42 protein-coding genes and 1 pseudogene (1 of these 43 only partly in view) are annotated in these 57,671 nt (G+C 71.6%); 23 read left to right on the top strand and 20 right to left on the bottom strand.

The genetic code is table 11. From position 1 onward, the window contains the following. Window positions 1-737 carry the 3' portion of a dihydrolipoyl dehydrogenase family protein gene (locus tag ACWGSR_RS29355; RefSeq protein WP_453570822.1) on the top strand. 706 nt of this gene lie to the left of the window's left edge, so the window shows 737 of its 1,443 coding nt (coding positions 707-1,443); its start codon lies off the left edge, out of view; the stop codon is at window positions 735-737. Window positions 738-744: 7 nt separating this feature from the next. On the opposite strand, the gene ACWGSR_RS29350 is transcribed toward ACWGSR_RS29355, so the two are convergent. Further along, window positions 745-1,353, bottom strand: a complete 609-nt coding sequence (locus tag ACWGSR_RS29350) for a TetR/AcrR family transcriptional regulator (RefSeq protein WP_376237522.1) — start codon at window positions 1,351-1,353, stop codon at window positions 745-747. Between the two features lie 182 nt (window positions 1,354-1,535). Here ACWGSR_RS29350 and ACWGSR_RS29345 point away from each other — a divergent pair, with 182 nt between their 5' ends. Then, window positions 1,536-2,951, top strand: a complete 1,416-nt coding sequence (locus ACWGSR_RS29345; protein WP_376237524.1) for a purine-cytosine permease family protein — start codon at window positions 1,536-1,538, stop codon at window positions 2,949-2,951. A gap of 46 nt (window positions 2,952-2,997) precedes the next feature. Next, complete coding sequence (locus tag ACWGSR_RS29340) at window positions 2,998-4,665, top strand: amidohydrolase (protein ID WP_453570817.1); 1,668 nt, start codon at window positions 2,998-3,000, stop codon at window positions 4,663-4,665. 70 nt (window positions 4,666-4,735) lie between these two features. On the opposite strand, the gene ACWGSR_RS29335 is transcribed toward ACWGSR_RS29340, so the two are convergent. The 3 genes from ACWGSR_RS29335 to ACWGSR_RS29325 form a co-directional block, all read right to left on the bottom strand. Beyond that, window positions 4,736-5,386 carry a DUF305 domain-containing protein gene (locus ACWGSR_RS29335; RefSeq protein WP_453570859.1) on the bottom strand — a complete coding sequence of 217 codons (651 nt, stop codon included), beginning with the start codon at window positions 5,384-5,386 and terminating at the stop codon, window positions 4,736-4,738. Between the two features lie 122 nt (window positions 5,387-5,508). Continuing rightward, the gene (locus tag ACWGSR_RS29330) at window positions 5,509-5,907 is read right to left on the bottom strand and encodes a DUF6153 family protein (RefSeq protein ID WP_453570814.1); all 399 of its coding nucleotides are present in this window, start codon (window positions 5,905-5,907) and stop codon (window positions 5,509-5,511) included. Between the two features lie 52 nt (window positions 5,908-5,959). Next, the gene (locus tag ACWGSR_RS29325) at window positions 5,960-6,304 is read right to left on the bottom strand and encodes a tetratricopeptide repeat protein (protein WP_376237532.1); all 345 of its coding nucleotides are present in this window, start codon (window positions 6,302-6,304) and stop codon (window positions 5,960-5,962) included. Window positions 6,305-6,477: 173 nt separating this feature from the next. Between ACWGSR_RS29325 and ACWGSR_RS29320 the strand changes: the two genes are divergently transcribed. The 4 genes from ACWGSR_RS29320 to ACWGSR_RS29305 all read left to right on the top strand — a co-directional run bounded on the left by ACWGSR_RS29320 (window position 6,478) and on the right by ACWGSR_RS29305 (window position 12,067). Continuing rightward, a complete protein-coding gene (locus ACWGSR_RS29320; protein WP_453570811.1) occupies window positions 6,478-7,443 on the top strand; it encodes a pirin family protein in 966 nt (321 codons plus the stop codon). A gap of 803 nt (window positions 7,444-8,246) precedes the next feature. After that, window positions 8,247-9,296 (top strand): substrate-binding domain-containing protein, encoded by a 1,050-nt coding sequence (locus tag ACWGSR_RS29315; RefSeq protein ID WP_376241783.1) that lies wholly within the window; start codon window positions 8,247-8,249, stop codon window positions 9,294-9,296. A 141-nt stretch (window positions 9,297-9,437) separates the two neighbouring features. Next, window positions 9,438-11,042 (top strand): sugar ABC transporter ATP-binding protein, encoded by a 1,605-nt coding sequence (locus ACWGSR_RS29310; RefSeq protein ID WP_453570808.1) that lies wholly within the window; start codon window positions 9,438-9,440, stop codon window positions 11,040-11,042. Continuing rightward, window positions 11,039-12,067: an ABC transporter permease gene (locus ACWGSR_RS29305; protein WP_376241779.1), complete on the top strand. Its 1,029-nt coding sequence runs from the start codon at window positions 11,039-11,041 to the stop codon at window positions 12,065-12,067. Before ACWGSR_RS29310 ends, ACWGSR_RS29305 begins: the two co-directional genes overlap by 4 nt. 82 nt (window positions 12,068-12,149) lie before the next feature. Here ACWGSR_RS29305 and dgoD read toward each other — a convergent pair whose 3' ends face one another. The 9 genes from dgoD to ACWGSR_RS29260 all read right to left on the bottom strand — a co-directional run bounded on the left by dgoD (window position 12,150) and on the right by ACWGSR_RS29260 (window position 22,203). Further along, window positions 12,150-13,295, bottom strand: a complete 1,146-nt coding sequence (dgoD, locus tag ACWGSR_RS29300) for a galactonate dehydratase (RefSeq protein ID WP_453570805.1) — start codon at window positions 13,293-13,295, stop codon at window positions 12,150-12,152. Further along, window positions 13,292-14,044, bottom strand: coding sequence for an SDR family NAD(P)-dependent oxidoreductase (locus tag ACWGSR_RS29295; RefSeq protein WP_453570802.1), 753 nt, complete (start codon window positions 14,042-14,044; stop codon window positions 13,292-13,294). Before ACWGSR_RS29295 ends, dgoD begins: the two co-directional genes overlap by 4 nt. 50 nt (window positions 14,045-14,094) lie before the next feature. Then, on the bottom strand, window positions 14,095-15,060 hold the full coding sequence (locus ACWGSR_RS29290; protein ID WP_453570799.1) for a sugar kinase: 966 nt from the start codon (window positions 15,058-15,060) through the stop codon (window positions 14,095-14,097). Continuing rightward, the gene (locus ACWGSR_RS29285; RefSeq protein ID WP_376241771.1) at window positions 15,057-15,683 is read right to left on the bottom strand and encodes a bifunctional 4-hydroxy-2-oxoglutarate aldolase/2-dehydro-3-deoxy-phosphogluconate aldolase; all 627 of its coding nucleotides are present in this window, start codon (window positions 15,681-15,683) and stop codon (window positions 15,057-15,059) included. Before ACWGSR_RS29285 ends, ACWGSR_RS29290 begins: the two co-directional genes overlap by 4 nt. Beyond that, window positions 15,680-16,645, bottom strand: coding sequence for an SMP-30/gluconolactonase/LRE family protein (locus ACWGSR_RS29280; RefSeq protein WP_376241769.1), 966 nt, complete (start codon window positions 16,643-16,645; stop codon window positions 15,680-15,682). Before ACWGSR_RS29280 ends, ACWGSR_RS29285 begins: the two co-directional genes overlap by 4 nt. A gap of 324 nt (window positions 16,646-16,969) precedes the next feature. Further along, window positions 16,970-18,721, bottom strand: coding sequence for a glycoside hydrolase family 35 protein (locus ACWGSR_RS29275; protein WP_453570794.1), 1,752 nt, complete (start codon window positions 18,719-18,721; stop codon window positions 16,970-16,972). A gap of 144 nt (window positions 18,722-18,865) precedes the next feature. Beyond that, complete coding sequence (locus ACWGSR_RS29270; RefSeq protein WP_376241765.1) at window positions 18,866-20,203, bottom strand: ABC transporter substrate-binding protein; 1,338 nt, start codon at window positions 20,201-20,203, stop codon at window positions 18,866-18,868. A gap of 86 nt (window positions 20,204-20,289) precedes the next feature. Then, window positions 20,290-21,273 (bottom strand): carbohydrate ABC transporter permease, encoded by a 984-nt coding sequence (locus tag ACWGSR_RS29265; RefSeq protein ID WP_376241763.1) that lies wholly within the window; start codon window positions 21,271-21,273, stop codon window positions 20,290-20,292. Between the two features lie 3 nt (window positions 21,274-21,276). Then, entirely contained in the window at window positions 21,277-22,203 is a 927-nt protein-coding gene (locus ACWGSR_RS29260; RefSeq protein ID WP_376241761.1) for a carbohydrate ABC transporter permease, read from the bottom strand. A gap of 283 nt (window positions 22,204-22,486) precedes the next feature. Between ACWGSR_RS29260 and ACWGSR_RS29255 the strand changes: the two genes are divergently transcribed. Further along, window positions 22,487-23,485: a LacI family DNA-binding transcriptional regulator gene (locus tag ACWGSR_RS29255; protein WP_376241805.1), complete on the top strand. Its 999-nt coding sequence runs from the start codon at window positions 22,487-22,489 to the stop codon at window positions 23,483-23,485. A gap of 78 nt (window positions 23,486-23,563) precedes the next feature. Here ACWGSR_RS29255 and ACWGSR_RS29250 read toward each other — a convergent pair whose 3' ends face one another. Beyond that, on the bottom strand, window positions 23,564-24,559 hold the full coding sequence (locus ACWGSR_RS29250; protein ID WP_453570855.1) for a LacI family DNA-binding transcriptional regulator: 996 nt from the start codon (window positions 24,557-24,559) through the stop codon (window positions 23,564-23,566). 433 nt (window positions 24,560-24,992) lie between these two features. On the opposite strand from ACWGSR_RS29250, the gene ACWGSR_RS29245 reads away from it, so the two are divergent. From ACWGSR_RS29245 to ACWGSR_RS29215, 7 genes are all read left to right on the top strand, one after another. After that, a complete protein-coding gene (locus tag ACWGSR_RS29245; RefSeq protein WP_453570790.1) occupies window positions 24,993-26,432 on the top strand; it encodes an RICIN domain-containing protein in 1,440 nt (479 codons plus the stop codon). Between the two features lie 234 nt (window positions 26,433-26,666). After that, window positions 26,667-29,087, top strand: a complete 2,421-nt coding sequence (locus tag ACWGSR_RS29240; protein ID WP_453570787.1) for a ricin-type beta-trefoil lectin domain protein — start codon at window positions 26,667-26,669, stop codon at window positions 29,085-29,087. 135 nt (window positions 29,088-29,222) lie between these two features. Further along, complete coding sequence (locus ACWGSR_RS29235; protein ID WP_453570784.1) at window positions 29,223-30,020, top strand: DeoR/GlpR family DNA-binding transcription regulator; 798 nt, start codon at window positions 29,223-29,225, stop codon at window positions 30,018-30,020. 49 nt (window positions 30,021-30,069) lie between these two features. Further along, window positions 30,070-30,318 (top strand): hypothetical protein, encoded by a 249-nt coding sequence (locus ACWGSR_RS29230; protein WP_453570781.1) that lies wholly within the window; start codon window positions 30,070-30,072, stop codon window positions 30,316-30,318. Continuing rightward, on the top strand, window positions 30,291-30,542 hold the full coding sequence (locus tag ACWGSR_RS29225; RefSeq protein ID WP_453570778.1) for a hypothetical protein: 252 nt from the start codon (window positions 30,291-30,293) through the stop codon (window positions 30,540-30,542). The genes ACWGSR_RS29230 and ACWGSR_RS29225 overlap by 28 nt, the downstream gene beginning before the upstream one ends. A 277-nt stretch (window positions 30,543-30,819) precedes the next feature. Beyond that, on the top strand, window positions 30,820-32,271 hold the full coding sequence (locus ACWGSR_RS29220) for an RICIN domain-containing protein (RefSeq protein WP_453570775.1): 1,452 nt from the start codon (window positions 30,820-30,822) through the stop codon (window positions 32,269-32,271). A 130-nt stretch (window positions 32,272-32,401) separates the two neighbouring features. Further along, window positions 32,402-35,302 (top strand): glycosyl hydrolase family 95 catalytic domain-containing protein, encoded by a 2,901-nt coding sequence (locus ACWGSR_RS29215; RefSeq protein ID WP_453570772.1) that lies wholly within the window; start codon window positions 32,402-32,404, stop codon window positions 35,300-35,302. A gap of 353 nt (window positions 35,303-35,655) precedes the next feature. Here the strand turns inward: ACWGSR_RS29215 and ACWGSR_RS29210 are convergent, their stop codons facing one another. Then, a complete protein-coding gene (locus tag ACWGSR_RS29210) occupies window positions 35,656-36,396 on the bottom strand; it encodes a class I SAM-dependent DNA methyltransferase (RefSeq protein ID WP_453570769.1) in 741 nt (246 codons plus the stop codon). A gap of 219 nt (window positions 36,397-36,615) precedes the next feature. Here ACWGSR_RS29210 and ACWGSR_RS29205 point away from each other — a divergent pair. After that, window positions 36,616-36,708: pseudogene (locus ACWGSR_RS29205) on the top strand (IS607 family transposase); the annotation flags it as partial. A gap of 228 nt (window positions 36,709-36,936) precedes the next feature. Here the strand turns inward: ACWGSR_RS29205 and ACWGSR_RS29200 are convergent. Further along, window positions 36,937-40,866, bottom strand: coding sequence for a hypothetical protein (locus ACWGSR_RS29200; RefSeq protein ID WP_453570766.1), 3,930 nt, complete (start codon window positions 40,864-40,866; stop codon window positions 36,937-36,939). Between the two features lie 50 nt (window positions 40,867-40,916). Continuing rightward, entirely contained in the window at window positions 40,917-41,390 is a 474-nt protein-coding gene (locus tag ACWGSR_RS29195; RefSeq protein WP_376245707.1) for a hypothetical protein, read from the bottom strand. Between the two features lie 346 nt (window positions 41,391-41,736). Between ACWGSR_RS29195 and ACWGSR_RS29190 the strand changes: the two genes are divergently transcribed. From ACWGSR_RS29190 to ACWGSR_RS29170, 5 genes are all read left to right on the top strand, one after another. Next, window positions 41,737-42,960: a helix-turn-helix domain-containing protein gene (locus ACWGSR_RS29190; RefSeq protein WP_453570763.1), complete on the top strand. Its 1,224-nt coding sequence runs from the start codon at window positions 41,737-41,739 to the stop codon at window positions 42,958-42,960. 162 nt (window positions 42,961-43,122) lie between these two features. Then, window positions 43,123-43,947, top strand: a complete 825-nt coding sequence (locus ACWGSR_RS29185; protein ID WP_453570760.1) for a toll/interleukin-1 receptor domain-containing protein — start codon at window positions 43,123-43,125, stop codon at window positions 43,945-43,947. Further along, window positions 43,941-45,929, top strand: coding sequence for a hypothetical protein (locus tag ACWGSR_RS29180; protein WP_453570757.1), 1,989 nt, complete (start codon window positions 43,941-43,943; stop codon window positions 45,927-45,929). Before ACWGSR_RS29185 ends, ACWGSR_RS29180 begins: the two co-directional genes overlap by 7 nt. Continuing rightward, window positions 45,926-47,245 (top strand): hypothetical protein, encoded by a 1,320-nt coding sequence (locus ACWGSR_RS29175; protein ID WP_453570754.1) that lies wholly within the window; start codon window positions 45,926-45,928, stop codon window positions 47,243-47,245. Before ACWGSR_RS29180 ends, ACWGSR_RS29175 begins: the two co-directional genes overlap by 4 nt. A gap of 739 nt (window positions 47,246-47,984) precedes the next feature. Beyond that, a complete protein-coding gene (locus ACWGSR_RS29170) occupies window positions 47,985-48,272 on the top strand; it encodes a hypothetical protein (RefSeq protein WP_376245722.1) in 288 nt (95 codons plus the stop codon). Between the two features lie 1,174 nt (window positions 48,273-49,446). Here the strand turns inward: ACWGSR_RS29170 and ACWGSR_RS29165 are convergent. After that, window positions 49,447-52,269, bottom strand: a complete 2,823-nt coding sequence (locus tag ACWGSR_RS29165) for a hypothetical protein (protein WP_453570751.1) — start codon at window positions 52,267-52,269, stop codon at window positions 49,447-49,449. Between the two features lie 249 nt (window positions 52,270-52,518). After that, window positions 52,519-54,771: a catalase/peroxidase HPI gene (katG, locus tag ACWGSR_RS29160; protein ID WP_453570748.1), complete on the bottom strand. Its 2,253-nt coding sequence runs from the start codon at window positions 54,769-54,771 to the stop codon at window positions 52,519-52,521. A gap of 250 nt (window positions 54,772-55,021) precedes the next feature. Between katG and ACWGSR_RS29155 the strand changes: the two genes are divergently transcribed. After that, the gene (locus tag ACWGSR_RS29155) at window positions 55,022-55,438 is read left to right on the top strand and encodes a Fur family transcriptional regulator (protein ID WP_376247165.1); all 417 of its coding nucleotides are present in this window, start codon (window positions 55,022-55,024) and stop codon (window positions 55,436-55,438) included. An 84-nt stretch (window positions 55,439-55,522) separates the two neighbouring features. On the opposite strand, the gene tpx is transcribed toward ACWGSR_RS29155, so the two are convergent. Next, on the bottom strand, window positions 55,523-56,023 hold the full coding sequence (gene tpx / locus ACWGSR_RS29150; RefSeq protein ID WP_366379157.1) for a thiol peroxidase: 501 nt from the start codon (window positions 56,021-56,023) through the stop codon (window positions 55,523-55,525). Window positions 56,024-56,236: 213 nt separating this feature from the next. On the opposite strand from tpx, the gene ACWGSR_RS29145 reads away from it, so the two are divergent. Continuing rightward, window positions 56,237-57,541 carry a ricin-type beta-trefoil lectin domain protein gene (locus tag ACWGSR_RS29145; protein WP_376247168.1) on the top strand — a complete coding sequence of 435 codons (1,305 nt, stop codon included), beginning with the start codon at window positions 56,237-56,239 and terminating at the stop codon, window positions 57,539-57,541. Window positions 57,542-57,671 lie beyond the last annotated feature (130 nt).

Here is a 57,671-nt window from a genome sequence, read left to right as displayed (position 1 = left end):
CGGACATCCGCGACGGCGCGTCCGTCACGGCGGTGGTACGGGACGGGGGCACCGGCCCGGTCACGGTGGTCCTGGAGGGCGGCGACCACGTCGAGGCCGACGAGGTGCTCTTCGCGACCGGCCGGGCCCCGCGCACCGAGGACGTCGGCCTGGAGACGGTCGGCCTGGAGCCCGGTTCCTGGCTGGACGTCGACGACAGCCTCCGGGTGCTCGGCACCGACTGGCTCTACGCCGTCGGGGACGTCAACCACCGCGCCCTCCTGACCCACCAGGGCAAGTACCAGGCCCGGATCGCGGGCGCCGCCATCGCCGCCAGGGCGCGCGAGGAGGCCCTCCCGGACTCCGGGAGCTGGGGCGCGTACGCCGCCACGGCCGACCACGCCGCCGTCCCGCAGGTGGTCTTCACCGACCCCGAGGCGGCCGCCGTCGGCCTGTCGCTCGCGGAGGCGGAGCGGGCCGGGCTGCGGGTCCGGGCCGTGGACCTCGACATGACGCGGGTCGCGGGGGCCGGCCTCTACGCGCCGGGCTACCGGGGCCACGCGCGGATGGTCGTGGACCTGGACCGGGAGGTCGTCGTCGGCGCCACGTTCGTCGGCCCGGGGATCGGCGAGCTCCTCCACTCGGCGACGGTCGCGGTCGTCGGCGAGGTCCCGATCGCCCGCCTGTGGCACGCCGTCCCCTCGTACCCGACGCTGAGCGAGGCGTGGCTGCGCCTCCTGGAGGCCTACCGGGGCTGAGGCCCCGTCACCGCTCGGCGGAAGCGCCCCGGGGGACCAGGGCCCGCGCCGCCGAGCGGGCCACCTCCAGGACGGCCCCGGGGTCCTGCCCCAGGACCACCCGGGTGCTCAACCCGTCGAGCAGCGCCAGGAGTTCGGAGGCGCGGGCGCCGGTGTCCAGCGGGGCGAAGCGCTTCCGCGCGACACCCGCCGCGAGCAGGGCCTCCAGGTCCTCCTGCCAGCCCCGGTCCAGCTCGACCTGGGCCTCGCGCAGCGCGTCGTTCCCGGCCGCGCGGGCCCAGAGCTCGATCCACAGCGTCCAGCGCGGGTCGCGGGGCCCGCGCGGCAGGTAGAGCCGCAGGAACAGGTCCAGCTTGCGTTCCGCCGCGACCCGCCGGCCGAGCAGCGCCCGGCGCTCCCCGGCCAGCGCCGCCTCGCTCCAGCGGAGGGCGGCGAGCAGCAGCAGGTCCTTGCTGCCGAAGTAGTACAGGATGTGGCCGCCGCTCGTGCCGAGCCGCTCCGCGAGCGCCGACATGGTGAGGGAGGCGAGGCCGTCCTCGGCGATCGCCGCCATGGCCTCCTCCAGCATCCGCTCCTGGGTGACGTGCCCGTCCCGCCGTCGTGCCGTGCCTGCCACCGCCGCCGTCCCCGTCCCGCTCTTCCGTCCGTCTCCGCCACGCAGGATCCGTCGTGCGCGGATCCGCCCTGTAGGGACCGACCCTAACCGCAACCTCCGAAGGTCTTGACGTGGCCGGAACCTTTCGCACATCTTGAATGCCGTTCTAAAACTTAGAACGGCATTCAAGACAGGAGTGCGGTGTGCTCGGACACGAGACGGCGGCCGTGACCACGGGAACCGCGAGGACCACGGGCCGCGACGAGGTGTTCCAGGTCGAGGAACACGGCATCGACCCCATACCCGACGCCGAACGGCACGGCAGCGCCAAGGACGTCTTCTGGCTCTGGTTCGGCTCCAACCTCACCTTCACCTACGTCATCAACGGCGCCCTCGCCGTCGCCTTCGGGCTCTCCTTCTGGCAGGCCACCGCCGTCGTCGTGACCGGCGGCCTCGCCTTCCTCGCCATCGGCGCGGCCGGCCTCAGCGGCGTGCGCACCGGCACCGCCACCCTCGTCGTCTCCCGCGCCGCCTTCGGCCGCCGGGGCAACTGGCCCGCCGGCCTCCTCAACTGGATCGTCAGCATCGGCTACACCGTCGTGAACACGGTGGTGGGCACCCTCGCCCTGGAAGCCTTCCTCGCCGACCTCGGCTGGAGCGGCGGACACGCCCCCCGCGCCCTGGCCCTCGCCGTCACCCTCGCGCTGACCTTCGCCGTCGCCCTCTGGGGCCACGCCACCGTCCAGTTCGCCGAACGCTGGATGGCGTACGTCCTCGCCGTCGGCTTCGCCGCCCTGGTCGTCCTCGTGCTGCCCGGCGCCGACACCTCCGCCCCCGCCGCCGCGCCCGGCGCCCAGGCCTGGAGCCTCGCCTTCGTCGTCGTGCTCGCGGGCCCCTTCTCGTACCTCCCGATGCCCGCCGACTACACCCGCTACCTGCCCCGCACGACCTCCCTCGGGGCCGTCACCCGCAGCGGCGCCCTCGGCGGCTTCCTCTCCTCCGTCGCCCTGGGCGTCGCCGGCGCGGCCGCCGCGACCCAGGCCGACATGACCGACGCCGTCGCGGGCGCCGAGGGCCTGCTCCCCGGCTGGTTCCAGCCGCTCTTCCTCGCCCTGGTCCTCGGCGGCTCCGTCACCAACTCGATCATCACGCTCTACTCGTCGAGCCTGAACCTCCAGGTCCTCGGCATCCCCTGGAGCCGGGCCCGCGCCATCGTCATCAGCGCCGCCGTCACCGCCGCCGGCTCCCTCGGCGCCCTCTTCCTCACCGACTTCACCACCTCGCTCCTCTCCTTCCTCTCCCTCCTGATCATCGTCTTCGCCCCCTGGGGCGGGGTCTTCCTCGCCGACATGGTGCTGCGCCGCTGCACCTACGACTCCGCCGGCCTGCACGCGGACACCGGCGGCGCCTACTGGTACCGCTCCGGCTGGCACCCGGCCGGCCTCACCGCCCTCCTCGCGGGCCTCGTCTTCTCCGCGCTCACCTGCGACTCCGAACTGTGGACCGGCCCGCTCGTCGCCCCGCTCGGCGGCGCGGACCTCACCCTGCTCGGCGCGGCCGTCTCGGCCCTGGTGTACGTGCTCCTCGCCCGCGGGCGCGTCACCCCGCACCGCACCTGACAGCCACCGCACCCCACCCCTCCCGTACGTCATGGAGCCACCCCGCATGAACAGCACCGCCCCCGTCCCCGCCGACCTCGTCCTCACCGGCGCCCGGATCCACACCGTCGACCCCGGCCTCCCCGAGGCGGAGGCCCTCGCCGTCCGCGACGGGCGCATCGTCTGGATCGGCTCCGACGACGGCGCCGCCGCCTGGACCGGGCCCGGCACCCGGGTCCTCGACGCGGGCGGACGGCTCGTCCTGCCCGGCTTCGTCGACGCCCACAACCACGTCCGCCTCGGCTCCGACGACGCCTGCGTCCAGCTCGCCGGCGCCCGCACCCTCGACGCGATCCACGAGCGGATCCGCACCTGGCACGCGGCGAACCCGGACGCCGAGTGGATCGAGGCCGAGGCCTTCGACTACTCGGCCGTGCCCGGCGGGCGCATGCCCACCGCCGCCGACCTCGACCCGGCCACCGGCGACACCCCCGCCCTCGTCCTCAGCTACGACGTGCACACCGCCTGGCTGAACACCGCCGCCCTCAAGCGGCTCGGCGTCGACCGCGACCACACCGACCTGCCCTTCGGCCGGGCCGTCACCGACCCGGCGACCGGCGAACCCACCGGATTCGTCAAGGACTTCGCGATCAAGGGCCTCTCGCGCGAGGGCCACCGCGCCCTGCGCGACCTCGGCCTGCCCTGGGCCTCGTCCGACCGCCAGTACGGACGGCTCGCCAAGAGCCTCGACGACGCCATCGGCTTCGGCATCACCACCGTCGTCGAACCGCAGAACTCTCTCGACGACCTCGCCCTCTTCGAGCGCGCCCGCCACGAGGGCCGGCTGCGCTCCCGGATCGTCGCCGCGCTCTTCCACCCGCGCGGCACCACCGAGGCGGACCTCGACGCCTTCGCGGCGGCGGCCGACGCGCACGACGACGACCGGCTGCGGGTCGGCCCGCTCAAGCTGTACATCGACGACGTCGTCGAACCCCGCACCGCCGCCCTCCTGGAGCCGTACGCGGGCTGCTCCCACCACCGGGGCGACACCTTCTACCCGCCGGAGGAGTTCGCCGAGCTGCTCACCCGGCTCGACGCGCGCGGCTTCCAGTGCTTCGTGCATGCCACCGGCGACCGGGGCATCCGCACCGTCCTCGACGCCGTCGAACGCGCCCGCGCCGCCAACGGACCGCGCGACGCGCGCCACCAGGTCGTGCACGTCGAGTGCCTCGACCCGGACGACACCCCGCGCTTCGCCGAGCTCGGCGTCGTCGCCTGCATGCAGCCCCGGCACGCGGCCCCCGACATCGCGGGACCGGGCCAGGACTGGGCCGAGAACGTCGGCCCCGACCGCTGGCACAAGGCCTGGCCGCTGCGCAGCCTGCACGCGGCCGGCGCGGTCCTCGCCCTCTCCAGCGACTGGAACGTCGCCGAGATGGACCCCATGGTCGGCATCCACGCCGCCGTCACCCGCCGCCCGCCCGGCGGCGGCGAGGCCTGGACGGCCGGCGAGACGATCGACGTCGCCACCGCCGTCGAGGGCTACACGAGGGGCTCGGCGTACGCCAACTTCCTGGAGCACGAGCGCGGATCCCTGACCGTGGGCAAGCTGGCCGACTTCGTCGTCCTCTCCCGCGACATCCTCCGCATCGCCCCCGAGGACATCCCGGGCACCGTCGCGGAGACGGTCGTGGTCGGCGGCGAGGTGGTCGTGGAGCGCCGTACGGGGGAGTGACCCGGACACCGGTCCGGCCGTGGACCGTCCCCGGTCCGGCACGGCCGGACCGGGGACGGCGGACCGGGGATCAGAGCCGGTCGAGGATCTTCCGCAGCTCGGCGATCTCCGCGGACTGGGTCCGCACGACGTCGTCGGCGAGCTTCCTGGCCGCCGGGGCGAGGCCGTTCCTCCGCTCGTCCTCCGCCATGGTCACCGCACCTTCGTGGTGGGCGATCATCAGCTCGGCGAAGGCGCGGTCGAACTCCTCGCCCCGGGCCCCCGCCAGGTCCTTCATGTCCTGCTCGGACATCATCCCGGCCATGCCGTGACCGGAGCCGTGGCCGCCCGCGTGACCGGCGGACTCGGGCCTGTCCCAGCCCTTGAGCCAGGCCCGCATCCTGCGGATCTCCGGGTCCTGGGCCCGCGCGATCGCGGCGGCCAGCTTCTTGACGCCGGCGTCCTCGGCCCGGCCGCCGGCGAGCTCCGCCATCTCCAGGGCCTGCTCGTGGTGGGGGATCATCATCTGCGCGAACATGACGTCCGCGTCGTTGAAGGGCCCCGGAGCGGGCGCCTGGGAGGCGGCCGACCCCGGCGCGGCGGCGGTGACGGACGGGGAGGCGGTGGCGGACGCCGACGGGGCGGCGTCGTCCGCGCCGCAGGCGGTGAGCAGGAGTCCGGTCGCGGCGACGGCGCCGACGAGGGCGGACGTCCGGGTGGCGCGGTTCGTGAAGGCGCGCATGCGCATGGGTGACACCTCGTGTGCTGTGCGTACGGATCCTCACGGTTCCGTACGAAGGGAGAAGGGCGGGTCGAAGCGGCTCACGGGCGCTGCTGTGGAGCACCCGTGGGCGGGACGGCCGCCTATATCCGCAGGACGGACAGCAGGGCGAGGTCGGGGGGACGGCGGGGCGGGGCGTGCGGAGCCCGTACGTGCGCGAGGCGCGCCAGGAAGGGGACGAGCCGTTCGGGGCCGCGTCCCAGCGCGGCCAGGACGAGCCGCGCCAGCAGCCAGACGCCGAGGACGGCCACGCACAGCGTGGTCATGTCCGTCCCCGGGCCGGGATCGTGCCGGGCGTCGGAGCTCCCGCCGTCGTGCGCGGGAGAGGCGGTGGCGGCGGTGGTGTGCGTGCCGCCGTCGGAGCCCTCCGGGTGGCCCATGGTGTGCATCAGGAACACGCCGAGCGCGAGCACGACGACGAGCAGGAGGTGCGCGAGGGCACCTCCTGCTCGTCGACGGCGTTCCGCCCGGTGTGTACGCACGGTCAGGACCTCCTGGCCGGCGAATATACCGTGCGGGGGTATCAAGAGCGCGTCAGGACACCGTCTCGCCCGCCATGGCGGCGGCCATCCGCAGATGCGGCGCGGCCTCCTCCGGGCGCCCCTGCCGCTCCAGGACGCGGCCGAGCATCAGCCGGGCGTAGTGCTCGACCGGGTCGCGCTCCAGGATCGCCCGCAGCTCGTCCTCGGCCCGCGACAGCCGGGCGGAGTGGTAGTACGCCCGGGCGAGGAGGAGCCGCTGGGCCGTCTGGTCCGGGTGCTCGGCGACGAGGCCGCGCAGGATGCGGACGGCGGTCCCGTACTCCTTCGCGTCGAAGAACAGCCGCGCCCGGTCCCAGCGCTCCCCGGCCGTGCCGAACTCGTAGTACGTGTCGCTCACTCGCTCTTCCTTTCCGGAGCTGAGGATCCGCCGCCCGGTGGGGGCGGTCGACCGGTTCAACAAGCCGAGTTGGTTGAACATTCCACTACTGTCTTCCGGCGCTCACCCGACTTCTCGCGGTCCCACCGGAGCGCCTCGCCCCGCCGCTCCCGGACGGGAATAGGTTGGGCGCCATGAGCAATCTCGATCGCCAGGCCGTGCCGACCGTCTGCGGCGGACGCGGGTTCGTCGTCGCCGAGCCGGTACGGGAACTCCTCAGCCCCCGCCACGTCCGGCTCGGCGAATCGACCGAGGTCCGCCGGCTGCTCCCGAACCTGGGCCGCCGGATGGTCGGCGCGTGGGTCTTCGTCGACCACTACGGCCCCGACGACATCGCCGACGAGCCCGGCATGCAGGTCCCGCCCCACCCCCACACGGGGCTCCAGACCGTCAGCTGGCTCCACGAGGGCGAGGTGCTGCACCGCGACTCCACCGGCAGCCTCCAGACCATCCGCCCGCGCGAGCTGGGCCTGATGACCTCCGGCCGGGCGATCTCCCACTCCGAGGAGAGCCCCCGGCCGCACGCCCGCTTCCTGCACGGCGCCCAGCTCTGGGTCGCCCTCCCCGACGCCCACCGCCACGTGGAACCCCGCTTCGAGCACCACGCCGACCTGCCCCGCGCCACCGCCCCCGGCCTCACGGCCACGGTGATCCTGGGCTCCCTCGACGGCGCCGCCTCGCCGGGCACCGCGTACACCCCGATCGTCGGCGCCGACCTCGCCCTCGCGGCCGGCACCGAGGCGAACCTCCCGCTGGAGCCCGACTTCGAGTACGCGGTCCTCGCCATGTCCGGCGAGACCCGCGTCGACGGCGTGCCCGTCCTGCCCGGCTCGATGCTCTACCTCGGCTGCGGCCGCACCGAACTCCCCCTCCGCGCCCTCTCGGACGCGGGCCTGATGCTCCTCGGCGGCGAACCCTTCGCCGAGGAGATCGTCATGTGGTGGAACTTCGTCGGCCGATCCGGTGAGGAGATCGCACAGGCGCGCAACGACTGGGAGGAGGGCTCGCGGTTCGGCGAGGTGCACGGCTACGACGGCGCCCGCCTGTCCGCCCCCGAGCTGCCCGCCGTTCCGTTGAAGCCGCGGGGACGGGTGCGCTGACCTGGGGAAACCTGCGGCCGGGCTGGCCGTGCCCTCGCTGACGGCCGCCATGCCGGGACTCCCGGTCCGCATCCGTCCGGCCGGGCGCGATTTCCACGGAGCGAGTGCGCTTCGTTCCCGGCGACTGCCGGGGGCCGGGTGCGGAGACGGCCGGTAGGGCCGCGGACCCTTCCCGGACATGAGCCCCGCACCGCTCCCCGGACTCGACCAGGCGGCCCGGATGCCACGACACCTCCCGCACCGGGCCGGAGCGGCCTGGACGATCGACGTGATGCGGTTCGTGCCGTAGCGGTGCTTCCACCGTCTGAGGCGTCGACACGGAACGGTACGTGGCCGGAAGCGACACGGCGAAGGTGGTCGCCACCAAGGCGCGCATGCCGCTGACCCGGTGGGAAGGGCTTTTCTCGTCCCTCGGTCACCCGTCAGGACGTCGGCTCCACCACCTCTGAGCAAGTCCAACATTTTTCAACATCTTGATGTACGCACCAGTGATTGTCGTGGCATGAACGGCCAACAGCCCCGCCCAGGTGTCCTGCCTGGGTAACGGTGGCGTATCGAACCGGAACCAGCATGAGGGTCTGTTGACTTTTGATGGAAACGGCGATTTTCTGTGGTTCGTTGAGTTGGTTCGCGATCGACTGTGGTGACTTCATCGCTCCGAAGTGCCCGGTCGTCCGCTCTCGCACCGTCGTCGGACAGGACCGGAACCGTCGTTCCCCCCGCGCCGCGATCCCCCGCGAGTCCATCTGATCCCGTGTCCCACCGGCCGGCCACGCGCGGCCCGTCCCAGCAAGGGGAATGACATGTTCACTGAATACAACCGGCGGCCGGTGGCGGCGGTCGTCCTGGGCCTGGCCTCCGTGCTCGCGCTGACCTCCTGCTCCAGTGGGCAGCAGGCGGCCGGCCCGGGCGGGGAAGCCGCCAAGGTCGACGGCAAGATATCCCTGACCTACCTTCAGAAGCAGGGAGACCAGGAGTACTTCGTCGGCGAGGCGGCCGGCGCCAAGGCCAAGGCGGACGAGCTCGGCATCGACCTGAAGGTCGTCAACCTCGGCAACGACGCCAACAAGACCATCAGCGAGGCCCAGTCGGCGATCTCGCAGAAGAGCAACGGCCTGATCGTCGTCGTCCCCGACCCGGCCGTCGGCCCCCAGGTCGCCCAGATCGCCAAGGACGCCAAGGTCGCCCTGCTCACCTCCGACGACCAGATCTGTACGACCGGCCCCGACCCGTCCTCCTGTCCGGCCGACGCCCTGGTGCCCCGGATCGGCTTCAGCGGCGCCCAGATGGGCGGCGAGGTCGGCAAGCGCGCCGCCGCCGAGTTCAAGAAGGCCGGCTGGAACCCCGCCGAGACCCGCACCCTCTCCGCCTGGAAGCAGGACGTGACCGTCTGCACCGACCGCGTCAAGGCCGCCAAGGAGGCCTTCGCCGCCGGCTCCGGCGCCACGGTGCGGAACATCGACGTCCCCACGGACAACAGCCCCACCGGCGCCCAGGACAAGATCGCGGCCACCGTCACCGCCAACCCCGGCGTCAAGCACTGGGTGGTCTGGGGCTGCAACGACGAGAACGTCCAAGGTGGGGTGACCGCCCTCGAGAACGCCGGCTTCAAGGCCGACGACGTCATCGGCGTCGGCCTCGGCGCCTACCTGGCCTGCAAGAACTGGAGCTCCGGCAAGCCGTCCGGCATGAAGGCCGCGCTGTTCATCAACGGCGAGGACGTCGGCGCCCTGGCCGTGCAGACCATGTACGACAGGCTCAAGAACGGCAAGGCCTTCCCCAAGGAGGCCTTCGCCCCGACCACGATGGTCGACGCCTCCACCTGGAAGTCCGCCGGAGTCACCTGCGGCTGAGCCGCGGCCCCCAGGCGCCGGTGCGGCGGCCTGTCCCGCCCGCCGCACCGGCTCTCCCGGCCGCCCGCCGCATCGCCGTACCAGCGGGGTCCCCCGCCGCCCGGCGCTCCGTCCCCATTCCCTCCAGCCCGTGAGGCCACCATGACCACACCCGGCACCCCACCCATCACGACGGCGACCCCAGGTGCCGGTGTCGCCGTCGAGAACATCACCAAGCGCTTCGGCACCGTTCAAGCCCTCGGCGGCGTCACCCTGAGCTTCCCCCCGGGACAGGTCACCGCCCTCATGGGCGAGAACGGCGCGGGCAAGTCCACGCTGCTGAAGATCCTCACCGGCGACCACCGGCCCACCGAAGGACGCGTCCTCCTCGACGGGGCACCGGTCTCGTTCGCCTCGCCGCAGGACGCGCGCAGGGCCGGGATCCGCATCATCCCGCAGGAACCGGAGATCATCCCGCACGTCTCCGTGGCGGAGAACGTCTACGCCGGATCCCTGCCCCGCAAGGCCGGTCGGCGCCTCGACCGCGCCGAGCTGCGCCGCAGGATCACCGCCGACCTGGCCCGGCTCGGCTTCGAGAAGGTCATCGACCCCGACCAGCTCGGATCCCGACTGACCCCCGCCCAGAGGCAGTTGGTGGAGATCCTGCGGGCGCTCACCGGCGAGGCCAGGGTCATCGCCTTCGACGAGCCGACCTCCTCGCTCGCGGAGAACGAGGCCGAGGCCCTGTTCGCCCTGATCGGCCGACTGCGCGCCCGGGGCATCGCGATCGTCTACGTCTCCCACCGCATGAAGGAGATCTTCCGGCTCGCCGACCGGATCGCGGTGCTCCGCGACGGCGCCTCCGCCGGAGTCCTCGACGCCGCGCGGACCACCGAGGGCGAAGTCGTGCGGATGATGGTCGGCCGCGACCTCTCCTCGCTGTTCGTACGGCAGGACGTGGCCCGGGACGAGGTCGTCCTCGAACTGGACGGCGTCACCACCGACGACGTCACCGGCATCAGCCTCCGCGTCAGGGCCGGAGAGGTCGTCGCCCTCGCCGGACTGATGGGCGCCGGACGCTCGGAGCTGGGACTCGCGCTCGCCGGCGACCGCCCCCTGCGCTCCGGACGGATCACCCTGAACGGCCGGCCCCTGAAGCTGCGCAGCCCGAAGGACGCCATCCGGGCCGGCATCGGTCTGGCCCCCGAGGAGCGCAAGGCCCAGGCCCTCTTCCTGCAGCGCTCCATCCGCGACAACACCTCCCTGGTCAGCCTGGATCGGCTGCGCCGGATGCGCTTCGTCCGCGGCGGCCGCGAGAAGGCGGCCGCCCAGGACTTCTCCGACCGGCTCAGGGTGCGCACCCCGTCCATCGAGCACGAGGTGCGCAAGCTGTCCGGTGGCAACCAGCAGAAGGTCGTCCTCGCCCGGTGGCTGCTGCGCCGGCCGAAGGTCCTGATCCTCGACGAACCCACCCGGGGCATCGACATCGGCGCCAAGGCGGAGATCTACCGGATCGTCGCCGACCTCGCGCGGGACGGCGTCGCCCTGCTCGTGATCTCCTCCGAGCTCCCCGAGGTGCTCGGACTCGCCGACCGCGTCGTGGTGATGCAGAACGGCCGCGTCACCGGCGAACTCGCCCGCGCCGAGGCGACCGAGGAATCGATCCTCAACCTCGCCATGGCCGAAGACCTGGCCACGGCCGAAGCTCCCGCCACTCCGGCCGCCGCCCCGACCCGTACCGACTCCGCCCATGGAGGCCCCCGATGACCACCGCCACCACCTCCCCGGCCGAGACCGAGAAGGCCCCGCCGAAGGCCCGCGGGCGCTCGCCGCTGGCCGCCCTCGGCGGGCAGAACCTCAGCCTCATCGGTGCGCTCGTCGTGGTCCTCGGCCTGTTCGGCGCCCTCAACGAGAACTACCTGAGCTGGGCCAACATCCAGGTCATCGGCGAGGCCGTGACGATCACCGGCCTCCTCGCCATCGTCCAGACCGTCGTCATCATCTGCGGCGGCCTGGACATCTCGGTCGGCTCGCAGGCGGGCCTGGCCTCCGTGGTCAGCGCGATGGCCTTCACCTCGGCCGGCTCCGACCCGTACCTCGGCATGGGGGCCGCACTGCTCGTCGGGGCCCTCGTCGGCGTCGTGAACGGCGTGGCCATCGTCTACGGGCGGGTCAACCCGACCATCGCCACCCTCGCCGGACTCGCCGCGTACAAGGGCGTCGCCCAGCTGGTCTCCGACGGGCGCGCCCAGGGCTACGTCCTCAACGACCCGGTCTTCGTGTTCCTCGGCCGCGGCAGGATCGCCGGCCTGCCGGTGATGATCTGGATCCTCGTCGTCGTCGCGATCGCCGTGCACGTGATGCTCAAGTACACCGACATCGGCCGCAACCTCTACGCGATCGGCGGCAACGACACCGCCGCCCGCCTGGCCGGCATCAACATCAACAAGTACCTCGTCGCGGTCTACGCCCTCATCGGCGTCGTCGCCGCCGTCGCCGGCATCCTGCTCACCGCCCGCACCGGCTCCGGCCAGCCCGTCTCCGGCAGCGAGGGCCTGGAACTCAAGGCCATCACCGCCGCGGCGCTCGGCGGCTGCGCCCTCAAGGGCGGCAAGGGAGGCGTCGGCGGCACCCTGCTCGCCGTCGCCCTCCTCGGCGCCCTGGAGAACGGCCTGACGGTCGAGGGCATCAACACGTTCTGGCAGAACGTCGCCCAGGGCGCCCTGCTCGTGGCCGCCGTGGTGATCCAGCAGCGCCGGAGCGGCGAACGGGCCGTCGGACTTCCGCACTGACCGGCACGGACCGTCGTACGGGTGAGGCCCGTCCCCCGGGAAGGGGACGGGCCTCACGCGTGCGGTCAGCGGACCGTACGCGTCACCACTCGGCCTGCGAGCCGTCGTCGCGCCGCCACACCGGGTTGCGCCAGCGGTGACCGGTCTCCGCGGCGCGCTCCACCGCCTTCTCGTCGATCTCGACGCCCAGCCCCGGAGCGGTGAGGAGCCCGACGTGCCCGTCGTCGTAGCGGAAGACCGACGGGTCCACGAGGTAGTCGAGCAGGTCGGAGCCCTCGTTGTAGTGGATGCCCAGGCTCTGCTCCTGGATCAGCAGGTTGGGGGTGGCGAACCCCACCTGGAGGCAGGCCGCGAGCGCGAGGGGACCGAGCGGGCAGTGCGGGGCCAGCGAGACGTCGTACGCCTCCGCCATGGCCGCGATCCGCCGTACCTCCGAGATCCCCCCGGCGTGCGAGAGATCGGGCTGGGCGACGGCCACCCCCGACTCCAGGACCTTCTTGAAGTCCCAGCGGGAGTAGAGGCGTTCACCGGTCGCCACCGGAATGCCCGTCGACCGGACGACATCGCCGATGCGGTCGCTCAGCTCGGGCACCACCGGCTCCTCGACGAAGAACGGCAGGTACTCCTCCAGGAGCGGTACGACCCGCCGGGCCATCGGGAGCGTGAGCCGGCCGTGGAAGTCCACGGCGATGTCGAAGTCGTCCCCCACCCGCTCGCGGACGCTCGCCACCCGCGCGACGATGTCGTGCACGGCCTTCGGCGTGTCGATGAGCCGCAGCTGCGCCGAGGCGTTCATCTTGATCGCGGTGAAACCCTCGGCGCGGCGCGCGGCCGCCGCCTCGGCGACGTCGGTCGGACGGTCGCCCCCGATCCAGCTGTACACCCGTATCCGGTCGCGGACGTTGCCGCCGAGCAGCTGCCACACCGGAACGCCCAGGGCCTTGCCCGCGATGTCCCACAGCGCCTGGTCGATGCCGGCCACCGCGCTGGAGAGCACCGGGCCGCCCCGGTAGAAGCCGCCCTTGGTGAGGACCTGCCAGTGGTCCTCGATCCGCAGGGGGTCCTGGCCGACGAGGTATTCGGAGAGCTCGTCGACGGCGGCGGCGACGGTGTGCGCGCGGCCCTCGACGACCGGCTCGCCCCAGCCGGTGATCCCCTCGTCCGTGTCGACGCGCAGGAAGCACCAGCGGGGGGCCACCAGATAGGTGCGCAGGGAGGTGATCTTCACTTGGACTCCTTCTTCACGGTCCAGCCGCCGTCCACGGTCAGGCTCGTCCCGGTGATGTACGAGGCCTCCTCGGAGGCCAGGAAGGCGACGGCGGCGGCCACTTCCTCGGGGCGGCCGAGCCGGGTGAGGGCGGTCGCGCGGGCGGACAGTTCGAGGTCGTCCTCCGCCACGCCGTCCCAGGTCTCGGTGAGGATGGGGCCCGGGAGCACCGAGTTGAAGCGCACGTCGGGCCCGTACTCGACGGCGAGCTGGCGGACGAGCGCGCACATGCCGCCCTTGGCCGCCGCGTACGCCGGGTGGCCGGGCAGGCCGAACAGCGCGTGCACGCTGGACGTGGCGACGAACGAGCCGCGCGCGGCGCGCAGGTCCTCGACGAAGGCGCGGACCGCGAAGTAGACCGCCGTGAGGTTGACGGACATCTCGCGGTTCCAGTCCGCGGCGGTCAGCTCGTGCGCGGCGGCGTCCCGGTGCGTGAACGCGTTGCTGTGGACGATGTCGACGGGACCGAACAGCGCGTGCGTACGGTCGCGCAGCGCGTCCCAGTCCTTCTCGTCGGAGACGTCGCAGCGTACGAACGCGGCGTGTCCGCCGTCGACGCCGATCCTCTCCGCGAGGTCCGTGCCGGCCTCCTCGGCGATGTCGGCGAGGACGACGGACGCCCCTTCGGCGGCCAGGCGGACGGCGACGGCCGCGCCGATGCCGGAGGACGCGCCGGTGACTACGGCCGTCCTCCCGTGGAAACGGTTCATGACGATGCTCCTGTGCGTGCTTTTCGGGGGAAGGGGAGAGGACGGCCCGGTCAGCGGGTGACGTCCTCGCCCTGGACGAGGCCGAGTTCGGCGCGGCGGGGCAGGCCCTCCCAGTCGCCGTGCACGGCGACGGTGAACGCCCCGCACACGGCGCCGGTCCGCAGCCGGTCGCGCGGCGGTGCGCCGTCGAGGAGGGTCGCGAGGTATCCGGCGACGAAGGAGTCGCCGGCCCCGATGGGGTCGACGGGGGTGACGGGCACGGCGTCCTGGCGGACGATCCCGTCGCGGGTGGCGGCGAGGGCGCCGCGCGACCCGAGCTTGAGCACGGCCTCCCGGGGGCCGAGGCGCAGCAGCGCTTCGGCCATGGCGGCCGGCTCCGCCCCGGGAACGACGAGCGAGGCCTCCTCCGGGCCGGCGAAGACGATGTCGGACCGGGCGACGAGGTGGGCGAGTTCGGCGGCGGCCTCCTCGCGGGACCACAGCAGGGAGCGGTGGTTGAGGTCCAGGGACACCGTGACGCCGGCCGCCCGGGCGGCCTCGACGGCGTGGCGCACCGCCGCCCGGGCCGCGTCGCCGAGCGCGGGCGTGATGCCCGTGACGTGCAGCACCCGTGCGCCGGCGACGAGTTGTTCGTCGACGTCTCCCGGTGCGAGGCGGGAGCCGGCCATTCCCCGGCGGTAGTACACGACGCGGGTGTGGTCGCCGGTACGGCGTTCCCGCAGCATCAGGCCGGTCGGGGCGCCGGCGTCCTCGACGACGCGGGTCACGTCGACGTCCGCGGCCCGCAGCCCGTCGAGGATCATCGTGCCCCCGGCGTCGGCGCCCACCCGGCCGGTCCACGAGGCGGTGTGGCCGAGGCGGCGCACGCCGATCGCGACGGTGGCCTCCGCGCCGGCGAAGGTCAGGCGCAGCGCCGCCCCGTGGGCGAGGGGGCCGGGGTCGGTCGCCGCGGCCACGATCATCGCCTCGCCGAGGGTGACCAGGGCCGCGGAGGTCGGCGTCGCGCGCGCCGTCACGATCCGGCCCCGTGCAGGAGGGCGTCGGCCCGCCCGCGCAGGGCGTCCAGGCTGCCGCCCTCGCAGGCGTCGCCCACCAGGGGACCGCCCATGCCGAGGGCGGCGGCACCGGCCGCGAGGTAGGCGGGGGCCTGGTCCAGGGAGATGCCGCCGGTCGGTACGAGGGGGATCGACCCGAGGGGCGCGCGCACGGCCCGTACGTACTCCGGTCCTCCGACCGAGGCGGGGAACAGCTTCACCATGGTGGCGCCGGCCTGCCACACGGAGAGGATCTCGCTCGTCGTGAACGCGCCGGGAAGCACGGGAACGCCGAGCCGCCGTCCTTCGGTGACGACGTCGAGGCAGGTCGCGGGGGTGATCAGGTACGTGGCGCCCGCTTCGACGGCCCGCCGCGCGTCGGCCGGGGTGACGACCGTGCCGGCGCCCAGCGCCAGCCCGTCGGGCTTGGCGCCGGCGTACTCGCGCAGCGCGTCCAGGGCGCCGGGGGTGCTGAGGGTGAACTCCACCGCCCTTATGCCGGAGGCGTGCAGGACGTCGGCGACGTCCGGGAAGCGCCGGGACGACCCGGAGCGGAGGATGGCGATCACCGGCGTCGCGGTGAGGGCGTCGATCAGGTCGGTCATGACAGGGGTCCCTGCTGGTCGTGGGCGGTGGTGTCGGAAGGGGAAACGGGTGCGGGGCCGTCCGCGAACGGGGGTACGGGCACGCCCGTGGCGCCCGGACGGCAGACGAAGAGCCGCCCGGCGTCCGGCTCGTCGCGCAGTTGTTCGGGGCTGCGCCCCTCGGTGGCGGTGGTGATCACCAGGACGTCGAGGTCCGGTCCCGCGAAGGCGCAGCTGGAGACGTGGGCGGCCGGGACCTCCACGACGGCGCACGGTTCGCCCTCCGGGGTGAACGCCCGTACCTCGCCCGCGCCCCAGACCGCGACCCAGACCCGGCCCTCGGTGTCCACGGCGAGGCCGTCCGGCTCCTCGCCCTCGTCGAACACCGCGAAGGGGCGGCGGCCGGAGAGCGTGCCGGTGGTGACGTCGTAGTCGAAGACGTCGACCCGGCGCGTCGGGCTGTCGGCGAAGTGGAGCAGGCGCCCGTCCGGGCTCCAGCCCAGGCCGTTGGAGATGGTCACCGAGTCGAGCAGGGTGGCGACCGTGCCGTCCGGGTCCAGGCGGTAGAGGGAGCCTGCGCCCTCGGTGAGGTCATGGGCCATGGTCCCGGCGAGGAGCCGGCCCCGGGGGTCGCACTTGGCGTCGTTCATCCGCCGGCGCACTCCGTCGTCGGCGTCCGCCGGTGCGGCGATCAGGGAGTGGTCGCCCGCTTCCGTGACGTCCAGGAAGTCCGTACCGGCGGCGGCGACCATCCCTCCGGAGGCGCGGGGCGCCACGGCCCCCACGTGGCGGCCCAGGTCGAGGGTGGACAGGAGGGACACGTCGGGCAGCCCGCTCCCGTCGCCCCGCTCCACGAGGCTGCCGCGGTGGACGAGGCCCGCCGTGATGTCCACCCAGAGGAGTTCTCGTCGGTGCCGGTCCCACACCGGTCCTTCGGACAGCAGTCCTGGTCCGGGGGTGCAGGGGACCGCTTTCCATCGCATGTCGTCGCTCCTTGGCGCGGGGGAGTGGGGGCACACCGGACCCGCCCTCGACGGGCGGGGGTGCCGCTGCGGGAAGTGGAGGTGTGCCGAGGCGTACGCCGGTACGGCAGTCGTCGTCGGCCCGCCTGTGAAGGGGGGCCGGAAGTGCCCCGTGCGCGAAGGCGGCGAGGCGGCGGTGACCGGGCCCCGGAGCGGGCCGTGGCCGAGAGGGACCGGCGGTCGAGGCCGGTGGCGGGGACGGTGGGGGCCGGACGCCGCGCCGACCGGAGCGGGCGGCGTCCACAAGGGGCCGGAGGGGTCTCGGCCCTCCGGAGCGGCCCGCTCCTACTCCTCGGTGGGGCCGAGGTCGGCGGTGTCGAGGAAGTCGACGGTACGGGCCCGGTGGCCGGCGTGGAGTTCCAGGACGACGACCTCGTTCGTACCGGCCCGCAGGACGGGGGTGGGGACGTACAGCGACCGCTGCGGGCCGCGGGACCAGTAGCGGCCGAGCGCGAAGCCGTTGACCCAGGCGTTGCCCTTGGTCCAGCCGTCGAGGTGCAGGAACGTGTCGGCCGGCTCGATGACCTCGAAGGTGCCCCGGTGGAAGGCCGGGCCGACGGGCGTCGCCGTGCCGGCCGCGAAGGGGACGTCCTCCAGCGTGGTGAGCGGGAGCGGGCGGCTGGTCCAGCCCGCGAGCTCGGCGCCGTCGAGGAGGACCGCGCCGAGCAGTCCCTTGCGGTCGTGGATGCCCTGTCCGTAGTTCACCCGGCCCTGGTTCTCCACCAGGACCGAGAGCGTGCTGCCGGCCCGGGGGACCGTGAAGGCGAGGGCGTGCTCGTGGTTCTCGCGCTCCAGGACGCCCACCGGCTGCCCGTCGACGAAGACCTGGGCGCGGTCGCGGACCTGCTCGACCTCCAGGAGGGCGGGGCCGGACAGGGGCAGGAGGGTCTCGTACAGGACGAAGCCGAAGTCCTGCTCCAGCTCCTCCATGGTCAGCGGCCGGCGGGAGCCGATCCCCGGCGCCAGCGCGGCCGCGTTCGTCAGCAGCTCGGCGCGCTCCGTCAACGCGACCCCGGGGGCGGCCAGTTTGGCGCCCGGCGCGGGGACGGGGCCGCTCGGGACGGGGGCGTACTTGGCGATGACGTCGCGGAAGGCGGTGTACTTCTCCGTCGGGTCGCCGGCCTCGTCGAGCGGGGCGTCGTAGTCGTAGGAGGTGACGGTGGGCCGGTAGGTGTGCTTGTCGTTGGCGCCGTTGGTGAAGCCGAAGTTGGTGCCGCCGTGGAACATGTAGAAGTTGACCGAGGCGCCGGTGGCGAGGAGTTCGTCGAGTTCGCGGGCGGCCCGGTCGGGGTCGCGGACCACGTGGTGGGCGCCCCAGCGGTCGAACCAGCCGATCCAGAACTCGGTGGTCATCAGCGGCCCCTCGGGGCGCCGCGCGCGCAGGGCGGCCAAGTGGTGGGCCGAGCGGCTGCCGAAGTTGGCGGTGGCGAGGACGCCGGGCAGGGCGCCGCGCTCCAGGTCGGCCGGCTGGTCGCAGGTGAAGAGGGGCACGTCGACCCCGTGGGCGCGCAGCGAGTCGGCGACGTGCTCCAGATAGGCGGTGTCGTCGCCGTGGGCGCCGTACTCGTTCTCCACCTGCACGGCGAGGACCGGGCCGCCCCGCGGGGCGAGGTGCGGCCGGAGCGGGGGCAGCAGACGGCCGAAGAAGTCGTCCACCGCCGCCAGGAACCGGGGGTCGCGGGAGCGCAGCCGCATGTCCGGCTCGGCGAGCAGCCACGAGGGCAGACCGCCGCCCTCCCACTCCGCGCAGATGTACGGGCCGGGGCGCAGGAGCACGTGCAGCCCCTCGGCGGCGGCGAGTTCGAGGAAGCGGGGCAGGTCGAGGCCGCCGTCGAGGACGAAGCGGTCGGGGCGCGGCTGGTGGAGGTTCCAGGGGACGTAGGTCTCGACGGTGTTGAGCCCCATGAGCCGGGCCTTGCGGAGCCGGTCCCGCCACTGCCCGGGGTGGACCCGGAAGTAGTGCAGCCCGCCGGACAGGAAGCGGAAGGGACGGCCGTCGAGCAGGAATCCGGCCTTGTCTGTCTGGAGAACGGGCATGGGCTGCTTGCTCCTGTACGTGAAGGGTGGTGCGGGTCGAGACGCCGCTACGGTATGTTTGCGCAAACATCAAGGGCGTGACAAGCCCTGTCCGCATGCGTGCGGGGCGGAGGCGCGGCACGGCTCCGCCCCGCGGCCACCGGACTACTCGTTGACGCCGAAGCCCTGGTCGTTGCCGTACTTGACGGAGGCTTCCTGCCAGGCCTTCAGGCCCTCGGAGAGCTTCGTCGGGGAGACGTACGCCTTGCCGACCGTGTCGTTGAAGACCGAGTTCGCGTACACCTGGAAGGGCAGGTAGGACCAGTCCTCGCCGACGTTGCGGGCGGACTCGGCGAAGATCCGGTTGGCCTGCTGGCCGCCGAAGTACGGGAACTTCGTGTCGAGGAAGGCCTTCGACTCCAGATCGGCGCGGGTCGCGGGGAAGGCGCCGGCCGCGACGCGGCTGCTCGCACCGGCGCCGGTGGTGGCGAACTCGGTGAAGGCGTAGGCGAGTTCCTTGTTCTTGGCGGCCTTCGGCACGGCGAGCGAGCTGCCGCCGTTCTCGGCGCTCGCCTTGTCGCCCTTCGTCCACTGCGGCAGCGGGGCGACCCGCCAGTCGCCGGAGGCGGAGGCGACTCCGGAGGTGAGGTTGGCCGGCATCCAGGCCCCGATGGAGAGGGTGGCGACGGAGCCGTCGGCCAGCCCCTTGTACCAGGCGTCGCTCCAGGAGCTGATCGGCGCGACCAGCTTCTCGTCGAGGAGCTTCTGCCAGGTGGCGGTGTACTTCCGGGTGCCCTCGTCGTCGAAGTTCACGGTGACGTCGGTGCCCTCGGTCCGGTACGGGCGGCCGCCGGCCTGCCAGATGAGGCTGGTCGTGGCGCCGGCGTCGCCGGTGTCGTTGGTGATGAAGACCTTCGGGTCGGCCTTGTGGAGGGCGCGGGCCGCCTCCACGTACTCGTCCCAGGTGGTCGGCACCTGGACGCCGTGCTTGTCGAAGACCTTCTTGTTGTAGAAGAACGCCATGGGGCCGGAGTCCATGGGCAGGGCGTAGATCGCCTTGTCCTCGGTGACCGCGTTCCAGGGGCCGGAGGTGAAGCTCGCGGAGTGCTTGACGGCGCCGTAGGGGGAGAGTTCCTCGACGGACTTGCCGATGGTGAACTGGCCGAGGGCGTAGTACTCGACCTGTGCCACGTCGGGGGCGCCGGAGCCGGCCGCCAGCGCGTTCTGCAGGGCGGTGTACTGCTTGTCGCCGGTGCCCGCGTTGACCAGCTCGACGTCGACCTCGGGGTACTTCTTCTCGAAGTCCTCCGCCACCTTCTTGAGCGTGGGCTCCCAGGCCCACACCGTCAGCTTCCCGCCCTTCCGGAGCGCGGCGTCGACGTCCTTCGGGGCGCCGCCGGAGCCGGTGTCCGGGTCGTCGGAGCCGCAGGCCGTGGCGGTCAGCGTGAGCGTGGCGAGTACGGCGAGTGCGCCGAGCAGTCTGCGGGTGGTGTGGGTGCGCATGGGAGGTGCTCCTGGTCGGTGGTGCGGGCGGGGAGGGACTTCCGGAAGGTGGGGGATCGAGGGAAGGGGAGGAGGGGGGAGGGCGGTCACTCCTTGACGCTTCCGGCGGCCAGGCCGGACTGCCAGTACCGCTGGAGCAGCAGGAAGACGGCCACGATCGGGACGATCGTCAGCAGGGAGCCGGTGACGATCAGGTCGAAGACGGCCTCGCCGCCGGCCGTCTGTGCCTGGGCGTTCCAGGCGTTGAGGCCGAGGGTCAGGGGGTACCAGTCGGGGTCCTTGATCATGATCAGCGGCAGGAAGTAGTTGTTCCAGGTCGCGACCATGGAGAACAGCAGCACGGTGACGGTGCCCGGCACGAGCAGCGGCAGCGCGATCGTGAAGAAGGTGCGCAGCTCGCCGGAGCCGTCGATGCGCGCGGCCTCCAGGAGTTCGGTGGGGACGGCCTCGGCGGCGAAGACCCACATCAGGTAGAGGCCGAAGGGGGAGATGAGGGAGGGGACGATGACGGCCCAGGGGGTGTTCGTCAGGCCCATGTTGCTGAACATCAGGAAGGTGGGCACCGCCAGGGCGGTGCCGGGGACGGCCACGGCTCCGATGACGACCGCGAAGACCGCCTTGCGGCCGGGGAAGTCGTACTTCGCGAGGGCGTAGCCGCCGAGGACGGCGAGGACCGTGGCGCCGCCCGCGCCGGCGACGACGTACAGCAGGGTGTTGAGCAGCCAGCGGACGAAGACGCCGTCGTCGTAGGTGAGCGTGCGGGTGATGTTGTCCCACAGGTCGAAGTCCTCGGCGAACCACAGCCCGAAGGAGTCGAGCAGTCCCCGCCGGCTCTTGGTGGCGTTGATGACCAGCCAGGCGAGCGGGAGCAGGGTGTAGACGAGGACCAGGCCGGTGACCAGGGTCAGCGGGACGCTGGGGCGCGGGTTGAGCGGGGTGTGCGGGCGCCGTGTGCGACGCCCGGCCGCGGGGGGACGAGTGCGGTGCGAGGCGGCGGGGGCGCCGCCGGTCCGCGGCTCCACGGGGGTCGGGGTGGGCTCGGCGGCCGCGGTGGTCATGGAGGTGGTCATGGCTCAGCCCTTCCGCATGCCGCGCAGCTGGACCGCGTAGGCGATGATCGCGGTGATCACGCCCATCACGATCGCCACGGTCGCCGCGTAGTTGTGCTGCTGGCCCGAGAAGGACAGCGAGTACGTGTAGAGGTTGGGGGTGAAGTCGCTGGTGATGGCGTTGGGGGCGAGCTTCTGCAGGATGCTCGGCTCGTTGAAGAGCTGGAAGCTGCCGATGATCGAGAAGATCGTGGCGATGACCAGGGCGCTGCGGATGGCCGGCAGCTTCACCGAGGTCACGATCCGCCACTCCCCGGCGCCGTCGATCGCCGCCGCCTCGTAGAGCGAGCGGGGGACGACCTTGAGGGCCGAGTAGAAGATCAGCATGTTGTAGCCGACGAACTCCCAGGTGACGATGTTGCCGATCGAGGCGAGGACCAGGGAGGGGGAGAGCGGGTCGGGAAGGGTGATGCCGAGTGCGTCGTTGATGTTGCCGACCAGGCCGAACTGGTTGCCGTACATGAAGCCCCAGATGAGGCTGGCGACGACGGCGGGCACGGCGTACGGGAGGAAGATCGAGACGCGGAAGAAGGTCTTGCCGTAGAGCCGGCCGCTGTCGATCGCGAGGGCGGCGAGGAGCGCGATGCCCAGCATGACCGGCACCTGGATCAGCAGGAAGAGGCCGACCCGCGCCAGGCCGTCCCAGAAGCGCGGGTCCGTGAGGGCCTCGCCGTAGTTGTCGAGGCCGACGAAGGAGGTGCCGCCGATGAGCCGGTCCCGGAACAGGCTCAGGTATCCGGCGTACCCGATCGGCGCGAGGAAGACGAGGCCGAAGACCGCGACGAACGGGCCGGCGAACCCCCAGCCCACGAGGGCCTCCCTGCGGAGACGGAAGCGGGTTCGTGGGCGGGGCGGTGGCGCTGCCGCAGCACGCGTCGACAGGAGCGTCATGGCTTGGGTCCTAGCGTCGGTGACCGAGCGGTCCGGAGACGGGGAGCGAGGTGGATCGGGGCGGCCTGTGGCCGGGAACCGGCCCTTCGAAAGGGCTGGCCGACGAGAAATGTTTACGTAATCATCGGTAGCGTGATGGTGACACTCCCGCTGAGGGGCGTCAAGCACGAAGTAACGGCGAATGAGAGGGAATCGGGTGACCGGGCAGAACACGACCGAGTCGTCGGCGGCGGCCGCGGACGGCGGCCGGCAGGGGGCGCGGGGCAGGCCGCGCCGTGTCTCCATGGCGGACGTCGCCCTGCGGGCGGGGGTCTCCTCGCAGACGGTGTCCCGCGTCTCCAACGGCGACGCGGCCGTCGTCGAGACCACCCGGCAGAAGGTCCTCGACGCGATGAGGGAGCTGGGCTACCGTCCCAACAGCGCGGCTCGCGCCCTCAAGCGCGGTGACTTTCGAGCCATCGGCGTCATCACCATGGGACTCACCAGCACGGGCAACGTCCGGACCCTGGACGCCATCGCCGGTTCGGCGGCCCGCGCCGGCTACGCGGTCACCCTCATCCCGCTCGACGCGCCCACGCAGGACAACGTCAAGGGGGCGTTCACCCGCCTCGACGAGCTGGCGGTCGACGCCGTCGTGCTGATCATGGAGGTGCACCTGCTCGACGCCGCCGCCCTGACCCTGCCGCCGCACGTCAAGGTGGTCGTGGTGGACTCCGACGCCACGGGCCGCTTCCCGGTGGTGGACACGGACCAGCGGCAGGGCGCCCGCGCCGCCGTGCGGCACCTGCTCGACCTCGGTCACGACACGGTGTGGCACCTCGCGGGACCCGAGGAGTCCTTCGCCGCGGGTCGTCGTGCAGAGGCGTGGGAGGCGGCGCTGCGCGAGGAGGGGCGCGCGGTGCCTCCCGTGCTGCGCGGGGACTGGACCCCCGAGTCGGGCTACGAGGCCGGGCTGAGGCTCGCCGGCGAGGCCGGCCGCACGGCGGTGTTCGTGGCCAACGACCAGATGGCCCTCGGCGTGCTGCGGGCCTTCCACGACCGGGGCGTGCGCGTCCCCGAGGACGTCAGTGTCGTCGGCTTCGACGACATTCCCGAGGCGGCCTCCTTCATCCCGCCCCTGACGACCGTCCACCAGGACTTCGCCCGGGTCGGAGCGTGGTGCGTCGACGCCGTCCTGCGGGAGCTGGCGGGCGAGACGGTGACGGGGACACGGCTCGTGCCGACCACCCTGGTGGAGCGGAGCAGCACGGCGGCCCCCGGTGCTCGCGGACGGGAACGCTGAGGCCGGCCCGCCCGGAAGGGAGGACCGGCGCCGGGAGGATCTGCCGATCGGGCGCGACGGGGAAGGACCGGAGCGGCCTCAGGCCGTGGCGCCCGGCCGCGGCGGAGCCGTGCTCGAACGCACCACGAGGACGGGCTCGACCTCCCTGCGCCGCGGCCCGTCCGTCCGGCCCTCGATCCGGTCGAGCAGCAGCGCCACGCAGTGCTTGCCGACCACCTCGAAGTCCTGGTGGACGGTCGTCAGGGGCGGGTGGAGGTACGCGGCCTCGGCGATGTCGTCGAAGCCGGCCACGCTGACGTCCCGGGGCACGCTCCTGCCCGCTTCGTGCAGGGCGCGCATCAGCCCCATCGCCATCTGGTCGTTCGCCGCGAAGACGGCCGTGACCTCCGGCCGCCGGGCGAGGTCGAGACCGGCCCGGTAGCCGGACCTCGCCGACCAGTCGCCGTACACCACCGGCGGCACTGCCGCGCCCGCCTCCGCCAGGGTCCGGCGCCAGGCCTCGGCGCGCCGGCGCGCGGCGAACGAGTCGGGCGGGCCCGCGAGGTGCCAGACCGTGCGGTGGCCGAGACCGAGCAGGTGGGAGACCACGCCGCGGGAACCGTGGGCCTGGTCGAAGTCGACGTGGGGATACTCGTGACCGGTGTCGCCGTCGGCGACGACCACCGGCATCGACGGCGGCAGGCGCAGCGACGGGGTGTCGAGCATCTGCGACTCGACCAGCACGATGCCGTCGACGGACTGCAGCATCAGGTGCTGGAACGCGTGGCGCACGGCGGCCTCGGTCTGGGCCCGTACGCCCATGAAGTTCACGGAGAAGTCGGCCTCGCGGGCGGCGTCGGCGATCGCCCCGAGCGTACGGGCGTTGCCGTGCGCGCTCACGTCGAAACTGACCACGCCCAGCGCCCCGAAACGGCCGGTCACCAGCGCGCGGGCCGCCGTGTTGGGGCGGTAGCCGAGTGCCTGCATGGCGGAGAGCACCTTCTCGCGGGTGGCGGAGTCGACGTTCTCCCGGTTGTTCGCCACCCGGGAGACCGTCTGCGAGGAGACGCCCGCCATCGTGGCGACGTCCGCCATGGACGGCCACTGACGGGCGGGCCGTGAGCGGGGCGACCGTGTGCTGTTGTGCGTCGCCATGCGCGCGACCTTCCGTCGGAAGACTTCGAGACCCTCACGCGGAGGGACCCTCCGTATGTTGACGTAAACATACCGCCCGGTCAATCTTCGGCGGATCTTGTCCGAAACCTTGACAGCCCCTCCCGCCCTTTCCAGACTCTCGTCCCAAGCGCTCGCGTTAACGCAAACACGAGAGGGCGACATCTCCCTGTAACACGACGGACACGTTCCGTCGGCGACTCCGGATCCCGTCCGGCGGTCACCCTCCATCAGGTGTGCGACCCCGCCGGGGCGCTCCCGCACCCACGGACGTCTCCGTGCCGGAGGTGCGCCCACGCCTGTCCCACCCGCCCCACCGGACACTTCATCCCCCCAGACCACGAGGTACGCGATCATGCGACGCACATCCTCGGGGACGGTCACCGTGCTCACCGCGCTCTGTGCCGTCCTCCTGTCCCTCCTCGGCACCGCCGGCACCGCCCACGCGGCGGCCGTGACCGTCACCAATGCCACGCAGTTCACCGATCCGGCCGGCAATCCCGTGCACGCCCACGGTGGCGGGGTCGTCAAGGTCGGCGCGTACTACTACTGGTTCGGTGAGAACCGCAACGCCGACAACAGCTTCCGGTACGTCTCGGCCTACCGCTCGACGGACCTGAGGACGTGGGAGTTCCGCAACCACGTCCTGACCCAGGAGACCGACCCCGAACTCCGGGGCGCCAACATCGAACGTCCCAAGGTCGTCCACAACGCCTCGACCGGCCAGTTCGTGATGTGGATGCACAAGGAGGGCAGCGCCACCGACTACAGCGAGGCCCGCGCCGCCGTGGCCGTGTCGGACACCGTGGACGGCGACTACTCCTGGCGGGGCAGCTTCCGCCCGCTCGGCCACATGTCGCGTGACATCACGACGTTCGTCGACACCGACGGCACCGGCTACATGATCTCGGCCGCCAACGAGAACGCCGACCTGCACGTCTACCGCCTCACCTCCGACTACACCGGCATCGCGGCGCAGGTGCAGAAGCTGTGGGCCGGGCAGTGGCGGGAGGCTCCCGCGATGTTCAAGCGGGGCGGCGTCTACTTCCTGCTGACCTCCGGTGCCACCGGCTGGGCGCCCAACCAGCAGAGGTACGCCACCGCCACCAGCGTCACCGGCACCTGGAGCGGGCTGAGGGACATCGGCGACCGGAACACCTACGGCTCCCAGACCGCCTACGTCCTGCCCGTGCAGGGCACCTCCGGCACCTCCTACCTCTACATGGGCGACCGCTGGGGCAACTCCATGGGCGGCACGGTCCAGGACTCCCAGTACGTCTGGCTCCCGCTGAAGTTCCCCACCAGGACCACCATGACCATGGACTACCACCCGCAGATCACCATCGACACGGCCGCCGGTACGGTGCGGGGCCTCGGCACCTGGGAGACGCTGACCGCCTCGCACAGCGGCAAGTGCGCCGACGTGGCCGACCGTTCGACCGCCGACGGCGCCGCCCTCGTCCAGTGGGGCTGCGGCAACGCCGTCAACCAGCAGTTCTGGCTCAAGTCCGCCGGCAACGGCCGGGTGCAGATCGTGGCCCGCCACAGCGGCAAGTGCCTCGCCGCGAGGGACGGCTCGACCGCCGACGGCGCCGCGATCGTCCAGTACGCCTGCGACGGCACGGCCGCCCAGCAGTGGAGGGCGACCGGCTCGGGCGGCACCGTGCAGCTCGCCGCCGTGCGGAGCGGCAAGTGCCTCGACGTCACCAACACGTCGGCGAGCGACGGCACGCCGCTGATCCAGTGGAGCTGCAACAGCGGCGCCAACCAGAAGTGGCTCCGCACGGCCGCCTGACCGCCGTCCGGACCGCGCCGGGCGGGCCCCGCCCCCGTCGGGGCCCGCCCCACCCACGACCACCCGCCTCACCCACGACCACCCGCTCTACCCACGACCACCTGCTCCACCCACGACCAGCCGCCCCACCCACGACCGCCTGTCCCGTACCGCCCGTCCCGTACGCCCGGCCGCGACCGGCCCGTCGCCCGCGGCCCCCATCGGCGATCGACGATCGACTCAGGGAGACCGACCATGCGCTCCACCCGTGAACGCCCCCCGGCCCGTGCGCGCGGAAGGGGCGGGGTCCTGGGCACCGCCGCCGTGGCCGCGCTCCTCGCGACCGGCCTCGCCCCCGTGACCTCCGCGGCGGCCGAGAACACCGAGCAGGCGGTGACCGTCCGCTTCGACCCCGGCTACCAGCAGCAGCCCTTCCAGGGCTGGGGCACGGCGCTCGCCTGGTTCGCCCACGTGACCGGAGGCTGGCCGGACGACCGGCGCAACGCGCTCGCCGACGCCCTCTACGGCAAGGACGGACTCGGCTTCACCGTCGCCCGCTACAACATCGGCGGCGGCGACAGCCCCGAGACCACCCCCTACATGCGGGCCGGCGGCGCCGTTCCCGGCTGGTGGAACCGTCCCGGGGCCGAGTCCCCCGACTGGTGGAACCCGGACGACCCCACCCACTGGAACCCGAACGCCGACGCCGACCAGCGCTGGTGGCTCACCGCCGCCAAGGCACGGGGCGCCGACACCTTCGAGGCCTTCTCCAACTCCGCGCCGTACTTCATGACGAACAGCGGCCTCGTCTCCGGAGCGCGGGATCCGAACCGGGACAACCTCCGCTCCGACCAGTACGAGCGGTTCGCCGCGTACCTCTCAGGGGCGCTGAAGCGCGCGCAGAGCGCCACCGGCGTCACCTTCGACTCCCTGTCCCCCGTCAACGAGCCGAACACCGACTACTGGCGCGCCGGGGGGAGACAGGAGGGCTCCCACTGGGATCCCGCCTCCCAGGCGCGCATGATCACCACCATGCGCGCCCGGCTGGACGCCGACGGCCTCACCACCCGTGTCGCCGCCATGGACGAGACCAACCCCGACGTCTTCCGCGCGAACTGGGACGCCTACGACCCGGCGGCCAAGTCCGCGGTCGGCAGGCTCAACACCCACACGTACGGCACCGACGGGCGCACCGGCGTCCGTGACATCGCCAAGGGGACCGGCACGCCGCTGTGGATGTCCGAAGTGGACCTCGGCGGCAGCGTCGGACAGAGCTTCACCGACATGAGCCCCGCCCTCGACCTCACCCAGCGCGTCAACGAGGACTTCCGCGAACTGGAGCCCCGCGCCTGGGTCCTGTGGCAGGCCGTCGAGGACTACGAGAACATGACGCCGGGCCGCGAGAACTCCAACTGGGGCCTCATCCAGACCGACTTCACCCCGGCCGACGCGGCCACCGAACCCCTCCGCAAGAACAAGAAGTACTGGGCGATGGCGAACTACACCCGCTTCGTCCGCCCGGGCGCCCGCGTCATCAACACCGACAACGCCGACACCTTCGCCGCCCTGCGGCCGGCCGGCCAGGGCGCGGTCGTCGTCCACACCAACCCCACCGGCGAGCCCCAGCGGCTCACCCTGAACCTCGCCGGCTTCCAGAGCGTGGGCACGGGGGCCGTCCAGCGCTACACCACCGACGGCACCAGGAACCTCCAGCGCGAGGGCGACCTCGTCCCCGCGGGCAAGACGCTCACCGCCACCGTGGGCGCGGGCTCCGTCACGACGTTCGTCCTGCCCGCCGCGACGGGCGTGAACGCCTCCGACACCACGGCCCCCACCGGCGCCGCACGCCAACTCCTCAACGACAACAGCGGCAAGGCCCTGGCCGTCGCCACGAGCAACGGCCGCAGCACGCTGGTCCAGCGCACGTCCAGCCCCGGCACCACGGCGCAGCACTGGAAGTTCACCAAGTTCACCTCCACCGACCGGAGCAACACCGCGGCCTACCGCATCACGAGCGCCGTCGACGGCAAGGCGCTCGCGGCCCGGGGCGACTCCCTGGTGCTCGTGGCCCCGGGCAGCTCGGCCGAGCAGAAGTGGATGCTGTCCACCACGGGCGACGGACACCACACCCTCGTCAACGCCGCCGGCGGCAAGCTCCTGGACGTCGGCGGCGAGTCCACGAGCGACGGCGCGCCCGTCGGGGTGTACCGCCCGACGACCGGGGCCAACCAGTCCTGGACCTTCCGCTCCGTCGCCCCGGACACGTGGACGCCGCTGCGCATGCGGCACAGCGGCAAGTGCCTGGACGTGAGCGGCACCTCCACCGCGGACGGCGCCCAGGTCGTCCAGTACACCTGCGGCGGCGCGACCAACCAGCAGTGGGCTTTGCGGCCCGCGGGCGGCGGCTACGTCAACGTCGTCGCCCGGCACAGCGGCAAGTGCCTCGACGTCAGCGGCGAGTCGACCTCCGACGGCGCGGCCGTCTTCCAGTACGGCTGCAACGGCGGTGCCAACCAGCAGTGGTCGGTGCACCGGTCGCCCGACGGTTTCACCACCCTCCTCGCCCGCCACAGCGGCAAGTGCCTGGACGTGGGCGGAGTCTCCGCGGCGGACGGCGCGGAGGTCGTCCAGTACGCCTGCGCCACGGCCGCCAACCAGCAGCTCACCACCTCCTGACGGCCCCGCCCGCGGGGGCGGTGCGAGCCGCCCCCGCGGAGGGAGGAGGGTATTCTGTTCCCCTCCGACGCCTTCGGTCGGCTCCACGCCGACCGGTTCCCGCACGAGGCGGACGACACGGGGACGGGGGATGCGATGCTGGCGCTCCAGCGGCGCGCGCTGATCCTCGACCTCGTACGCCGTGACGGCGCCGTGCGGGTGGCCCGCCTCGTCGAACAGCTCGGGGTCTCGGACATGACCGTCCGGCGGGACCTGGAGGCGCTGGCCAGGTCCGGCTCCCTGGAGAAGGTGCACGGAGGAGCCGTCGCGACCTCCACGGCCACCACCGGGGAGGAGCCCGGCTTCGAGGCCAAGACCGACCTGGAGTCGACGGCCAAGGCCGCCGTGGCCACGGCGGCGGCCGGCCTGGTGAAGCCGGGCAGCGTCATCGCCGTCTCCGGGGGCACGACCGCCTTCGCGGTGGCCGAGGGCCTCCGGCACGTTCCCGGCCTCACCGTCGTCACCAATTCACTGCCCGTCGCGGACCTCCTGCGCGGACGCGCCGAGGAGCGGGACGCGGGCGCCCCGACCGTGCTCCTCACCGGTGGCTCCCCGACGAAGTCGGCGTCGCTCGTGGGACCCCTGGCCGACCAGGCGATCCGCTCGCTGCGCGTGGACCTCCTGATCATGGGCGCCCACGGGGTGTCCGAGCGCGCGGGCGTCACCTCCCCGAACCTCGCCGAGGCGCAGACGAACCGGGCGCTGATCGACTCCGCCGGACAGCTCGCCGTGGTCGCGGACCACAGCAAGTGGGGCGTGGTGGGGCTGAGCAGGTTCGCCGACCTCTCCGAGATCGACTACTTCGTCTCGGACGACGCCCTCGGCGAGGAAGCCCGGTCGGTACTGAGCCGCGAGGTGGGCCGGCTGGTCCTGGCCGACGCGGCGAGCGCCTGACCTTCCCGCCGGGGAGGCCCGCGAGGCAGCCGGCATCGATGCCCTGATCGTGTACGAACTCGACGGCACCACCCTCGCCCACAGCGATCCCGCACAGCTGGGCGGGCACGTCGTCGGCCCGTACGCCGAAGCGGCGGTGCGCCGGCCCTTCACCCGCGCCTTCCAGGGCGTCCTGGGCCTCGGTCCCACCCTCGCGGCCCTTCTGGCGTCGGACCGGATCGCCGCCGACCGGGACGGGAGCCCGCCGAACCGGAAGGACCCGGACGCCTCGTGGTTCGACAGCCACGCGGCTACGTGACCATCGGCTGCGCCCGCAACCGGATCGCGGTCCGCCCCGTCTCCTTCGACGGCATCCAGCCGGGCATCGACTTCTTCGCGAGCGACCCCGACCCCGAGGCGATCGCCCACGGCGAGCCCCCGATCGGCAGCGCGTGGGACTTCCCCGACCTCGGGCACCTTGACGAACCGCGAGGAAAACCCCCGATACCCACCGGTACGCGAACCTTCTGTTCAAACTCTTGACAGTCCACCACCGGCCTTCCAGACTCTCTCCCAACACCCCGCGTTAACGTAAACATGAAGGACGAAACGCAGCCGCAACGCGGCGGCGATCCCCTCCGGCGCATGGGCCGCATCGTCCCGACCGCCGCCGCCGTGAGCACGGATCCGGTCGGCCCCCGCCTTCGCGTACGCCTTCGCAGTACGCACCCGCTCGCCCCACACTCCGCCGTGCACGTCAGGTTCGCCGTGACAATGCGACCCCCACGTGACGGCTCCCCACAGCAAGAGGTAATTGATCATGCCGCGCAGAAGAACCAGGACATCGGCGTTCCTCGCCGCTCTGTCCGCCCTCCTCCTCTCCCTCCTCGGTGCCACGGGAACCGCCCACGCGGCCTCGGTGGCCACAGCCAACGCCACGCAGTTCACCGATCCGGCCGGCAATCCCGTGCACGCCCACGGTGGCGGGGTCGTCAAGGTCGGCGCGTACTACTACTGGTTCGGTGAGAACCGCAACGCCGACAACAGCTTCCGGTACGTCTCGGCCTACCGCTCGACGGACCTGAGGACGTGGGAGTTCCGCAACCACGTCCTGACCCAGGAGACCGACCCCGAACTCCGGGGCGCCAACATCGAACGCCCCAAGGTCGTCCACAACGCCTCGACCGGCCAGTTCGTGATGTGGATGCACAAGGAGGGCAGCGCCACCGACTACTCCGAGGCGCGGGCCGCGGTCGCGGTCTCCTCGACCGTGGACGGCGACTACTCCTGGCGTGGCAGCTTCCGCCCGCTCGGCCACATGTCGCGTGACATCACGACGTTCGTCGACACCGACGGCACCGGCTACATGATCTCGGCGGCCAACGAGAACGCCGACCTGCACGTCTACCGCCTCACCTCCGACTACACCGGCATCGCGGCGCAGGTGCAGAAGCTGTGGGCCGGACAGTGGCGGGAGGCTCCCGCGATGTTCAAGCGGGGCGGCGTCTACTTCCTGCTGACCTCCGGCGCCACCGGCTGGGCGCCCAACCAGCAGAAGTACGCCACCGCCACCAGCGTCACCGGCACCTGGAGCGGGCTGAGGGACATCGGCAACTCCACCACCTACCGCAGCCAGACGGCCTACGTCCTGCCGGTGCAGGGCACCTCCGGCACCTCGTACCTCTACATGGGCGACCGCTGGGGCAACTCCATGGGCGGCATGGTCCAGGACTCCCAGTACGTCTGGCTCCCGCTGAAGTTCCCCACCAGGACCACCATGACCATGGACTACTCGCCCAAGGTCACGATCGACACCGCGGCCGGAAAGGTGACCGGCATGAACGTGGTCTGGGAGACGCTGTCGGTCCGCAGCAGCGGCAAGTGCGCCGACGTCTCCGACTTCGACTCCGCCGACGGCGCCCGGATCATCCAGTGGGGCTGCGGCGGAGACATCAACCAGCAGTACTGGTTCAAGAACGTGGGCACCAGCGGCTACGTCCAGATCATGGCCCGCAACAGCGGCAAGTGCCTCGAAGCGAGTGGGACGGCCACCGAGGACGGCGCTCCGGTCGTCCAGAAGACCTGCGGCTCCGCGAAGTCCCAGCACTGGAAGGTCGAGCCGACGGACGAAGCCGGCTACAGCCGACTGGTCGCCCGGCGCAGCGGCAAGTGCCTGGACGTCGCCGACTACTCGTACGCGGACGGAGCCGCGCTCGACCAGTGGACCTGCAACGGCGGTCGGAACCAGCAGTGGGAGCGGACCATCGCCTGACGGCGACGCTCTCCCCGGGTGTCTCTTCTCTCCTCTTGTGGAGGAGAGGCACCCGCTTGCGTGCCGGCCGCCCAGGCGCGCCCCCTTCCCTCCCCGTCCCCGCTCTCCTTGTCATCGAAGGAGTTCCGTCATGTCCTCCCCCGACACCCCTCTCGGCCGCAGAGGCTTCATCACCGCGGCCGCTCTCACCGCCGGTGCCGTCGCGCTTCCCCAAGGCGTCCTGGCGACGGCGGCGGCAGCCGTCGTTCCGCCCCAGATCACCCTGCCGCAGCGGGGCATGTACGACACCGCGCCGGCATCGGACTGGACCGACGGCTTCGTCACCGGCAACGGCGAGTACGGCGCGGTGCTCCACGGGACGCCGCGGTCGGAGCGGATGGTCCTCAACCACCACCGCTTCGTGCTGCCCAACGGCACCCGCGACGTGACACCGCCCGTGCTCGCGAACCGTCTGGAGTCGGTGCGGGACAGGGCCCTGTCCGGTGACTACTGGGGTGCCGCGGGGGAGTTCGCGGAAGGCTGGGACCTGCGCTGGACGCAGACCTTCCACCCGGGGTACGAACTGCGGCTGAGCACGCCGGACGCGACGACGTCCGACAACTACGCGCGGGTCACCGACTTCCGCACCGGCGAGGTCACGCACTCGTGGTCCGACAACGCCGGTGTGTGGAAGCGGCGCGCCTTCGTCTCCCGCGCCGACAGGGTCGTCGTCCACGAGCTGTTGCCCGCCGCCGGCAGGACCGTCGACACGACGATCGAGGTGAGCACCGCTCTCGAAGGCGTACCGGGCGATGTCGGCTTCACCACGACCGCCACGGCCTCGAACCGCACCGGCCACCTCCGCCTGCGCGGCACGTACCCGTCGGGACAGGGGGCGTTCGGGTACGAGGGCGTCACCCGGGTCGTGGTGACGGGCAACAGGGCCTCGGTGTCGGCCAGCGGCAACACGCTGGTCGTCTCCCGTGCGGCCAAGGTGGTACTGCTGACCAAACTGGGCCGGTACGAGAACGCGGGCGAGTGGAACGCCGAGCCGCTGCACGCCGCGCTGGGCGCGCTCTCCACCGACTACGCGACCCTGCTCGGGCGCCACACACCTCTGCACCGGGCGATGTTCGACGGCTCCAGCCTCGACCTCGGCGTATCCGCCGCGGACCGGCAGCTCTCCACGTCCGAGCTGATCGCGCGGCAGAACGGCAACCGGTGGACGCTCGACATCGCGCTCCTCGAGCGGATGTACGACTCGGGACGGTACCTGTTCGTCAGCTCCAGCGGCGTCCTGCCTCCACGATTGACCGGGCTGTGGGCGGGCAGCTGGAACGGCGCCTGGGCCGACGACTTCACCACCGACGCCAACGTCAACCTCCAGGTCGCGGGCGGCAACATCCTCGGCCACGGCGCCGCCATGAACGGCTTCTTCGACCTCGTTCTCGGGCAACTCGACGACTGGCGCAGGAACGCCACGAACCTCTACGGCGCACGAGGCTTCCTCGCGCCGTCGCGTACCGACGGCGAACACGGCCACATGCTGCACTTCAACGGCGGCGACTTCCCGGGCCAGTGCTGGACCGGCGGCGCCGACTGGATGCTGTACCCGCTCCTGGAGCACTACCAGGTGACCGGTGACGAGGCCTTCCTCCGGGACAAGCTCGGCCCTGCCCTCATGGAACTCGCGCTTTTCTACGAGGACTTCCTCACCCGTACCGACTCCCACGACAAGGTCGTCTTCGTTCCCTCGTTCTCGATGGAGAACTCCCCCTCCAGCACCGGCCAGATGCTCTCCACCAACGCGACCGGCGACATCATGGCCGGCCGCCACGCCCTCCAGGCCGCCGTCGACGCCGCGAACACGCTGAACGTCGAACAGGGCGGCGGACAGGGAGTGGCCCGCTGGACCGCGCTCCTCGCCAGGCTTCCCGACTACGCCGTCAACGGCGACGAGGCGCTGGCCGAATGGTCCTGGGCCGGTCTGAACGACCGCTACAACCACCGGCACGCGCAGCACCTGTACGGCGCCTGGCCCCTGCACGAGATCAACCCGGAGGAGAAGCCGGACCTCGTTCTCGCCGCGCGCAAGGCCCTCAGGATCCGCGGCGACGAGAACTATTCGGCTCATGGCAGCCTCCACCGCGCACTGGCGTGGAGCCGGCTGAAGAACGGGGCCGGTGTCTACGACAACATCCGCAAGGTGCTGGGAAGCAACATGGTCTTCCGCTCCCTGGTGACCTCCCACAACCCCGACCTGCACACCTACAACTGCGACGCCGCAAACGCCCTGCCGGCGGTCATCGCCGAGTCCCTGATCTACACCAGGCCGGGGATGCTGGAGATCCTGCCGGCCCTGCCCGAGCAGTTGGCGCGGGGAACGATCCGTGGCGTCCGGGGCCGCAACCGGGTTCTCGTCGAGACCCTGACGTGGGACACGACGGCACGCACCGCCACCGTCACTCTCGTCTCGAACGTCACGCAGACCCTCGATTTCGTCTGCCGTCGCGGCATCACGTCGCTCTCCACCACGGCGACCGTGGCACCCTCCTCCCTCGGCGGCCATGCCAGGAAGGTGTCCCTCACGGCGGGTAAGCGTACGCGGATCACCGTAGGCCTGCTCACCGGGACGTACCGGGTGGTCAACCGGGCCGGCGGCAAGGTCCTCGACGTGGCGAACGAATCGACCGGCAACGGGGCTTCGGTCATCCAGTGGCCGTGGTCGGGCGGGGCGAACCAGCAGTGGCGCCTGGCACCGAACCACGACGGGACCTTCCGCCTCTCCAACGTCCACAGCGGCAAGGTCCTCGACAACCCCGGTACCTCCATGACCCCCGGCCAGGCGTTGGACCAGTGGACGGACACCGACAGCCCCAACCAGTGGTGGGACCTGGTGCCCGCCGGCGCGAGCGGCCGTCATCACCTGATCAACAGGGCCAGCGGTCTGCGCGCGTGCGTCGAGAACGGCTCGACGGACGACGGCGCCAGGATCGTCCAGATGCCCGCCGACCGTTCGGCCGGACAGGAATGGACGATCGTCGCCCTCTGACCGCGTGCGCCCCGGAGAGGACGTCGGCCGGTGGCCCCTTCCCCGTGCCCCGACCGTTCGCACGCACGGGAGGACAGGCGGCTCAGGCCGGGCGACGAGGCGATCACCGTCGAACACCGCTCCTGGCGCACCGCCGAAGGCGTCACTCACGACCCCGCCGCCACCGGCCGCATCGTCGACAACGACGTGTCCGTCTGCCGCTGCGTCTCCTGCGACCGGCGGCTCTTCCTCGACCAGACGGGCCCCCGACGGGCCCGAGCACTGGACCTCCGGGACACCGGCACCCTGGCCCCGGGCAAGCCCGCCCGCCGGTGCTTTCGGTCCGAAGGTCCGGAGCGGTCCGGAGGCAGGACTCAGGCTGGCTTGCGCCAGACGGAGACGTGCTTCGCGGAGTCCTGGGTGAACGCCGCACCGCTCCAGTCGGCGACGCGGCGCTCCAGCTCCAGTCCGGCGATCCGGGCCATCAGGTCCAGCTCCGCCGGCCAGGCGTACCGGTGCCGGGAACTGCCGCGCCGGTAGCGGCCGTCGTCGCCGTCGCGGGTGAGGTGGTGCGAGACGAGGACCTGCTCGACCAGGTCAAAGGTGTCGAAGCCGAGGTGCCGCTCGGAGACGTCGAACGGCACCGCGATCTGGCCGGGCGGCAGGAACCGCAGCGGCGGCACGGCCAGTTCGACGACGAACCGGCCGCCGGGCGCCAGGTGCCGCGCGGCGTTGCGGAAGCACTCGACCTGCTCGTCCTGGGTGAGCAGGTTCGAGATCGTGTTGTAGACGAGGTACACCAGGGAGAACTCGCCGGGGACGACGGTCGTGGCCATGTCCCCCAAGGTCACCGGGAGCGTCTCCTCGTCCGCCTTGCGGCGCAGGACCGCCGCCATGTGCTCGGACAGTTCGATGCCCGCCACCGGCACGCCGCGTTCCCGGAGCGGAACGCCCACCCGCCCGGTCCCGATGGCGAACTCCAGGGCCCGGCCGTCTCCGGCGAGCCCGGCCAGGAAGTCGAGGGTCGGTCCGAGGACGGCGTCCGAGAACATCCCGGCGTCCTCGGCGTCGTAGCGGTCGGCGGTCTCACGGGTCCACAGTTCGCTGCTCGTCACGGGGCGTCAGGCTGCCAGGCGGGCGGGGCGCTGTCGACACGTTTTCGTCCGGGCCGCCCGCGTTCCGGACGGTGGGGAAGGACGACCGGCGGGCCCCGGGATCTCTCCCCGGGGCTCGCCGGCCGCTCTGTCTCCCGTGCGGTGAGGGCTATGAGACTGCCATCGATTAAGCGTGCATGAGTGGATATGGCATGACTCTGGTTCCGCTCCGATCTTCGCGTGAATCTGACTGAGTGGGCACGAGCGCAGGGGGTGAGCCCCCATACGGCGTATCGCTGGTTCAAGAACGGGACACTCCCTGTGCCTGCTCAGTGCTCGCTTGAAGGTTCGGCAAGGTACGGGAACGTCCTGACCTGCGGAGAAGCAGAGGCGCATAATGCCTCTGAACGGTGCCGAACGTCGTTGATTGCAACCAAAACTGCAACCACGGAGCCGCCCCTTGCGGCACGACTGCTGCCAGCCCATGTGTACTCGTCGATCGAGTGAACGCGCCCGGAGACGGTGTTCGAGGCTTGAGGCTTCCCAGAACCCCGGAGAGCCTCAGCGCTCGCCCGAGAGCGCGGCGGTCAGTCCGTGAGCACCGGTGCTATAGAGGACGTCGATGATGTCGAGGCACTGCGCGCGGACCTCCGCATCCCCCTGCCGGTACAGGCGGAGCACCGCCTCGATCAGATACCGCTGGATCAGCGCGTATCCGCGTCGACCCTCTCTGCTGTTCCGCTCGGATACCGCTGCCAACGCCTGGCATGCCTCGATCGCTCCGGAGGGCAGCCGCGCGGCCGAGTCGGCGAGGGCACGGGCCAGCTTGTCGGGGTGCTCCGCAAGAGCGGGGCTGCCGAGGAATGCGCCTATGAGGCCGTCCGCGGCAGTGGGCGACAGCGACATCACGCCGGTCATCGCGCGTGCTGCCGCTGCGCGTACCGCCGCATCGCTGTCATGGAACATTCCTTGGAGTAGCGATGCGCCATACGCGGGGTCCCCGGCAGCCATCTCGGCGGCGCCCTGACGTGCCGCCGTCGTGAGCCCGGCCGGGTCGGTGGGCAGGCCGGGGATCAACCGCCCCTGCATGCTCAGGACCGCCCAAGTCGCTCCGGCGTGCCGGACAGCTTTCTCCGGGCCGCAGAGGGCCCGGAGGAGTTCCGGTGCGAAGCGCCGGGTGTCGCGGATCAGGCTCCAGGTAAGGAGCCAGTGGGTGGTCCGGGCCTCGTGAATGTCGACGCGTATGTCGGTGAAGAGGCTTTCCGCCAGGTCGAGGGCGGTCTCCGGGGCGTGGCGCAGCAGAGCGGCCACCGCCTCCGCCGCGCAGACGCGGACCGCCATGATCGGGTCCACAGCGAGCCTTCCGAGTAGGGGGATGAGCCCCTGGGCAACCGTGTCCGACGCCCTGAACAGAGCGCCGATGGCGAGCGCGGCCTGCCCTCGTGTGGAGTTCAACCCTGCGGTCAGGAGGTCCCCGCCGTAGGGGTCCCGCCCTGGGGCGGCACCGGATCGCGCCGCTTCGACGGCGGGATCCGGGTCATCGACACAGTCGGCCAACAGGTCGACGAGGGCGGCGTGCCCTACGACATCCGAGGCAGCGGTTTCTATGGCCCGGCAGATGGTTCTGGCGAAACTCTCCCCCACGAGACGACGAGCGTGGGAACAGAGCCGGAGCAGGACGTCGGCGTCGGTCTTCCCCGCGACCCCGTCGATCACGGCTGCGAAGGCAGGAGCCGGAACGGTCTCGTCGAAGGTGAGTGCCAGTCGAACGAACCGTTGCGGTTCCTTCCCGGCTACGGCACGCAGTATGGAAGCCAGCTCGGTTGCTCCGCCTGTCGGGATGTCGCCTTCCCAGTTGGTCTGTTCCTTGTCGTACTTCCTCAGCGCACGTAGCCACTGGTCATCTGTCATGTGCTCACCTGCGGAACCCGGCACCGGAGGGCCCACCCAATGGGCCTCTGGCTCCCGAGGCCCGACCGGAGGATGCTGCCCGAACTTTCGTTCCAACTCGCCGAGGCGCCTCTCCACAGCAGCGCTGCGGCGCTTCTCGTCGACCGCGCCGAGGAGCACGTATTGTGCTCGCCCGAACAGGTGACGGCCCTCGGGGAGCCGTTCCCAGCGGGGAAAGTGGTCGAATAGAAGCTGGACGAGCTGCTCCAGAGTGGTGTCCTCGCACCGTTGCGTCGTCGCGACGATGAGTTCACGTGAAGCCCAGCACGCACTGTCCGCCCAGCCGATATGCAAGTGCTCGGGGTCGCTCATCAGCCAGGCGAGCGCTTCGTCCGGGCGGTTCCAGACCGTGTAGGTCCGGCAGGCAAGGAAGCGCAGGGCCCGCCCACCGCCCACCGCCGTCAGGGACCCCATGGCCTCGGTGACGGAGGGGGGGTTCTGCTGGGCCAGGGTCCGCAGGGCCTCGTGAGCCGTCCAGTACAGGGCTTCGTCAAGGTCAGGCTGGAGCCCAGAAGGGGGAAGCGCCCACCGGGGGCGTAGAAGGGAGACGTCGGAAAGGGCCGCGTGGCTGGACTTCGCGACGGCGACGACGAACGGCAGGACGTGTTCGAGCGCTGCCGCGGGGGCCGCCTCGGCCGCCTCGGTGACGAGCGTGCCCGGGCTGGAGCTTCTGTGAATGGGCAGATGGCCGGAGGCGAAGGGGTCGCCGTGACCCGCTGCGGCGGCTTGCTGTAACCCGCGGGTGAGAAAGGCTCCCAGCACCTGGAGCGCGACACCTACGTCCTCCTGGGCGAGCTGTTCGAACAGGGACCAGAAGTCCGCCTTGGTGTCGGAAGAACCGTCGGGCGCGATATCGAAGTCACCACGGTCGATGAGAGCGAGGATCAGCCCGAGGGCGTGCACCGAGGGCCGCGACTGGACCCAGGAGAGGAGGCGCTGCCGCCACGGACCCCCGGCATCCCGATACGGCTCGAGGAGTTCCGTTATGCGTGCCGGATGGTGTGGGGTGCCCCACTCCAGCTGGGGGAGGACCAGCGGTACCGCTTCGGGTGTGGCGAGCCACCTTTCCCACCTCCCGGTGTCGGCCGCCTCGAACCAGGATGGCAGGGCCAGCAGGCGGCGCAGGTTGCCCGAGGTCACGTCCTCTCCCCAGGCAAGGGGTTCCAGCGCGGCCCAGTCTTCGCTGGTGGCGTCGAGCTGTTCGAGTACGGCCACGACCACGAACCGCAGATGCGGCCGGACCAGGTCCGAGGTGAGCAGGCGAACCGCAGTTTGTCGGAAGGCCGTGCGGTCAGTGTCCCGCAGATGTTCCAGGATTTGACGGGTCTGGGCCCGGCGGAACAGGGCCTGTCCGCTTGCCGCGAGGAAATCATGGAGGTCGCTGCCCGCCAGGACGAAGGAGCGGGCGAAGAGATAGTCGAAGTACGTCTCGTGGAAGAACCCGATACGGCCGTTCTCCGCGTGGAGAAGGATTCCGGCCGAGGAGAGCACCGCCAGGTCGGTTCTGGCGAACTGGTCCAGGAGCGCGTAAGGAACGGTGACGGTCTCGCGTCGGCTCATCTCCTCGACCAGATGCTGGGTGATGGCCGGCCAGACCTCACGGGGGAGCAACCGCTCCACCTCACGTCGCTTGTCGTCTGTGTACTGGTCGTAGAGGTCTTGCAGGCTCCGATAGGCCGTTGCCCGTGCCCCCTTCGTCAATCTGCTGAAGACGGCAAGGTGCAGGGGTGTCCGCAACAGGACCAAGGTCTCCGTGTCGAGCTCCTCCGGAGGTGTGCCGCTCTGCTCGAGTACTGCGCGAACGGCCTGGTCGTCCAGCAGCCCCAGCACGAACCGCTCGACCATGTCTTTCTGGTCGACCAGACTCGTGAGCCTTGGGTCTTTCTCGACATCGACCGTCCGCGCCACCAGCACGACCTTGACGTTCGGTGAGTTGGCCAACGCCTCCAGCATCTCGTCGACGGCTTCGAAGACCTCCGGGATGCGCCCGCTGTAGCTGCTCACTGCATCGAGCTGGTCCACGACCAGCAGAGCGGGACCGCCCTGCGCCACCTGGGCGATCAGCGCGGCGGGGGAGCCGGGTAGCCTCAGTCGTGAGCCCACTGCCTGTGCGGTCCGGTCGTCCGCCTCCACCTCGTCCATCCGGAAGGGCAGGACCGGCCATCCCCGGTTGGCCACCAGGCCGATGACCTCCTCGATGACGGCGGACTTCCCCATTCCCGCGGGGCCTTCACAGACGACGGTGGCCGGCCCATCCTCCGCGACCAGACGGTCCAGCAGCTCCTGTGCGTGAGGCCGTGCGGCCAGTCCGAACGGAGGGCGGACGCTTCTGCCACGCCGCAGGAAGCGCTGCCGGGCGGCATGGACAACCTCTCGGGTGGCGTCAGCCGTGTCGGGGCCGTGCGGCGCGCTGCCTGTTGCCTGCGGCGCTTCGAGGAACAGGTATTGGTTCCAGCAGCCGACGGCGAAGCCGTGGTCGGATGCCTGTACGAGGTCCGCTCGGGCGCATGGCACGGTCCTGTCTCCGGCGGGGAGCGGCACCGCCCGCGTGATCCGTTCGGAGGAGGGTGGGCCTGAGTCACCCGGTCCGTTCAGCCCTGTGCCGGACCCGGGCGGAAAGGGGATGTGAAGTGCACGTCCCCGTTCGCCACGCCCACCACGAGCGACCCGCGGTCGGCCTGGAGCCGCACGTTCTCCCCGGCGATGACGCCGGGGGTAGTGGCCGCCGGGGCGGCGCCGGCGACGTGGTCGCGCACGAGACGCTGGAGGTGTGCTGCCGCGGGGTGGCGTTCGTCGGCGCTCAGTTGCTCCAGCACGGCGGTGAAGCGGCCTTGCCAGACCATCGCGTGGCGGGCGGCGACAGCCCGGGACGAGGCGTCGACGGCCGAGCGCAGAGCCTCCTCGGTCTCGGCCAGGCGGGCGAGGTCGGCCCGCTCGGCCTGCCCGCCCCGAGCGAGCCAGCAGGCCACCTGTTCCCCGAAGAGCGTCCAGCGACCGGTCCCGGCCGTCTCCACCACGGCCACCCCGGCCTCTGCCGCGATGCTGCTCAGTGTTTCCGGTAACACCTGGCCCCTCCCGCTCGGTCTTCGGCTCGTCGACACGATAGTCATCCGATGCGGTCGGCAGGGGTGATCACGGAAACCGTGCGATCCGGAACCCGATATTTCGCATCTCCGTAGGGCCGGGGTGCGCAATCGGCGTCAGAGGGATCCTTGCACGTCGAGCGCCTGATACCGGGCCGCGGTCACAGCACGGGGTCATGGGCTGCGCCCCGGGTTCCCGTGCCCGAGCAGAAGGAGGAAACATGAAACTTCGCTTTAGCCGGCTGAACGACGCGCGACCATGCCAGAATCTCCTTCAGGAGGCGACCGATGGGTAATTCGGTCGTACAAGTATGGGAAAGGTGGGGGTATGGACGTCCCGTTACGTTTTGGTGCGGAGCTGCGTCGGCTGCGTGAGGACGCGGGAATGACGCTCAAGCAGCTGGCGGAAGTCACGACCTATAGCACCGGGCATCTCTCCAAGATCGAGCGGGGTGTGAATCCTCCCACGATGAATCTGGCCCAGTGCTGTGACGCCTACTTCAATGCCGGCGGACGGCTACGCCGACTGTTCTCCGGGGAGGTTCAATCGGCCGTAAGCAGGCCGAGGCCCGCGCGGCGCCGGGTGATCGCCACAGGGGTGGGCTCGCTCCTCGCCGCCGGTATGGCGGACGGGGGTGGGGCCGGTCATGTCGGCGACCAGAACCTACCGCCGGGCGCCCTGTTCCAGGAGCAGCTGCGCCAAATGAAGAGGCTGGGCCAGAGCCTGGCACCCGCCGCGATGCTGCCCGTTCTCCGCTCACAGGCCTTCACCGTCACGACGCTGGCCTCCCGTACCATCGGACCCTCCCGGGCCGACCTGTTCATCACCGCATCCCGCTTCGCCGAGTACGTCGGGTGGATGGCCCAGGAGAACGGGGACGAGACCACCGCACTGCGCGCTACGGCCGAGGCGGTGGAGCTGGCGCAGGCCGGCGGGGACACGGACCTGGCGGACTATGCGCTGGTCCGCCGCGCGCTCGTCACCTACTACGGCGGGGACGCTCTCCGGACGATTGCGCTCGCCCGACAGGCTCAACGCAGTGCCGCGCCCCCCAGGGTCAGAGGTCTGGCAGCCCAGCGCGAGGCCCAGGGCCATGCCCTCGCGGGTGACGAAAGGGCCTGCGGAAGAGCGCTGGAACGGGCGCGCGATCTCTTGGCGGCTGACGTGGAGCCATCGGTCGGTCCGGTGCTCGGCACTACCCAGCTCAAGGACCCGGTCTCGATGGTGGAGGGGTGGTGCCTCTACGACCTTGGCCGCCCCCGGCAGGCTGCCGACGTGCTGGAGCGCCAGTGCCGGCGCATCGCCCCCCACGCACTGAACACCCGTGCGCGGTACGGCCTCCGGTATGCTCTGGCGCTCGCCGCATCGGGTGAGATCGAGCGGTCGTGCGAAACGGCCCGCGAACCGCTGGCCTTCATGAGCGTCGTTTCCTCGGCCACCGTCCGTACAGACGTGCGTCGGCTGGACCGTGAATGGTCCCGGTTCCGTGGAAACCCGGCGGTGCGCGGGCTCCGTCCCGCACTCGCCAACGTACTCGGCGTCGGTCGCTGAGGGCTGTTTCCGGTCACAGGAGTCTTGGCCGCACAGTAATTCGGCCGCTTTTCGTCGTGCCGGGGAGTTTCTCCGGCACGGACTCGATCCTGTCCTCCGGGTCTTCGGCATCCCATCGACATCTTTTCTCCTTTCCGTCGAAATTGGGAACATCGCACAGAAATGGAATTCTGCGTGCCTCTAATCTTTGTGAATTACCGGACCAACGACGAGGAAGCTACCGCCACACTCGTGGAAAGGGAACTGTCCAGGGTGTTCGGCAATGACAATGTCTTCCGGGCGAGCAAGTCCATCCGGTTGGGAAGCCGGTTCCCCCAGGAACTGCTCACCGCGGTCCGGCGCAGCAGCGTGCTGTTGGCCGTCATGGGGCCCCGCTGGCTGGAGTCGGGAGGTCCCGGCGGCCGGAGTCCTCTGGAGGACGAGGACGACTGGACCCGGAGGGAGATCAGGGAAGCGCTCGAGACCGGGGCCGTGGTCATCCCTCTGCTGGTCGGTGGCGCGAAGAGGCTGCGCCCCGACGATCTTCCCGGCGACATCGAGGCCCTGGCCTCCTGCCAGTACCGACGGCTCAGCCACCGCAACGCGGATGCCGACCTGACGGGGCTGGCCGACGACCTCGTGGAGTTGCTGCCCGAACTGGGAGCCGCCGCGCGGAGCAACGGCTACCGAACACGTTCGGCATCATTGGCCGACGACCGCGGCACCGACAGGGACGGGGCCGGAGACGCCCGGACGCAGGACAGGGTGATCAAGCACCGCCAGCGCGGGGGGATCGGCAATCTCAACGGGGACTTCTCCGGAACCTTCGTCAGCGAGCCCCAGGGCCCGGTCCACACCGGGAGCGGGCATCTGTATCAGGCGCGTGAGCAGTACCTGGGCCCGCGTATCTCCGGTGACGGAGGCAACGTGCAGTACGTGGGCGAGAACCATGGGGAGGTCCGGCAAAGGGCAGACCGGAATGGGCGGCCTGTGGACGAGGAATGTTGACCGGCACGGGCGGCACGTCGATCAGTGACCCGCAGGGACCGGTGCACAGCGGTGGCGGTGACCAGAACAACGCCTACTACTACTCGATCGGCCTGCGAGAACCCCTGGTCAGGGCCGGCGTTGATCGGCTGGAGATCGTACGCGAGCACCGGCGGCGGCTCGCCAAGTGCTTCGTATGGCCGGGTGGATACGCCCGGGCGGCCGACCGGCTGGTGCGGCCCGGTGCGGTGGTGCTCCTGGAAGGTCCGCCCGGAATCGGCCGGCGCTCCGCGGCGACCATGCTGTTGGTGGAGGTGTCGGTGCCGGACAGCCGCATCGAGGAACTGCCCATGGTCAGAGAAGAGGAGCCCCTCGACCCGTCACCCGACGACCGCTATCTGCTGGACCTGTCGAGCATCGGCGACAGCGACTACCCGGCTGCTCAGCGCACGCTCATGTCTTATCGCGCGCTGGTCGAGGAGAGCGGTGCCCGGCTGGTCGCCGTGACTCCGTCGGGTCTGGAATGGATGCTCGATGCGGAACTCGCCCCTTTGGCCGTGCACTTCGAACGGCCGAGTGGGCGGGCGGTCTTCAGTCGGCACCTGAGGGTGCGGGGCGTGAGGTTCGAGTACGAGCAACTGGACCACGGTGACCTGCCCCATCTGTTCGAGACCGCTCCCATGCGAGAGCTGGACCGCTTGGCGGGCCTGGTGGTGCAGGCCCGGGACCGGGGCCGTGGCACGAATTTCGAGCACTGGCGGGACGAGGCGATGGTCGCCGCGACCAACTGGTCGCAGCAGGTGGCCGGAGACCTACGGCAGCACCGAGGCGCGGAGGAACGAGCACTGCTGCTCGCGGCGAGCATGACGAGTGGCGGACCGGCGGACACGGTGCTGAGCACCGCGCGCAGCCTTCTAGGCGTCCTGGAGCACCCTCCGGACGAAACGCCCAAACTGGCCCGGGCGGGTCTGGACGAGCAGTTCGAGGAGTTACCCCTTGCCCGGGAGGACGACGGGCGGGTGCGGTTCGTCAGGCTCGCTTACGACGAAGCGGTCAGAAGGCACTTCTGGGAGAACTTCCCCGAACTCCGCTCAGACTTCAGGGACTGGGTGGGCGAATGCATGCAGCTTCCTGGCCTCGGGGCGGAGGACCGCGCGCGTCTGGTCGCCCGCTTCGCGGAACAGGTCCTGCGGACCGATCGACCTGATGACCTGCACCTGCTCATCGAGAAATGGACCCACCCCTCGGCAGAGGGCCGGTTGCGGGCCGAGGCCGCGGCGGCGCTTGAACTGGGCCTCAGCCACGAACGGTACGGGTCGCGGTTCCGCTCGTACGTCTACCAGTGGGTGACGATGGCGCACATAGCACCCGATCTCGCGCGAGTGCTGACGGTCGTGTGCCGGCAGGTGATGGCCGTCACCCATCCGGAGCAGGCCGTGGTCCGGCTCAGGCATCTCGCCCTGCGGCAGGAGAACCCCGAGGACATCAAGGCGGCGGCCCGCTCCGCTCTCCTGGAGCTGGCGCGCGGCAACCGCCGGTTGTACGGGCGGCTGGTGCACCGCCTTCTGCCGCGGGCGAGGCCGGTGGACGGCGGCCTAGAGGTACTTCTGGCGTTGCTCGACCCTGCTGAACTCCGCGTCCACCCGCCCTGGCAGGCATTCGTCTTCGCCTGGCGGGCCGTGATGGCGGGGAAGCCGGCGCGCGCCTGGTCCCCGTCGGTGCAGCGCTGGCTCGCCGCCCTGACGCTGCGGCAGGTGGGGGAGGAGGTCCTGAACGCGTTGCTCCTGGCCGCCTACGGAGACCGGGACCTGTTGAACCAGCTCTATGTGATGACGCGCGACTGGGCTGAGTCGGAGCCCGCCGACACGGCTGGGGGACTTCGGGCCCAGCGCGACGACCGTTTGCGGACCGCCGATCGGTTCTGCCGGGAAATCGACCTTGCACAAGGAGTCGCATACCTCGCTTCGGCTTCGGGTGCGCAAGGGACAAGGGAAGGACCATGAGTACCCAGCACATCACGCGCCTCATGTCTGGCGGAGTCGTTGCCACCACCCTGGCGGTGGGAGTCGCGCTTGGCTGTCCGCTTTGGGTGTGGTTCCTCCTGCCTGCGCTCATCGCCGGTGCTCTGCTGATCGATATGCGGGTGTCGCGTGCGGAGGGTACGCGTCCCACGGCTCCAGACCTGGACGAGTCTGTTCCCGAGCCTCCGGCTGAAGTTCCCTACCAGGAGACGTCGATCGTGGTGGTTCCCGTCCAGAGCGCCGTCGAGGACTGCCCCTTCCTGTTCTCCGCCTCCGTCTGGTGGCGGCCCGCGGAGAGGTTCGCCCTCTCTTCACACGGCAACCCGGCCGCCCTGGCCGCGACGTCCGTCCTGCAACGTGTGGAGAGTGTGACGCTGACCGAGAACCCCGGCCGGTGCACGTTCCTGGAACGTTCGCTGGAGGGAGTGCTGGGAACACCGATCCTCGACGGTTCGGAGCTGGTGGAGGCCTTCGCCACGGACATTCGGCTGGCCCTGCGGACCAGGGACCAGGAGCACCTGGAAGAGCTGGACGGGCTGCGCAAGGCCGTGGACAGCTGGGAGAGCCGGCGGCAGCACGAGCGCAACCTCCGGGAGTACCTGGGGGAGGACGTTCTGCGGAGTCCCGGCAACGCGGTGGTCTGGTGGATGGCCCGCCACGACGACCAGATCGAGCGTGCGGTGGACATGATCGCTCCTCTGACGGTCCTGTCCGCCGCCGCCAATGACGAGGAGATCCCCGAGGAGTACCGGGATCTGTTCCGGAGCCGCTGGAAGCCAGTGGAAGGGGAGCCGATGAGCGGATTCGACCACCCGGAGTCGGGTGGTGGGCAAACCTCGCCGGTCCATGGCCCGATCCGTCCGGCAGAGAGACAGGCACCTTCCGCCGATCTCCTGGCCGCCTGGCTGGACAGCGAGGGGTTCACCGAAGGGTCGGACGAGACCAGGGTGTTCCTGGACCGTCTCGCGCGTACGTCGGACGCGGCGGGCCGGCCGGAGGCCGCGGAGAACATCCGCAGGCATATGCGTCTGGCCGACCACGAGGACGGGCGTCCCCCTGCCGACCCCTCGGAGACCGGTACTGAGGACCCGCCGCTGGCCACACCCGCCTCCTGGCCGCCGCACGGCGGGGACGCGGCCGGCCACCCGGGTGACGCGGCGGAACCGTCGGGTACCGGGAGCCGGCCGACGGCATCGGAAGGCACGGCCGCCGAAGTGGGCGATTTCTCGCGGCGTTTCGACCCTGACGCATGGGCGCAGAGCGGCCCCGGCCCGGAGTGGCCCGAGGGTGAGCGATGACCCCGTCCCCCGATGTCTTCACCCGCATCTGCAGGTCCGTGGAGCAGCGGTACGCCCAGGGGCAGCCGCTGTGCAGTGGTTCGGACGTACCCATGGAGCCGCACTGCGGTCGAGCGGGCACCTCGCTGGACGATCTGCGGTCCCAGGCCCTTCGAGCAGAACCGGGCCACCCTGACCGGATCGCTCACTGGCGGCACATCGCCGGCCACATCCGCCAGGACGAGGTTGAAAGCGGACGGAGTTGGACGCTTGTGGCTGTGTGGTTGCTCGCGCCCCGCTTGAGAGGAGCGGCGTACTCGCTCTCCCGCCGTACCGGCGCCGAGCACGCTGACGTGTGTTCCGCCTTGCTGCAAGGAACGTTGGAGGGTGTACGAACCCTTGGCCGGGCGGACACATCGCTCACTGAGCAGCACCTGGTCGACGAGGCCTTCGCCGCAGGGTGGCGGACGGGCCGCCGCAGTCCGGAGGAGACCCCGGTGGGAGAGTGGGGAACGGTACCGGAGCCGGAAGGGCTCGATCCGTTGACGATGGCGGCCGATGAAGTCGTACGTGTCGGCGGGATGTCCAGGACCCTCGCCCAGCAGGCACAGGGCGAACGGCTGGGGTCGCTGGCGTATCGACTGGGCCTCCTGGACCATGTGCGCCAGGTACGTCAGTGTGGGCGCCGCCGAGCCAGCCCTCGCGCCCAGAACGCATTGAGCGAGCAGTTGGGCCTGTTCGGGATATGGGGGTCCGCCCGATGAAGCGCCATCGTGATGAGTCCGTCGCCTTCTCCGCCGTGTTCGGACTTCCGGAGGAGGTGGGGATGCGCATGGCGGCGGACGCGCTGAGCCTGGGGCTGAGTACGGCGTACACGCGGGCGAGAAGCGGTGAATTCCCTTGCCCATTACGGAAAGTCGGGCGTCGGTACGTCGTGCGGCTGACGGATCTGATGCGGGCTCTCGGCATCCAGGACGTGCGCGTGCACTACGACGACTTCGAAGCGGGTGCGCGCATCGCGCGTGGTCGGTCCGACACCTGGTGCTGAGCAGGGGGCTGGGGTGGTGCACGGGAGGGCCGTGCACCACCCCAGCTCACGCACCACTACTCCGGCAACCGGATCCCGTTCACGGCGACATCGAAGGCGGGGCGGAACTCGTCCCACTGGGCGCTCGGTGCGGACAGGAAGACTACGTACTGGGTCCCGTCGGTGCTGGTGAACGCCAGTTCCGCCGCGCGGAAATCGTGTTCGCGGCCCTTGAAGGTGAACTCCCAGTACCTCGCCCGCTCGCTGTTCCCGGAAAGTGGTCTCGTCCATCCGTACCCGCTTGTAGCCCGGGTTCTCGCGGCGGGTCTGGGCCTCCTTGGTCTCACGTCAGTGCCGGAGCGGTTCCACGCTGGCGAATATGACGACGTCGACCCGCAGGCCCGTCGGCCTGGTGGGGTCGAAGCAGGTGACCTCGTTGCCGGGCCGGTCCTGCGGGGCCCAGCCGTCCCGGACGGGGTGAAAGGACCTCGACGGGCCTCCTTCAGCCGGTATCCGGCAGGCACCGGGGGCTGGGGCGAGGCGCTGGGTCCCGGGGGCCGGTGCGAGGCGCCGGCCTTCGGCGGGGCGGCGTTGCCCGAGGGAGCGTCGGCCCGGGGCCACAGCATGGTGCCCGCCGTCGCCGTGGCGGTGAGGGCCACCACCGCGACCGTTGAGCATCAGCCGTATGCCGACGCCGCCCCCCTTCCGCGCGGTGGCGGGAGGTCCGTCTCCTTGGCCGGAACGTGCGGCGGCTGCCAAGGCCGCGCTCGCGAGCACTCATGTACGTTCCCGTCGGGTGGGCTGATTGTCGGAACTTTCTGCTCCCGGTGCTGCCCGTCCCCGCTCCTGCCCCTTGCAGCGCGGTCCAGGCAGGAATATGGCCCGGTCCGCGACCATGCCCTCGGCGGGGCCCTTCACGAGTAGGCCGTCGATCATCGGACGACGCTCCCCCGGCCACCGGGTCAGGCGACGGACGGCACCGCCCTCACACCACCAGAGCGATGGTGTGAGGCATCGGACCGCCCAGGCTCGACCCGGCACCCGAAGGAGCGAGGGAAATCGCCCCCGCGTACCCGGACCACGGACACGATCCGATGGCGCTGAACGCGGCAGGAACGCGGTGGACCAGAACGCCCAAGACCGTTCGGGGCGTTCGGCTGAACATGTGCAACTCATGCTCAGTCTTTAGTAACGGTTACGCCGCGTCCCGTACCCGTCCGGTGAACTCCGGGCCCGGGACCGGTTCCCAGGAGCCGTCGAAGAGGGACAGGGCGGCCCGCAGGGACTCCGTCGGTTCCTTGACGCGGTCCGCGACGGTGGGCACGGTCAGCTCCGTGCTCGTCTCCCCGGCGGGGACGGAGAACCACAGGGACAGGCCGCCCGGGACCGCCTCGGACAGCGGCACGGCCGGATCCGGGACCTCGCCGATCTGCTGCTCCAGCCACTCCGGATCGATGTCCGCCGTGGACAGTTCGGCGCCGCCGGTCACCGGCAGCACGCCGACCGTGCCCATGATGTCGGCGTCCGCCGCGGCGGACAGCGTCACCCGCCAGGTCAGGGCCCGGCCCTCGGTCACGTCGTCCGCGACGGGCGTCACGGTCACCGCGGGCAGGGGATCGTCGTTACGGGCGGTCACGCCGCCCCGGTGGGAGCCGACCACGGCCCCGCGCACCGCCTTCACGAACGCGTCGTGCGCCGTGTCGTAGCCGAAGCGGGTGTTGCCCCGGACCTCGACCGGCACGTCGATGTCGTGGCGCCCCGGGCGCACCGTCACCAGGCGCGAGACGGCCCCGTCGCCGTCGGGGCCGGGCACGAACAGGCGGACCTGTCCGGCACCCTTCCCGGAGACCCGCACCGGGACGCGGTAGGTCCGCACCCCGGAGTCGCCCTCGTCGACCGTCAGCCGGCCGATGTCGACGCGCGGCAGCGCGGCCGGCCGCACCGCCGGGGTGCCCGGACGCCAGCCCCACCCGTCCACGAGCCACGCGCGGCCCGCGCCGCCGCCCGGGGACAGTTCGAGCGACGCGATCCGCTTCAGGTCCAGGCCCGCCCGGCTCGCGGCGGACAGCGGGACGCGGACCTCGCGCGCCCACACGGACGCGGTCCGGTCGCTGCCCGGCAGCCCGTCGACCCGGACGCGGCCCAGGTGCGCGCGGCGGCCCGAGGCGTCGGTCACGGCGACGTCGAACCGGGTGCCCGCGCTGTTGGGCGGCACGGCCAGGCGCAGGGCCAGGGCGTCGGAGCCGGCCAGCGAGACCGGCCGGGACGGGCGTACCGCGACCGGCTTCCCGGGAGCGTCCCACCGCAGCGCGACGGCGTCGCGGCCCGGCTCGGGAGAGGCGTCCCAGACCGCGAAGTGCGGCGAGGCGCCGCCCTCCTCGGGGTTCAGACAGGCGCGTCCGGCGTCGGGATCGACCTGGGCGCACAGCCGGCCCGAGCCGGAGACCGCCGTCGAGGCGTCCGGCAGGAAGGCCGGGACGCGGTGCCCGCCGACGGCGTGGGTGAGGACCCGGGCCGGGCCCGCCGAGGGCGCGCGGCGGCCGGTGCCGTCGAGCAGCGGCCGCACCCGGTCGTCGCCCCCGACGAACAGCCGCGCCGACGCCGCGATGTAGGCCGCGCCCGCCTTCTGCTGCTGCCCGGCGGTCAGCCGGGTCGCCGCGCCGGGGGAGCAGACCGGGTCGGGCGTCTCGTCGGACGAGAAGTCGTCGGAGGCCGGGGCCTGGGCCTGGCCCGGGGTCCACTCGGTGTTGAAGAAGTTGTGGTTGGCCCCGACCATGTAGACCGAGCTGTGCAGGGCCGTGCCCCGGCCGACGCCACGGGTGCCGTCGAGGTAGATCTGGCCCTGGAGGTCGCTCACGTCCCCGTCGCAGCCCGGCAGGATCGTCGTGGACGGCACGTCGGGGGCCGGGTTCTGGCCGAAGATCGTGGGCCCGATCAGGACGTTGCCGCGGATCTTCCACCGTACGGGCCCGTGGTGGCCGTCCCGGTCGGCCGGCGGCGGGTAGAGGCTGTCGAGCGCCGCCCGGTTGACGCCCTCGCCGCCGCGCGAGTGGCCGACGAGCAGCACCCGCGAGAGGTCGGCGGGCGCGGTCTTCCGCACGGCGGCCGGCGCGCCCGGCCGGTTCGCGGCCCAGTCGGCCCAGCGGGCCAGGTGCAGCCGGACCAGGGAGGAACGGGCCTGCGCGCCCGCGTCGTCGATGCTGTGGTCCTGCCCGTTGACGCCGTTGGCGGATATCGAGAGCGTCACGTAGCCCTGGGAGGCCAGGAGCTTCTGGGCGTTCAGGTATCCCCGGTGGCTCGGTATCTCCCGGGTGCCCGCCGGACAGGGCCAGGCGCCCGTCGCGTCCTCGGTCCCGGGCGTGTAGCAGGTGGCGTGCCGGCCGTGCAGGAAGAGGGCCACCGGCCGCTTGCCCGGCGCGCCGGCCGGACCCACCACGACGGCGCGCATCTCGACGGGCACGGGGAAGTCGGGCAGCGACACGGACGGCAGGACGTACTCGCCGCTCACGGTCCGGTAGGGGCCGGGCGTGCCCGGGTCGACCGGGTTCGCCGGGAGGAGGGCCTCCGGCGCGGCGGACCGGGGCGGGGCCTGCCGCGGCCCGGTGGGCGGGGCGAGGGGCCGGAGGGGGGCGGAGGGAGCGGCGTCCAGCCGCTTGCCGCCGGCCGTCACCCGCAGCCGGTCGCTCCCGTCGAGCCGGGCGTCCCCGAGGGGGAGCCGGAAGGCGCGCCCGTCGGGATCGGCCGCCGGACGGCCGAGCAGCCGGTCGCCGGCGTGGAACTCGACCCGGGCGTCGCCCATGGGGACGGGTCCGGGCGACGTCCACACGAGCTGCCGGTCCGCACCGGTCCCGGTGACCCGCCAGCCCGGGGGGAGTTCGGGGTTCCCGCGTCCGGCCTCCCGGGCGGTCGTCGCCGTCGGTCCGGGCGACGGTTCCCCCGCGTGCGCCGCGCCGGGCGTCGCCGCCGCCAGCGCGAGTAAGGCGGCGGCGGTGGTCACGCCGCGTATGCCACGTATCAAGACGGTCTTCCTCACGTTCGTTCCGTGGGAGCACCGCCGGTGGCGTCGGCCGTCCGGCTCCCCGGTGCCCCCTCTCGCCCCGGAGGACGGCGGCGGACGCGCCGGGGTTGCCTCCCCCGTACGGCGTCATGTGCGCGCCGGAGAAGGGGAGTCGGGAACGGGACCGGCCCGGACGGCGGGGAGCCGTCCGGGCCGGGCGTGCCGCGGCCGGACGACGGGGGGCGCCGTCCGGCCGCGGGCGGGAGAGGGTCAGACGAGGTCGAACCGGTCCAGGTTCATCACCTTGTCCCACGCGGAGACGAAGTCCTTCACGAACTTCTCCTTCGCGTCGTCGCTCGCGTAGACCTCGGCCAGCGCGCGCAGTTCGCTGTTGGAGCCGAAGACGAGGTCGGCGCGGGTGCCGGTCCACCGGACCGTGCCCGTCGCGGCGTCGTGGGCCTCGAAGAGGTCCGCGTCCCCGGCCACCGGCCGCCAGATGGTGTCCATGTCGAGCAGGTTGACGAAGAAGTCGTTCGTCAGGGTGCCCGGGACCGTGGTCAGGACGCCGTGCTTCGAGCCCTGGTGGTTCGCGCCCAGGACGCGCAGACCGCCGACGAGGACCGTCAGTTCGGGGGCGCTCAGGTTCAGCAGGTTGGCCCGGTCGACGAGGAGGAACTCGGCCGGAAGCCGGCTGCCCTTGCCGAGGTGGTTGCGGAAGCCGTCCGCCTTGGGCTCCAGGGCGGCGAAGGACTCCACGTCCGTCTGCTCCTGGCTCGCGTCCACCCGGCCCGGCGTGAACGGCACCTCGACGGCGAAGCCCGCGTCCGCGGCGGCCTTCTCCACGGCCGCGGAGCCCGCGAGGACGACCAGGTCGGCGATCGAGACCTTCTTGCCGCCCTCGGCGTCGAAGGCGGACTTGACGCCTTCGAGGACGCGGAGCACCTGCGCCAGCTGGTCCGGCTCGTTGACCTCCCAGTTGCGCTGCGGCTCCAGGCGGATGCGGCCGCCGTTGGCGCCGCCCCGCTTGTCGCTGCCGCGGAAGGAGGAGGCCGAGGCCCAGGCCGCGGAGACGAGCTGCGCGACGGTCAGGTCCGAGGCGAGGATCCGCTCCTTGAGGGAGGCGACGTCCGAGGCGTCCAGGAGCTCGCCCTCGCGCTCCGGCAGCGGGTCCTGCCACAGCAGGACCTCGGAGGGGACCTCCGGGCCGAGGTAGCGGGAGATCGGACCCAGGTCACGGTGGGTCAGCTTGTACCAGGCGCGGGCGAAGGCGTCCGCGAACTGCTCCGGGTTCTCGTGGAAGCGCCGCGAGATCTGCTCGTACGCCGGGTCGAAGCGCAGCGACAGGTCGGTGGTGAGCATCGTCGGGAGGTGCTTTTTCGACGGGTCGTGCGCGTCGGGGATGATCGCCTCGGCGTCCTTCGCCACCCACTGGTGGGCACCGGCCGGGCTCTTGGAGAGCTCGTAGTCGTACGCGAAGAGGTGCTCGAAGAAGTCGTGGCCCCACTGCGCGGGGGTGGTGGTCCAGGTGACCTCCAGACCGCTGGTGATGGTGTCGCCGCCCTTGCCGGTGCCGTGGGAGTTCGCCCAGCCGAAGCCCTGGGACTCGATCGGCGCGGCCTCGGGGTCGTCGCCGACGCTCTCCGACGGGCCGGCGCCGTGCGCCTTGCCGAAGGTGTGGCCGCCCGCGATGAGCGCGACGGTCTCCTCGTCGTTCATCGCCATCCGGCGGAAGGTCTCCCGGATGTCGCGGGCCGCCGCGACCGGGTCCGGGTTGCCGTTCGGGCCCTCGGGGTTGACGTAGATGAGGCCCATCTGGACCGCGCCGAGGGGCTCCTCGAGCTCGCGGTCGCCGGTGTAGCGCTTGTCGTCCAGCCAGACGGTCTCGGGGCCCCAGTAGACGTCCTCGTCGGGCTCCCACACGTCCGCGCGGCCGCCGGCGAAGCCGAAGGTCTCGAAGCCCATCGTCTCCAGGGCCACGTTGCCGGTGAGGATCAGGAGGTCGGCCCAGGAGATGTTCTGGCCGTACTTCTTCTTGACCGGCCACAGCAGGCGGCGGGCCTTGTCCAGGTTGACGTTGTCCGGCCAGCTGTTGAGCGGCGCGAAGCGCTGCTGGCCGGCGCCGGCGCCGCCGCGGCCGTCGCTGATGCGGTACGTGCCCGCGCTGTGCCACGCCATCCGGACCATGAGGGGGCCGTAGTGGCCGAAGTCGGCGGGCCACCAGTCCTGGGAGGTCGTGAGGACCTCGGCTATGTCGCGCTTCACGGCCGCCAGGTCGAGGTTCCCGAACGCCTCGGCGTAGTCGAAGTCCTCGCCCAGCGGGTTGGCCACGGCGGGGTTCTTGGCGAGGATCTTCAGGTTCAGCCGGTTCGGCCACCACTGGTTGTTCCCGCCGCCCTGGGTCGGGTGGGCGGCGCGGCCGTGCGCGACCGGGCAACCGCCCCCGGCTTCGTCCAGCTTCGCGTCCACGACGATCGCGTCGTGGTTCTCGGGCGCTTCGTTCTCGGGCACGCGGTTCTCAGACATCGGAATCCTTCCGGACCTGGCGGACGACATTGCTCAGGAAGTGCGATCGGAGCGGCCGGGCCGTGCCCGGAGAGCCGTCACGTATCGGACTCCCGCCGCGCTGAGGTCTTCCTGTCCCTTGGCCATTAACGAAATCGATCCTACAATGGACCTTGTCCAAGTCAAGAACAATGCCAAATCCTGTCCGAGGAACACCGGCCGCACACCGGACACCACGGGCCCCGCGTCCGAGCCGAAGAGGTGAACCGATATGAGCGACCTGCTGGAACGGCTGCGATCCCGAGGCTGGCGTATGACGTCCCAGCGGCGCGTGGTCGCGGAGGTCCTGGCCGGCGACCACGTCCACCTCACGGCGGACGAGGTGCACGCGCGCGCCGTCGAGCGGCTGCCGGAGATCGCGCGGGCGACGGTCTACAACACCCTCGGCGAACTCGTCGCCCTGGGGGAGGTCGTGGAGCTCTCCACGGACGGGCGGGCCAAGCGCTACGACCCGAACGCGCGCCGGGAGCACCAGCACCTGGTCTGCTCGGGCTGCGGGCTCATCCGGGACGTCCACCCGACGGGCGACCCGCTGGCGGTCCTCCCGTCGGAGGAGCGTTTCGGCTTCGCCGTGGAGAAGGCCGACGTCACGTACCGGGGGCTGTGCCCGGACTGCTCGGAGGGATGAGCGCGTACGCGGGAGGGGGCCGCCACCGGTGTCGGTGACGGCCCCCTCCGGGGTGGCGGCTCCCGCTCCGGAGCCGCCGGGTGACTACTTCAGGACGGCGAGCGCCTCGTCGTAGCCGGGCTCGTCCGCGATCTCGCCCACGAGCTGCGCGTGCAGGACCTTGTCGTTCTCGTCGAGGACGACGACCGCGCGGGCGGTCAGGCCGGCCAGCGGCCCGTCCGCGATCTCCACGCCGTAGTTCGTGTGGAACTCGCGGCCCCGGAGCGTCGAGAGGTTCTTGACGTTCTCCAGGCCCTCGGCGCCGCAGAAGCGCGCCTGCGCGAAGGGCAGGTCGGCGGAGATGCAGAGCACCACGGTGTTCTCCAGCTCACCGGCCTTCTTGTTGAAGGCGCGAACGGAGGAGGCGCACGTCGGGGTGTCGACGCTCGGGAAGATGTTGAGGACCTTGCGCACGCCGGCGAAGTCCTTCAGCGACTTGTCGGCGAGACCCTCGGCGACGAGCGTGAAGTCGGGCGCCTGGCTGCCGGGCTCCGGCAGGGCGCCGTTGACCTGCACCGGGCTGCCCTTCAGTGTGACCTGGGCCATGGTGATCTCCTTCAAGACGTGTGAGTGGCAACGAAGCGCATCGTACGGAGTCCGGGCCGCTCGCGCGGTCACACCTCTTGACGCCCCCTTCCTTCACTTCTTAAATCAGGTGGGCGGTGAAGCGGTCCGGCTCCATGCGTGTCATGTACCTGACATGCATCCGAGGCGCGCGTCCACGGCGCCGTCCCCCCACACCCGACGGAAGAGAGAGCCATGACCTCCTCCCGCGCACGACGGCGCACGCTGTCCTCCGCCCTGTCCGCCCTCGCCCTGGCCCTCGCCGTCACGGCGCTCGGCCCCGCGGCCTCGGCCGGCCCCGCCGAAGGAGCCGCCCCCGTACCCGCCGCCGTAGCCCCCGCCGCCCTCCAGCCCGCCGCCGGGGCGGCCGCCGTCACCTTCTCCGACGACTTCGACGGCCCCGCGGGCGCCGCCGTGGACGGGAACAAGTGGCAGATCGAGACCGGCGACAACGTCAACAACCACGAGCGGCAGTACTACACGGCCGGAAACCGCAACGCCGCGCTCGACGGCCAGGGCCACCTGGTCATCACCGCCCGCAAGGAGAACCCGGGCAACTACCAGTGCTGGTACGGGCGGTGCGAGTACACCTCGGCGCGGCTCAACACCGCCGGGAAGTTCACCACCCGGTACGGCCGCGTCGAGGCCCGCATGAAGGTGCCGCGCGGCCAGGGCATGTGGCCCGCGTTCTGGATGCTCGGCAACGACATCGGCCAGGTCGGCTGGCCCAACTCGGGCGAGATCGACGTCATGGAGAACGTCGGCTTCGAGCCCTCCACCGTCCACGGCACCCTGCACGGCCCCGGCTACTCGGGCTCCGGCGGCATCGGCGCCGGATACACCCTGCCCGGCGGGCAGGCCTTCGCCGACGCCTTCCACACCTTCGCCGTCGACTGGTCGCCGGGCCGGATCACCTGGTCCGTGGACGGCAACGTCTACCAGACCCGCACGCCCGCCGACCTCGGCGGCCGGACCTGGGTCTTCGACAAGCCCTTCTTCCTGATCCTCAACCTCGCGGTCGGCGGCTACTGGCCCGGCGACCCGAACGGCTCGACCCCCTTCCCGAGCCAGCTCCTCGTCGACCACGTCCGCGTCACCACCTCCGACGCCCCGGCCGGCGGCGGACCGATCACCGGCATCGGCGGCAAGTGCGTCGACGTCGCCGCCGCCGACACCGCGAACGGCACCCCCGTCCAGCTCTACGACTGCAACGGGACCGCCGCCCAGCGATGGACCGTAGGGACGGACGGAACCATCCGCGCGCTCGGCAAGTGCCTCGACGTCACCTCCGCCGGCACCGCCGACGGAACGCCCCTCCAGCTGTGGGACTGCAACGGCACGGAGGCCCAGCGCTGGGTCGCCAACGACGCCCGGGACGTGGTGAACCCGCGCGCGAACAAGTGCCTGGACGCCACCGGCAACAGCTCGGCCAACGGCACCCGGCTCCAGATCTGGACCTGCGCGGGCACCGCCAACCAGAAGTGGACGGTGACCCGGTAGTACGGGCGGTCCCGACAGCCCCGTGGGGCGGGGGGGGGGGGGCGGCCCCCCCGCCCCCCCCCCCCGCCCCGCCCCCCCCGGGGCCGGCGCGTAAAAACAAAAAACCACCCCCCAGAAACCACAAAAAAAA

This window comes from Streptomyces sp. NPDC055632, from assembly GCF_053618675.1.
Note: the sequence above shows the minus strand (reverse complement) of the source record. Positions and strands in the feature narration are given on the sequence as shown.

What these genes read in the sequence shown, in the direction of transcription:
- ACWGSR_RS29215 (WP_453570772.1), top strand. Translation starts at nt 32,402, where the DNA reads ATGTCCTCCCCCGACACCCCTCTCGGCCGCAGAGGCTTCATCACCGCG.
- ACWGSR_RS29315 (WP_376241783.1), top strand. Translation starts at nt 8,247, where the DNA reads ATGTTCACTGAATACAACCGGCGGCCGGTGGCGGCGGTCGTCCTGGGC.
- tpx (WP_366379157.1), bottom strand. Translation starts at nt 56,023, where the DNA reads ATGGCCCAGGTCACACTGAAGGGCAGCCCGGTGCAGGTCAACGGCGCC.
- ACWGSR_RS29320 (WP_453570811.1), top strand. Translation starts at nt 6,478, where the DNA reads ATGAGCAATCTCGATCGCCAGGCCGTGCCGACCGTCTGCGGCGGACGC.
- ACWGSR_RS29305 (WP_376241779.1), top strand. Translation starts at nt 11,039, where the DNA reads ATGACCACCGCCACCACCTCCCCGGCCGAGACCGAGAAGGCCCCGCCG.
- ACWGSR_RS29335 (WP_453570859.1), bottom strand. Translation starts at nt 5,386, where the DNA reads ATGCGCGCCTTCACGAACCGCGCCACCCGGACGTCCGCCCTCGTCGGC.
- ACWGSR_RS29145 (WP_376247168.1), top strand. Translation starts at nt 56,237, where the DNA reads ATGACCTCCTCCCGCGCACGACGGCGCACGCTGTCCTCCGCCCTGTCC.
- ACWGSR_RS29180 (WP_453570757.1), top strand. Translation starts at nt 43,941, where the DNA reads ATGTTGACCGGCACGGGCGGCACGTCGATCAGTGACCCGCAGGGACCG.
- ACWGSR_RS29265 (WP_376241763.1), bottom strand. Translation starts at nt 21,273, where the DNA reads ATGACCACCTCCATGACCACCGCGGCCGCCGAGCCCACCCCGACCCCC.
- ACWGSR_RS29310 (WP_453570808.1), top strand. Translation starts at nt 9,438, where the DNA reads ATGACCACACCCGGCACCCCACCCATCACGACGGCGACCCCAGGTGCC.
- ACWGSR_RS29295 (WP_453570802.1), bottom strand. Translation starts at nt 14,044, where the DNA reads ATGAACCGTTTCCACGGGAGGACGGCCGTAGTCACCGGCGCGTCCTCC.
- ACWGSR_RS29155 (WP_376247165.1), top strand. Translation starts at nt 55,022, where the DNA reads ATGAGCGACCTGCTGGAACGGCTGCGATCCCGAGGCTGGCGTATGACG.
- ACWGSR_RS29240 (WP_453570787.1), top strand. Translation starts at nt 26,667, where the DNA reads ATGCGCTCCACCCGTGAACGCCCCCCGGCCCGTGCGCGCGGAAGGGGC.
- ACWGSR_RS29220 (WP_453570775.1), top strand. Translation starts at nt 30,820, where the DNA reads ATGCCGCGCAGAAGAACCAGGACATCGGCGTTCCTCGCCGCTCTGTCC.
- ACWGSR_RS29250 (WP_453570855.1), bottom strand. Translation starts at nt 24,559, where the DNA reads ATGGCGGACGTCGCCACGATGGCGGGCGTCTCCTCGCAGACGGTCTCC.
- katG (WP_453570748.1), bottom strand. Translation starts at nt 54,771, where the DNA reads ATGTCTGAGAACCGCGTGCCCGAGAACGAAGCGCCCGAGAACCACGAC.
- ACWGSR_RS29340 (WP_453570817.1), top strand. Translation starts at nt 2,998, where the DNA reads ATGAACAGCACCGCCCCCGTCCCCGCCGACCTCGTCCTCACCGGCGCC.
- ACWGSR_RS29275 (WP_453570794.1), bottom strand. Translation starts at nt 18,721, where the DNA reads ATGCCCGTTCTCCAGACAGACAAGGCCGGATTCCTGCTCGACGGCCGT.
- ACWGSR_RS29235 (WP_453570784.1), top strand. Translation starts at nt 29,223, where the DNA reads ATGCTGGCGCTCCAGCGGCGCGCGCTGATCCTCGACCTCGTACGCCGT.
- ACWGSR_RS29170 (WP_376245722.1), top strand. Translation starts at nt 47,985, where the DNA reads ATGAAGCGCCATCGTGATGAGTCCGTCGCCTTCTCCGCCGTGTTCGGA.
- ACWGSR_RS29175 (WP_453570754.1), top strand. Translation starts at nt 45,926, where the DNA reads ATGAGTACCCAGCACATCACGCGCCTCATGTCTGGCGGAGTCGTTGCC.
- ACWGSR_RS29285 (WP_376241771.1), bottom strand. Translation starts at nt 15,683, where the DNA reads ATGACCGACCTGATCGACGCCCTCACCGCGACGCCGGTGATCGCCATC.
- ACWGSR_RS29280 (WP_376241769.1), bottom strand. Translation starts at nt 16,645, where the DNA reads ATGCGATGGAAAGCGGTCCCCTGCACCCCCGGACCAGGACTGCTGTCC.
- ACWGSR_RS29245 (WP_453570790.1), top strand. Translation starts at nt 24,993, where the DNA reads ATGCGACGCACATCCTCGGGGACGGTCACCGTGCTCACCGCGCTCTGT.
- ACWGSR_RS29270 (WP_376241765.1), bottom strand. Translation starts at nt 20,203, where the DNA reads ATGCGCACCCACACCACCCGCAGACTGCTCGGCGCACTCGCCGTACTC.
- ACWGSR_RS29185 (WP_453570760.1), top strand. Translation starts at nt 43,123, where the DNA reads ATGGAATTCTGCGTGCCTCTAATCTTTGTGAATTACCGGACCAACGAC.
- ACWGSR_RS29190 (WP_453570763.1), top strand. Translation starts at nt 41,737, where the DNA reads ATGGACGTCCCGTTACGTTTTGGTGCGGAGCTGCGTCGGCTGCGTGAG.
- ACWGSR_RS29260 (WP_376241761.1), bottom strand. Translation starts at nt 22,203, where the DNA reads ATGACGCTCCTGTCGACGCGTGCTGCGGCAGCGCCACCGCCCCGCCCA.
- ACWGSR_RS29255 (WP_376241805.1), top strand. Translation starts at nt 22,487, where the DNA reads ATGGCGGACGTCGCCCTGCGGGCGGGGGTCTCCTCGCAGACGGTGTCC.